This is a genomic window from Megamonas sp. Calf98-2 (assembly GCF_900110235.1).
GTDB classification, from domain to species: domain Bacteria; phylum Bacillota; class Negativicutes; order Selenomonadales; family Selenomonadaceae; genus Megamonas; species Megamonas funiformis.
This window is the reverse complement of record NZ_FOCY01000015.1, coordinates 1-57,671: the sequence shown is the minus strand read 5'-3', so window position 1 is coordinate 57,671 and position 57,671 is coordinate 1. Positions and strand designations below refer to the sequence as shown.

55 protein-coding genes, 2 tRNA genes, 1 rRNA gene, 1 other RNA gene and 1 riboswitch (1 of these 60 running past the window's edge) are annotated in these 57,671 nt (G+C 31.4%); of the genes, 34 read left to right on the top strand and 25 right to left on the bottom strand.

Going from position 1 to position 57,671, the window contains the following annotated elements; all coding sequences use genetic code 11:
• The 7 genes from BMX03_RS06065 to BMX03_RS06035 all read right to left on the bottom strand — a co-directional run.
• Window positions 1-1,065: the 5' portion of a dicarboxylate/amino acid:cation symporter gene (locus tag BMX03_RS06065; protein ID WP_091694367.1), read on the bottom strand. Its footprint begins 255 nt before the window's first position; 1,065 of the gene's 1,320 nt are visible here — the first part of the coding sequence; its start codon is at window positions 1,063-1,065; its stop codon lies off the left edge, out of view.
• A 280-nt stretch (window positions 1,066-1,345) separates the two neighbouring features.
• Window positions 1,346-2,158, bottom strand: a complete 813-nt coding sequence (larE, locus tag BMX03_RS06060; RefSeq protein WP_015563485.1) for an ATP-dependent sacrificial sulfur transferase LarE — start codon at window positions 2,156-2,158, stop codon at window positions 1,346-1,348.
• Window positions 2,151-2,615, bottom strand: coding sequence for a nickel pincer cofactor biosynthesis protein LarC2 (gene larC, locus BMX03_RS06055; protein WP_091694365.1), 465 nt, complete (start codon window positions 2,613-2,615; stop codon window positions 2,151-2,153). Before larC ends, larE begins: the two co-directional genes overlap by 8 nt.
• A 178-nt stretch (window positions 2,616-2,793) precedes the next feature.
• Window positions 2,794-3,552, bottom strand: a complete 759-nt coding sequence (gene larB, locus BMX03_RS06050; protein ID WP_015563483.1) for a nickel pincer cofactor biosynthesis protein LarB — start codon at window positions 3,550-3,552, stop codon at window positions 2,794-2,796.
• Window positions 3,553-3,554: 2 nt separating this feature from the next.
• Window positions 3,555-4,166 (bottom strand): DedA family protein, encoded by a 612-nt coding sequence (locus BMX03_RS06045; protein WP_022227722.1) that lies wholly within the window; start codon window positions 4,164-4,166, stop codon window positions 3,555-3,557.
• A gap of 74 nt (window positions 4,167-4,240) precedes the next feature.
• On the bottom strand, window positions 4,241-4,816 hold the full coding sequence (locus BMX03_RS06040; protein ID WP_075555062.1) for a TMEM165/GDT1 family protein: 576 nt from the start codon (window positions 4,814-4,816) through the stop codon (window positions 4,241-4,243).
• A gap of 277 nt (window positions 4,817-5,093) precedes the next feature.
• The gene (locus BMX03_RS06035; protein ID WP_008540082.1) at window positions 5,094-5,615 is read right to left on the bottom strand and encodes a GNAT family N-acetyltransferase; all 522 of its coding nucleotides are present in this window, start codon (window positions 5,613-5,615) and stop codon (window positions 5,094-5,096) included.
• A gap of 140 nt (window positions 5,616-5,755) precedes the next feature.
• On the opposite strand from BMX03_RS06035, the gene BMX03_RS06030 reads away from it, so the two are divergent.
• The 11 genes from BMX03_RS06030 to BMX03_RS05980 all read left to right on the top strand — a co-directional run bounded on the left by BMX03_RS06030 (window position 5,756) and on the right by BMX03_RS05980 (window position 14,390).
• On the top strand, window positions 5,756-6,778 hold the full coding sequence (locus tag BMX03_RS06030) for a mechanosensitive ion channel family protein (protein WP_015563480.1): 1,023 nt from the start codon (window positions 5,756-5,758) through the stop codon (window positions 6,776-6,778).
• A gap of 173 nt (window positions 6,779-6,951) precedes the next feature.
• Window positions 6,952-7,332 carry a hypothetical protein gene (locus tag BMX03_RS06025; RefSeq protein WP_019000085.1) on the top strand — a complete coding sequence of 127 codons (381 nt, stop codon included), beginning with the start codon at window positions 6,952-6,954 and terminating at the stop codon, window positions 7,330-7,332.
• A gap of 135 nt (window positions 7,333-7,467) precedes the next feature.
• Entirely contained in the window at window positions 7,468-8,142 is a 675-nt protein-coding gene (gene atpB / locus BMX03_RS06020) for a F0F1 ATP synthase subunit A (RefSeq protein WP_008540076.1), read from the top strand.
• Window positions 8,143-8,254: 112 nt separating this feature from the next.
• Complete coding sequence (atpE, locus tag BMX03_RS06015) at window positions 8,255-8,506, top strand: F0F1 ATP synthase subunit C (protein WP_008540075.1); 252 nt, start codon at window positions 8,255-8,257, stop codon at window positions 8,504-8,506.
• A gap of 54 nt (window positions 8,507-8,560) precedes the next feature.
• Complete coding sequence (atpF, locus tag BMX03_RS06010; protein WP_008540074.1) at window positions 8,561-9,064, top strand: F0F1 ATP synthase subunit B; 504 nt, start codon at window positions 8,561-8,563, stop codon at window positions 9,062-9,064.
• On the top strand, window positions 9,058-9,597 hold the full coding sequence (gene atpH, locus BMX03_RS06005) for an ATP synthase F1 subunit delta (protein ID WP_015563478.1): 540 nt from the start codon (window positions 9,058-9,060) through the stop codon (window positions 9,595-9,597). Before atpF ends, atpH begins: the two co-directional genes overlap by 7 nt.
• 28 nt (window positions 9,598-9,625) lie before the next feature.
• The gene (gene atpA / locus BMX03_RS06000) at window positions 9,626-11,140 is read left to right on the top strand and encodes a F0F1 ATP synthase subunit alpha (protein WP_008540072.1); all 1,515 of its coding nucleotides are present in this window, start codon (window positions 9,626-9,628) and stop codon (window positions 11,138-11,140) included.
• A 17-nt stretch (window positions 11,141-11,157) separates the two neighbouring features.
• Window positions 11,158-12,009, top strand: coding sequence for an ATP synthase F1 subunit gamma (gene atpG / locus BMX03_RS05995; protein WP_022227725.1), 852 nt, complete (start codon window positions 11,158-11,160; stop codon window positions 12,007-12,009).
• Window positions 12,010-12,024: 15 nt separating this feature from the next.
• Window positions 12,025-13,437 (top strand): F0F1 ATP synthase subunit beta, encoded by a 1,413-nt coding sequence (atpD, locus tag BMX03_RS05990; protein ID WP_008540069.1) that lies wholly within the window; start codon window positions 12,025-12,027, stop codon window positions 13,435-13,437.
• Window positions 13,438-13,440: 3 nt separating this feature from the next.
• Window positions 13,441-13,866, top strand: coding sequence for an ATP synthase F1 subunit epsilon (atpC, locus tag BMX03_RS05985; RefSeq protein WP_015563477.1), 426 nt, complete (start codon window positions 13,441-13,443; stop codon window positions 13,864-13,866).
• Window positions 13,867-13,940: 74 nt separating this feature from the next.
• A complete protein-coding gene (locus BMX03_RS05980; protein WP_015563476.1) occupies window positions 13,941-14,390 on the top strand; it encodes a NanQ anomerase/TabA/YiaL family protein in 450 nt (149 codons plus the stop codon).
• A gap of 48 nt (window positions 14,391-14,438) precedes the next feature.
• On the opposite strand, the gene BMX03_RS05975 is transcribed toward BMX03_RS05980, so the two are convergent.
• Complete coding sequence (locus BMX03_RS05975) at window positions 14,439-14,654, bottom strand: cold-shock protein (RefSeq protein WP_008540065.1); 216 nt, start codon at window positions 14,652-14,654, stop codon at window positions 14,439-14,441.
• 387 nt (window positions 14,655-15,041) lie between these two features.
• Between BMX03_RS05975 and BMX03_RS05970 the strand changes: the two genes are divergently transcribed.
• Window positions 15,042-16,718, top strand: a complete 1,677-nt coding sequence (locus BMX03_RS05970; RefSeq protein ID WP_022227728.1) for a carbon starvation CstA family protein — start codon at window positions 15,042-15,044, stop codon at window positions 16,716-16,718.
• Between the two features lie 62 nt (window positions 16,719-16,780).
• Here the strand turns inward: BMX03_RS05970 and deoD are convergent, their stop codons facing one another.
• The 7 genes from deoD to ssrS all read right to left on the bottom strand — a co-directional run bounded on the left by deoD (window position 16,781) and on the right by ssrS (window position 23,243).
• A complete protein-coding gene (deoD, locus tag BMX03_RS05965) occupies window positions 16,781-17,497 on the bottom strand; it encodes a purine-nucleoside phosphorylase (RefSeq protein ID WP_022227729.1) in 717 nt (238 codons plus the stop codon).
• 103 nt (window positions 17,498-17,600) lie between these two features.
• Window positions 17,601-18,905 carry a phosphomethylpyrimidine synthase ThiC gene (gene thiC / locus BMX03_RS05960; RefSeq protein WP_022227730.1) on the bottom strand — a complete coding sequence of 435 codons (1,305 nt, stop codon included), beginning with the start codon at window positions 18,903-18,905 and terminating at the stop codon, window positions 17,601-17,603.
• 80 nt (window positions 18,906-18,985) lie between these two features.
• Window positions 18,986-19,085, bottom strand: a riboswitch (TPP riboswitch).
• A 110-nt stretch (window positions 19,086-19,195) separates the two neighbouring features.
• Window positions 19,196-19,272, bottom strand: a tRNA-Arg gene (locus tag BMX03_RS05955).
• Between the two features lie 72 nt (window positions 19,273-19,344).
• The gene (locus BMX03_RS05950) at window positions 19,345-20,343 is read right to left on the bottom strand and encodes a hypothetical protein (RefSeq protein ID WP_022227731.1); all 999 of its coding nucleotides are present in this window, start codon (window positions 20,341-20,343) and stop codon (window positions 19,345-19,347) included.
• 111 nt (window positions 20,344-20,454) lie between these two features.
• Window positions 20,455-22,143 (bottom strand): sensor histidine kinase, encoded by a 1,689-nt coding sequence (locus BMX03_RS05945; RefSeq protein WP_225092124.1) that lies wholly within the window; start codon window positions 22,141-22,143, stop codon window positions 20,455-20,457.
• Window position 22,144: 1 nt separating this feature from the next.
• Window positions 22,145-22,840, bottom strand: coding sequence for a response regulator transcription factor (locus BMX03_RS05940; protein WP_091694360.1), 696 nt, complete (start codon window positions 22,838-22,840; stop codon window positions 22,145-22,147).
• 220 nt (window positions 22,841-23,060) lie between these two features.
• Window positions 23,061-23,243, bottom strand: a non-coding RNA gene (gene ssrS / locus BMX03_RS05935) — 6S RNA.
• Window positions 23,244-23,391: 148 nt separating this feature from the next.
• Here ssrS and BMX03_RS05930 point away from each other — a divergent pair.
• The 4 genes from BMX03_RS05930 to BMX03_RS05915 all read left to right on the top strand — a co-directional run bounded on the left by BMX03_RS05930 (window position 23,392) and on the right by BMX03_RS05915 (window position 29,081).
• Window positions 23,392-23,718, top strand: a complete 327-nt coding sequence (locus BMX03_RS05930) for a hypothetical protein (protein ID WP_015563467.1) — start codon at window positions 23,392-23,394, stop codon at window positions 23,716-23,718.
• A 214-nt stretch (window positions 23,719-23,932) separates the two neighbouring features.
• Window positions 23,933-26,005: a BglG family transcription antiterminator gene (locus BMX03_RS05925; protein WP_022227733.1), complete on the top strand. Its 2,073-nt coding sequence runs from the start codon at window positions 23,933-23,935 to the stop codon at window positions 26,003-26,005.
• A 2-nt stretch (window positions 26,006-26,007) separates the two neighbouring features.
• The gene (locus tag BMX03_RS05920) at window positions 26,008-27,903 is read left to right on the top strand and encodes a PTS mannitol transporter subunit IICBA (protein WP_008540051.1); all 1,896 of its coding nucleotides are present in this window, start codon (window positions 26,008-26,010) and stop codon (window positions 27,901-27,903) included.
• Between the two features lie 26 nt (window positions 27,904-27,929).
• Window positions 27,930-29,081, top strand: a complete 1,152-nt coding sequence (locus tag BMX03_RS05915; RefSeq protein WP_091694357.1) for a mannitol-1-phosphate 5-dehydrogenase — start codon at window positions 27,930-27,932, stop codon at window positions 29,079-29,081.
• Window positions 29,082-29,154: 73 nt separating this feature from the next.
• Here BMX03_RS05915 and BMX03_RS05910 read toward each other — a convergent pair whose 3' ends face one another.
• Window positions 29,155-29,442, bottom strand: coding sequence for a hypothetical protein (locus BMX03_RS05910; RefSeq protein WP_091694355.1), 288 nt, complete (start codon window positions 29,440-29,442; stop codon window positions 29,155-29,157).
• A 99-nt stretch (window positions 29,443-29,541) separates the two neighbouring features.
• Here BMX03_RS05910 and BMX03_RS05905 point away from each other — a divergent pair, with 99 nt between their 5' ends.
• The 3 genes from BMX03_RS05905 to BMX03_RS05895 all read left to right on the top strand — a co-directional run bounded on the left by BMX03_RS05905 (window position 29,542) and on the right by BMX03_RS05895 (window position 32,294).
• On the top strand, window positions 29,542-30,669 hold the full coding sequence (locus BMX03_RS05905) for a glycerate kinase family protein (RefSeq protein ID WP_091694352.1): 1,128 nt from the start codon (window positions 29,542-29,544) through the stop codon (window positions 30,667-30,669).
• A gap of 10 nt (window positions 30,670-30,679) precedes the next feature.
• On the top strand, window positions 30,680-31,453 hold the full coding sequence (locus BMX03_RS05900) for an enoyl-CoA hydratase/isomerase family protein (RefSeq protein WP_022227735.1): 774 nt from the start codon (window positions 30,680-30,682) through the stop codon (window positions 31,451-31,453).
• Window positions 31,454-31,658: 205 nt separating this feature from the next.
• Complete coding sequence (locus tag BMX03_RS05895; protein WP_022227736.1) at window positions 31,659-32,294, top strand: DUF3298 and DUF4163 domain-containing protein; 636 nt, start codon at window positions 31,659-31,661, stop codon at window positions 32,292-32,294.
• Window positions 32,295-32,351: 57 nt separating this feature from the next.
• Here BMX03_RS05895 and BMX03_RS05890 read toward each other — a convergent pair whose 3' ends face one another.
• From BMX03_RS05890 to BMX03_RS05875, 4 genes are all read right to left on the bottom strand, one after another.
• Entirely contained in the window at window positions 32,352-33,023 is a 672-nt protein-coding gene (locus BMX03_RS05890) for an energy-coupling factor transporter transmembrane component T family protein (RefSeq protein ID WP_091694350.1), read from the bottom strand.
• Between the two features lie 5 nt (window positions 33,024-33,028).
• Window positions 33,029-33,826 (bottom strand): energy-coupling factor ABC transporter ATP-binding protein, encoded by a 798-nt coding sequence (locus BMX03_RS05885; RefSeq protein ID WP_022227738.1) that lies wholly within the window; start codon window positions 33,824-33,826, stop codon window positions 33,029-33,031.
• A complete protein-coding gene (locus BMX03_RS05880) occupies window positions 33,810-35,075 on the bottom strand; it encodes an ABC transporter ATP-binding protein (protein WP_022227739.1) in 1,266 nt (421 codons plus the stop codon). Before BMX03_RS05880 ends, BMX03_RS05885 begins: the two co-directional genes overlap by 17 nt.
• A gap of 386 nt (window positions 35,076-35,461) precedes the next feature.
• Window positions 35,462-36,442 (bottom strand): alpha/beta hydrolase, encoded by a 981-nt coding sequence (locus BMX03_RS05875; RefSeq protein ID WP_008540039.1) that lies wholly within the window; start codon window positions 36,440-36,442, stop codon window positions 35,462-35,464.
• Window positions 36,443-36,652: 210 nt separating this feature from the next.
• On the opposite strand from BMX03_RS05875, the gene BMX03_RS05870 reads away from it, so the two are divergent.
• The 5 genes from BMX03_RS05870 (at window position 36,653) to BMX03_RS05850 (ending at window position 43,294) form a co-directional block, all read left to right on the top strand.
• Window positions 36,653-38,011 (top strand): cytochrome ubiquinol oxidase subunit I, encoded by a 1,359-nt coding sequence (locus tag BMX03_RS05870; RefSeq protein WP_091694347.1) that lies wholly within the window; start codon window positions 36,653-36,655, stop codon window positions 38,009-38,011.
• Entirely contained in the window at window positions 38,011-39,021 is a 1,011-nt protein-coding gene (gene cydB, locus BMX03_RS05865) for a cytochrome d ubiquinol oxidase subunit II (RefSeq protein ID WP_091694345.1), read from the top strand. The genes BMX03_RS05870 and cydB overlap by 1 nt, the downstream gene beginning before the upstream one ends.
• A gap of 8 nt (window positions 39,022-39,029) precedes the next feature.
• Window positions 39,030-40,739, top strand: a complete 1,710-nt coding sequence (gene cydD / locus BMX03_RS05860) for a thiol reductant ABC exporter subunit CydD (protein ID WP_091694342.1) — start codon at window positions 39,030-39,032, stop codon at window positions 40,737-40,739.
• Window position 40,740: 1 nt separating this feature from the next.
• Window positions 40,741-42,453: an amino acid ABC transporter ATP-binding/permease protein gene (locus BMX03_RS05855; RefSeq protein WP_091694340.1), complete on the top strand. Its 1,713-nt coding sequence runs from the start codon at window positions 40,741-40,743 to the stop codon at window positions 42,451-42,453.
• A gap of 85 nt (window positions 42,454-42,538) precedes the next feature.
• Window positions 42,539-43,294: a DeoR/GlpR family DNA-binding transcription regulator gene (locus tag BMX03_RS05850; protein WP_008540033.1), complete on the top strand. Its 756-nt coding sequence runs from the start codon at window positions 42,539-42,541 to the stop codon at window positions 43,292-43,294.
• A 54-nt stretch (window positions 43,295-43,348) separates the two neighbouring features.
• Here the strand turns inward: BMX03_RS05850 and rhaD are convergent, their stop codons facing one another.
• Window positions 43,349-44,167 (bottom strand): rhamnulose-1-phosphate aldolase, encoded by an 819-nt coding sequence (rhaD, locus tag BMX03_RS05845; protein WP_022227745.1) that lies wholly within the window; start codon window positions 44,165-44,167, stop codon window positions 43,349-43,351.
• 264 nt (window positions 44,168-44,431) lie between these two features.
• On the opposite strand from rhaD, the gene galE reads away from it, so the two are divergent.
• The 4 genes from galE (at window position 44,432) to BMX03_RS05825 (ending at window position 49,167) form a co-directional block, all read left to right on the top strand.
• Window positions 44,432-45,421: a UDP-glucose 4-epimerase GalE gene (gene galE / locus BMX03_RS05840; RefSeq protein ID WP_008540031.1), complete on the top strand. Its 990-nt coding sequence runs from the start codon at window positions 44,432-44,434 to the stop codon at window positions 45,419-45,421.
• A 36-nt stretch (window positions 45,422-45,457) separates the two neighbouring features.
• Window positions 45,458-46,954 (top strand): UDP-glucose--hexose-1-phosphate uridylyltransferase, encoded by a 1,497-nt coding sequence (galT, locus tag BMX03_RS05835; RefSeq protein ID WP_008540029.1) that lies wholly within the window; start codon window positions 45,458-45,460, stop codon window positions 46,952-46,954.
• Window positions 46,955-47,077: 123 nt separating this feature from the next.
• Entirely contained in the window at window positions 47,078-48,109 is a 1,032-nt protein-coding gene (locus tag BMX03_RS05830; protein WP_091694337.1) for a LacI family DNA-binding transcriptional regulator, read from the top strand.
• A gap of 14 nt (window positions 48,110-48,123) precedes the next feature.
• Window positions 48,124-49,167 (top strand): aldose epimerase family protein, encoded by a 1,044-nt coding sequence (locus tag BMX03_RS05825; RefSeq protein WP_022227746.1) that lies wholly within the window; start codon window positions 48,124-48,126, stop codon window positions 49,165-49,167.
• 31 nt (window positions 49,168-49,198) lie between these two features.
• Here the strand turns inward: BMX03_RS05825 and BMX03_RS05820 are convergent, their stop codons facing one another.
• Entirely contained in the window at window positions 49,199-50,098 is a 900-nt protein-coding gene (locus BMX03_RS05820) for an AraC family transcriptional regulator (protein WP_091694334.1), read from the bottom strand.
• A gap of 130 nt (window positions 50,099-50,228) precedes the next feature.
• On the opposite strand from BMX03_RS05820, the gene BMX03_RS05815 reads away from it, so the two are divergent.
• From BMX03_RS05815 to BMX03_RS05800, 4 genes are all read left to right on the top strand, one after another.
• Window positions 50,229-52,421: an alpha-galactosidase gene (locus BMX03_RS05815; RefSeq protein ID WP_091694332.1), complete on the top strand. Its 2,193-nt coding sequence runs from the start codon at window positions 50,229-50,231 to the stop codon at window positions 52,419-52,421.
• Between the two features lie 188 nt (window positions 52,422-52,609).
• The gene (locus BMX03_RS05810; RefSeq protein ID WP_008540023.1) at window positions 52,610-52,849 is read left to right on the top strand and encodes a hypothetical protein; all 240 of its coding nucleotides are present in this window, start codon (window positions 52,610-52,612) and stop codon (window positions 52,847-52,849) included.
• Between the two features lie 147 nt (window positions 52,850-52,996).
• Window positions 52,997-53,086: transfer RNA gene (locus BMX03_RS05805), tRNA-Ser, on the top strand.
• 70 nt (window positions 53,087-53,156) lie between these two features.
• Complete coding sequence (locus tag BMX03_RS05800) at window positions 53,157-54,443, top strand: lipase family protein (RefSeq protein ID WP_022227748.1); 1,287 nt, start codon at window positions 53,157-53,159, stop codon at window positions 54,441-54,443.
• Between the two features lie 64 nt (window positions 54,444-54,507).
• On the opposite strand, the gene BMX03_RS05795 is transcribed toward BMX03_RS05800, so the two are convergent.
• On the bottom strand, window positions 54,508-55,149 hold the full coding sequence (locus tag BMX03_RS05795; RefSeq protein WP_091694329.1) for an HAD family hydrolase: 642 nt from the start codon (window positions 55,147-55,149) through the stop codon (window positions 54,508-54,510).
• Between the two features lie 156 nt (window positions 55,150-55,305).
• On the opposite strand from BMX03_RS05795, the gene BMX03_RS05790 reads away from it, so the two are divergent.
• A complete protein-coding gene (locus BMX03_RS05790) occupies window positions 55,306-55,947 on the top strand; it encodes a hypothetical protein (protein WP_091694328.1) in 642 nt (213 codons plus the stop codon).
• A 209-nt stretch (window positions 55,948-56,156) separates the two neighbouring features.
• Here the strand turns inward: BMX03_RS05790 and BMX03_RS11380 are convergent, their stop codons facing one another.
• Window positions 56,157-56,543, bottom strand: coding sequence for a glycerophosphodiester phosphodiesterase family protein (locus BMX03_RS11380; protein ID WP_255361423.1), 387 nt, complete (start codon window positions 56,541-56,543; stop codon window positions 56,157-56,159).
• 1 nt (window position 56,544) lies between these two features.
• The gene (locus BMX03_RS11375) at window positions 56,545-57,156 is read right to left on the bottom strand and encodes a glycerophosphodiester phosphodiesterase family protein (protein ID WP_255361422.1); all 612 of its coding nucleotides are present in this window, start codon (window positions 57,154-57,156) and stop codon (window positions 56,545-56,547) included.
• Window positions 57,157-57,593: 437 nt separating this feature from the next.
• Here BMX03_RS11375 and BMX03_RS05780 point away from each other — a divergent pair.
• A 16S ribosomal RNA gene (locus BMX03_RS05780) occupies window positions 57,594-57,671 on the top strand; the annotation flags it as partial.

The following is a 57,671-nucleotide window of genomic DNA, read 5'->3' as shown; positions in this document are numbered from 1 at the left end:
CCATGTAATCATAGTAGTCATGGATAATTCAAAACCAGCATTTTGCATTACGAATAAAGAGGTTACTAAGATAAATGCGGCACAACCATTCATATTGATAGTTGTACAAATTGGTAAGACGAAACGAGAAACTTTTGGATTGGCTTTTAAATTTTGTTCTGCACAAGCAAGTGTTACAGGTAAAGTTCCGGCAGAGCTTTTTGTAAATAAAGCTACGGCAAGAGCAGGAGCCATTTTACGGAAAACTTTAACTGGATTTAATCCACGAAGAAGCATGATTAAAGGTAAAATGATAAAGAATTGAATAGCATTACCACCAATTACTACAGCAGTATATTTTCCTAAAGCGCCAACGATAACACCAGCTTCAATTTGAGCTGATAATTGCCCTGCAAAAGCGATGATACCAAGTGGTAAAACATAAAGTAATGCACGAATAAGTGTGAAGGATAATTCTTGTAAACCGTTGATTACTTTTAATAATTGTTCACGATTATCTGTTTTTGGCATGAAGGCTAAAGCTAGACCAACAGCAGCAGAAATCAACATAACAGATAAAACATTACCAGTTAAAAATGGCTGTAGAACATTATTTGGAATTACAGATAAAAAGTGGTCATAATAAGAAAGTGCGCCTAATTTTTGCATAGGTACAGCTTCTTGACCGGCATTGATAATATCCATAGGAAGATTTCCTGGAGAAATCCATAAATAAAGACAAAGACTCGTAGCTGCTGCACAGATTGTAGTGAATAAAGTATAAAATAGTGCATGAGAAAAGATACGACTTGTATCTTTATTATTACCAAGTGCAGCTAAAGTAGTGATAACTGCTAGAGCGATTGTAGGAACTGCAATGAATTGGAATAAACGTGTAAATACAGTAGCTACAAAATTCAAAAATTCATTTAAAGGTTGGATACCGAGCCAGCCTAAAATGCCACCTAGAATGAGTGCACCAAACCATAATAAGAACTGACGTCCTTGAGAAGATTTAGCTTTGCTTTCGCGGATAGCACTTTGAGCGGTTTCTTTAACATCGACTTGTTTTTTATTATCAGCCATATGTAATCCCTCTTCTCTCTTTAATATTGTATATACATATATAATTAATTCATACAATATATGTATGAAAAAGATTATACGATTTTGATGTAAACATGTCAATCGTTTTAAAGTGTATAAAAAATAAAAAGGTAATGTGATTTTATTTTTTACTATTTACATTATCAAAAATAAATAAGGACTTGTCAACATAAAAAGTAATTCATTTTGTTATCTAGTTTAGAAAAAATAGATTATTTTATAGTATTTATAAATATTTTGGTTTAAATAAAAAGTTTAATCAAAATGGATTATTGTCTAATATCACGTTATTACTACCTTTTTGATAACCTATTAAATCCACAGTGATAAATTTAAAACCTAGTTTTTGAAACTCTTTATGAATTAAATCTCTAAGAGGATTGGTAAATAATTTAGGAACTTCATTTGTTTCTACTTCTATACGGGCTAAATCACCGTGATGGCGTACGCGAATTTGACCTTGTAAAAATTTATGAAGTATATTTTCTGCTTTAGCAACTTGATTTAATCTTTCAGGAGTAACGTCAAGACCATAAATTAAACGAGAGGCAAGACAAGCAGAGCTAGGTTTATTCCAAACAGGTAAATTCCAGTCTTTCGCCATTTGGCGGATTTCATCTTTAGTAATGTGCAATTCTAAAAAAGGTGATTTTGTTAATTTAAATTCTTTTAAAGCGAGCATACCAGGACGATAATCACCTTTGTCATCTTCATTAGAGCCTTCTAAAAGATAGTTATAATTATTTTTCTGACAAAAATCTTCTAAAAGTTTAAAGCGATTGATATGGCAATGGTAGCAACGCATTTTATCATTGCAGGTGAATTTTTTATCAGCTAAATCATCTACAGTGAATAATTCATGTTTTATGCCAATGAGTTTAGCAACTTTTTTAGCGTCAGATATTTCATTAGTAGTTATTAATTCAGATACAGCAGTGATGGCGATAGCTTTATCGCCTAAAGCAATTTGTGTTGCCTTAGCAAGTACAGAGCTATCTACACCTCCAGAAAAAGCTACAGCTACAGATTGGTAAGATTTTAGTAGTTCGATTAATTGTTGTTGTTTATTCATGTTTTAGTTCCTCGTTTGCTAGAAATAATGCTGTTTGTTGAATTGTTTTTAATGGTACATTGTGTTTTTGGGCTAATTGTTTACAATCTTCATATTCAGCGGATATATTTAAGACTTTATCGCCTTTTTTAGCTATTTTACATTTTACTTGACCATATGGCGTGGTGATGAATTTAAATTCTCTATCTAGACTGTAGCGAGTAATTATTTTTTCACGTATGCCAAGCGTTGTCGTTTCACTGAATATAATATCAAGGCAATTTTCTTTATCTTCAGGACGGATTAGAACAGATAAAGTATTAGCTGAGCGGGATTTTTTCATATAAATAGGAGTCAGCCAAACATCAAGAGCTTTATGTTCAAAGAGTTTTTGCGAGATATATTCATAATTTTGAGGATTGAAATCATCTATATTACAAGATAGTATAAGTAATTTTTCTATAATATAATCGTTCATTTTTTCACCTGTCATTTGTTGTAAATTTAATTATATATTAAATTAGAATTTTTATTTAGGCAAGAAAGCAGATTTTAGCTTAAATAAAATGAACTGCACCCCAAAAGTTGGATACAAAACAACTTTTGGGGTGCAGTTCATCTAAACTTTTATGCTTCTTATTTTTAATATTAATGATTTAACGCATATGATTAATCATACTAGCTAATCGACCAGCGCCAAAACCGTTGTCAATATTCATTACGGCAACGCCAGCAGCGCAACTATTTAACATAGAAAGCAATGCTGTTAACCCATGAAAGGAAGCACCATAACCTACGCTTGTAGGCACAGCAATTACTGGCTTATTGGCAAGACCACCAACAACACTAGCCAAAGCTCCTTCCATACCAGCAGCAACGATGATGATATTAGCCTTATCAATCAAATCTTTTTTACTGAGTAGACGATGAATACCTGCAACGCCTACATCAAAGCAATATTGTACTTTATTTCCCATCAGTTGAGCAGTAAGACCTGCTTCTTTAGCGACAGGTATGTCACTTGTACCAGCTGTCATGACGAGAATAAAACGTTTATCATCAATAGGCATAGTATCTCTATCAACATAGATAATACGTGCAAATTCGTCATATTTTGCATCTTTTACTTTTGCTAGTACAGCTTGATAATTTTCTAAAGTAGCACGAGAGGCAATTATATTTTGCTCACTTTTTTGATAGAGGTGAGCGAAAATATCAGCTATTTGCTCATTAGTTTTACCTGCACAATAAATTACTTCAGGAAATCCTTGTCTTTTTGCTCGGTCATGGTCAATCTTGGCAAAACCAATGTCTTCAAAACCTTGATTATCTTGAAGTGATTGAAGCATAGTTTCGTCAGAGATATTTCCTTGTTTATAATTGTGAAGTAAATCTAATAATTGAGTAGTGTCCATATTTATTGTTTAACGGCCTTTTTTTTGCGTTTCCAGCGAATATAGTAGAAAGCACAAGTGAGAACAAGAATAGCACTTACAACTAAACTTGCTTCATGACCTACAGCAAGCATAGTTTTCCAGTTTTCGCCAAGTATCATACCGATGTATAAGATGAACATAGTCCAAGGAAGGGAACCAATAAAAGTATAGATGATGAATTTCTTCATATTTACTTTGGCAAAACCTGCAGGTAAAGAGATAAATGTACGAACTACAGGGAGTAATCTGCTGAAGAATACAGCTTTAATACCATATTTATCAAACCATTCTTGAGCAGTGTCTACATGAGATTTTTTCATGAAGAAATATTTACCATATTTATCTACAAAAGGTCTGCCACCTTTAGCACCGATATAATAAGTGATGATAGAACCTACCATACCACCAATCATACCAGCAACAGTAGCGTGGAAAAATTCCATTTTGCCAGCAAAGATGAGATATCCAGCAAAACCCAAGATTAATTCACTAGGAATTGGAATACAAGCATTTTCAAGCCCCATTAGTACAGCTACAGCAACATAGCCCCAAGTATCAATAAAACTCAAAAAGATTGTTGAAAATTGTTCCATTAAAAATTAGTCCTTTCTATTATTAAATTATAAGATAATCCTTATATATATTATAACCGATAAAAATATTTAAGTTAATATAAATTTATGATATTCATAGCATGTAAAATGCCAACAACACCAAAGAGAATAAAGATTAATGAAGCAAATTTTTTGATGACTCTATCAGGTACATATTTATGAAGAGTAGCACCTAATAAAATGCCAAGTCCATCAGCAACGAGCATACCAAGAGTTGTACCTACTAAGATAGAAAGCATATCAGCACCGATTTGAGCAGATAATGCTACTGTAGCGAGTTGAGTTTTATCTCCCATTTCGGCAAGGAAAAAGGCGATAGCTACAGTCCAAAAGATGCTAAAACGATTTTTTTCAGCTTCATTACCAAGTTCATCATCTTTTAAAATCCAAAGACCAAAGACAATAAAAGCAATAGAAGCAACGAGTTCAACAATGTCTTTAGGAATAAAAGAATGCAAATAAATACCAGCAGCGATTGCTACAAAGTGATTTAAAATAGTAGCAACTAAAATACCAAACATGACTTTCTTCCATGGATATTTTGTGGCAAAAGCCATAGCTAATAATTGAGTTTTGTCACCCATTTCAGCAAGAACCACCATGATAAACGCTGTTGAAAATGCAAACATAAGATTAAATCTCTCCTTAAAATAAATTAAATTTATTTGATAAAAGGGAATAAAAAAAGAGACTTCTAGTATAGACTGATACACTTAGTGTAACTAATCTATACCAAAAGTCTCACTATTGATGTAAAACATCAACGAATAAGCCAGATGAATTTCGTCGTTCATCAGTATGTTGACTTATTCTAAAAAGCTACTCCCTTTTAGCCAATACATTTACCAATAATACCATATACACACAATGGATATAATACACAAAAATAAATATTTTGGCAAGGGTTTATTTATTTTTCATAGCAAAATATTCTCTGTCTAAAATTCCGAGAATGATTAAATTTTCATAAACACCATCAGTTAAAATTGTTTCACGAATAAGACCTTCACGGACAAGACCAGCTTTTTCATATACATGTAAAGCGCGAGTATTATGGTCTTTACAGTCAAGCCATGCTCTATGGAATTTTAAATCATCAAATGCCCAAGATTTTAACATTTCTAGTGTTTCTTGACCATAGCCTTTACCTTTTACATTTAAAATAATGCGAGTCCATTCGATTTCTTTAGATGGATTATCAAGACCTGCTATCATGAGAAAACCAACTTTTTCATGTGTATCTAAAGTTTCGATAATTAGATGAGTAGCAGAAGGGGTATCTAAAGTTTGCATATGCACTTCGCGAGTATAAGGAATTACATATTTTGCATTTTCAGGAATGTATTCCACTTCCATGATATAGTCCATATCTTCAACTGTTGCTTGACGAAAACGTAATCTATTTCCTGTTTTTACGATTTTTTCCATATTAAAACCACCTTCATTATAATATTATAGATTTTATAATAAATTTTAGAAACTTATGGGAAAATTCCCTGACAGTTTAAGAAAAGTATAGTATACTTTTCTTAATATAACAAATAAGGAGGACAGCAGTATTGGCAACGATGTCTTTTGAACATTTATTAGATATTTTATTTGTACCAATTTGTATTCAAATAGGTGCCTTAATCGTAGGTTCATTTCTCAGTCGTTTAATTAATCGTTATTTACAAAGTAATGTAAATAGAGATTCATGGCAATATATTTTTGTCAATGCCTTAAAGGGATTACCGATTTCTTGGTGTTCTGGTGTTGGCTTATATTGGACGATAAATAGTTTATCTATACCAGAAACTATCAGCAGATTATTATCATATTTATTATTTGCAGTGATTATCTTTACTTTGACAAGAGTTATTGCAAGAACTTTATCTGGAATGATAGATTTTTATACTATGCGTTCCGACCAAAATATGCCAAAGACTTCATTATTAAATAATTTAATAAATATTTTAGTGTATTCTATGGGTGCACTTATTGTTTTACAATATTGTGGAATATCAGTAGCGCCAATTCTCACAGCTTTAGGGGTCGGCGGTATGGCAGTAGCCCTTGGTCTTCAAGATACGCTTGCTAATATTTTTGCTGGATTGCATTTAATTTTATCAAAGCAACTTCGTTTAAATGATTATATTAAATTAAGTACAGGTGAAGAAGGTCGAGTATCTGATATTACATGGCGTTTTACCACACTTCAATCTGTTAGCAACAATGTAGTAGTTGTACCTAATCAAAGTATATCTAAGGCGATTATCACAAATTACAGTATGCCACTTCAAGATATAACAGTAAGTGTAGCTATTGGTGTAAGCTATGATAGCGATTTAGATAAAGTGGAAGCTGTTTGTATAAGAACAGCAAAGGAAATTTTATCTAAATTAGACCCAGAAGTTAAAGCGAAGCCTGTAGTTAGATTTAATTTGTTTGCTGACTCTAGCATTAATTTTAATGTGATAATGCATGTTAGTGAATTTACAAATCAATATATTGTTAAGCATGAATTTATAAAAGCGATTACAAAAGAATTTAGAAAAGAAAACATAGAAATACCATTCCCAGTAAGAACTATTATCAATAATAAAGAGTAAATGGATATCAAAATAAATGAAAATTATCATAAAAATATTTTATAGTAATAATGAATAAAATAATTAGAGAATATTTCAGGAAAAGCTTTTTATTTTGTTAGAGATTTGGTAAGATATACTTGATTGAATACAAAATGCATGATTTTGGGATAAACATGGAGAAATTAAATTTAATGAAAGAATTTTTATCTGTTCAAGGTAGAAAATTATTAATACAGATTTCTATTTGTACTATTATTATTATTGGTATGTTTATAAATTATGATAAACTTTACTTGATAACAGGTGTATTTACAGGCTATTTATTAGCAGTTATATGCGCTTGGGTAATGGTATATAGAACGTGGAAGGCTGCTCATTTAACAGTAGGTAAAGCTAAAGGTCAGATGTGGCTTAGTTTGATAACGAGGTTATTGATGATTTTTATCATACTAAGAGCGGCTATATTGCAATCAGTGGAATTATTTTATGCAGTAGTAGGAGGCTTTTTCTTAGCTTTTATACTGTATATGATACATTTAATTATTTTTGTTTATCATAAGAATATGGAATAATATTTGCCTAGTGCAAATATTATCTACATAGAAACTGAAAAATATAATCTGTATTTTTCGGTAAAATATGAAATATATAGTAAAGAGAGGTGAGGACACTGTTACTTATGGACTGTATAAGCGGCAGTGGGGAAAATGCATGAAATTGGTGTGCGTGAAGTGGTCACTTTCGCAGGTATGCAATTCAATATTCAGACCTTAGAAATGACCTGGCTAGCAATGGCCATTGTAATACTGATTGCATTTTTAGCAACACGAAGTCTAAAGCTTGTTCCTTCAGGTTGGCAAAATGTAATTGAAATGGTTATTGTTTGGCTCAATGAGCAAATTGGTGTTACACTAGGTTCTCGTGGTCAGTTAGTAGCACCATTTTTAATCACGCTATTTCTGTTCTTATTGATTTCAAACTGGATAGGACTTATTCCAACGCTTGCATCACCAACAAATGACTTAAATACAACTTTAGGTCTAGCTTTATTGGTGATTGTAATGTTACATGTACTTGGCTTGTATTATAAAGGTTTTAATTATATAAAACATTTTTTCCAGCCAGTAGCGCCATTTGTAATTATCAATTTGATTGAAGAAATAGCAAAGCCTATTACACTTGCTTTCCGTCTATTTGGTAATATTCTAGCAGGGGAAATTTTAATTATTATCTTGCTTTTATTAGTGCCAATATGGATGCCAGTACCTAGTGTTGTTTGGCTTGCATTTAGTTTATTTATCGGTGCAGTTCAGGCATTTATATTTACTATGTTATCTATGTCTTACTTAGCAAATGCTATGAAAGACGATGATCACCATTAATATTTGTTGATATATTTTAGTCAGCAGATATTGATATAAGATTATCTATAGTTGTAGGTAATCTTGAAAAATTAATTTAATTTATATTTATCTTTAAGGAGGATTTATTTTTATGGAAAACGCAATTATGGTTATGGCAGCATTAATTGGTGCAGGTATTACAATGGGTCTTGCTTCTATCGGTGCAGGTATTGGTGATGGTCTTGTTACTTCTAAATTTATCGAAGGTATTGCTCGTCAGCCAGAAGCAAAAAACACTTTATTCATGAACACTCTTATCTCTGTAGGTTTAATCGAAGCTATGCCAATCATTGCAACAGTTATTGCATTGATCATGCTTTATGCTAACCCACTTATTAAATAATTTGGGTAAACATTTAAATTTTAGATGTTTAGGAACGCATAAGGGGGCAATAAATTGATTGATATCAATATGACGATTGTGGCTCAAATCCTTAACTTCCTTATTTTGGTACTTATTTTAAAATTTGTAGCATATAAGCCTGTTATGAAAATGCTTAAAGAACGCGAAGAAAAAATCGCAAGAAGCATTGATGCCGCAGAAGCAGATGAACAAAAGGCTAAAGAACTGCTCGCTGAATATAATAAGCAATTAGCTGATGCCCGTATAAAAGCACAGGAAATTGTAGATAAAGCAATGAAACGTGCTCAAGAAGAACGTGATGCTAGCGTTGCTGAAACAAGACGTGAAATTGAGCAGATGAGAAAAGCCGCAAAAGAAGATATTGCTAGAGAACGTGAACGTGCAGCAATGCAGTTACGTGGTGAAATGGTAGCTTTATCCATGCAAGCAGCTGGCAAAATTATCGCTGCTAATATGGATAATAAAACAAATGAAAAATTGGTTAGTGATTTCATTGACCAGTTGGATAAAGATAAAATGGGTGGATTGCCATGCTGAATTTACAGTTAGCAAAAAAATACGCTGTGGCAATGTTTGAATTAGCTCAGGAAGAAAATAAGCTTGTAGAATATGGTGAGCAATTAGCAGAAATTAGTACGCTTTTTAAAACTCAACCAGAATTAAAAGCTTTTATGAGTAATCCTCAAATTCAGCCATCAGCAAAAAAAGAACTGCTAAATAAAGTTTTTGGTAGCGATATTGAAAAATCAGTGCATAATTTTATGTTATTATTGATTGACAAACGTCGCATAGCATTAATTGAAGAGATAGTCGGTGAATATGAAGCTCTGTCTAATGAAGTTCGTAATATTGTAGTAGCACATGTTACTACAGCAGTTGCTATGAAAAAGCCACAACAAAAAGCTTTAACTGCGAAATTAGAAGCTATTACCGGCAAGCATATTCAGCTAAAAACACATATTGATAAATCCATCATTGGTGGTGTTGTTGTAAAAATGGGCGACAAATTAATTGATGGTAGTGTAACTAGCAAAATTAAATCTTTAGGAAAGCAGTTAATGGCAAATTAAGTTATTTAAGTGGGGTGACAGAGTCGTTATGAAAATGAATCCAGAAGAAATAACAGCCATTATCAAGGATCAAATTAAAAATTATAATGTTGATTTAAATGTTGATGATGTAGGTACTGTTATTGAAATCGGTGATGGTATTGCACATATTCATGGCTTAGACAAAGCGATGTCAGGGGAACTGCTCGACTTTGGTAATGATATATATGGTATGGTCCTAAACCTTGAACAGGACAATGTCGGTGCCGTTTTATTAGGTGGCGACACAAAAATTAAAGAAGGAGATATCGTAAAACGTACTGGTAAAATCATGCAAGTACCTGTTGGGGAAAGTATGATTGGTCGTGTTGTTGACGCACTTGGTCGTCCAATTGATGGCAAAGGCCCTATCCATACAACACAGAGCCGTCCAATTGAATATCCAGCTCCTGGTATTGCTGATAGAAAATCAGTAAAAGAACCATTACAAACTGGTATTAAAGCAATTGATGCCTTAGTTCCAATTGGTCGTGGTCAGCGTGAACTTATCATCGGTGACCGTGGTACAGGTAAAACAGCTATTGCTGTAGATACAATTCTCAATCAGAAAGGTCAAAACTGTATTTGTATTTATGTAGCTATTGGTCAGAAAGCTTCTACAATCGCTCGTGTTGTAAAAACTTTTGAAGATCATGGTGCTATGGATTATACAATTGTAGTAGCAGCTACTGCTTCTGATAGTGCACCACTTCAATATATGGCTCCATATTCTGGTGTTACTATGGGTGAACATTTCATGTATCAAGGCAAACATGTACTTTGTGTATATGATGACCTTTCTAAACATGCTACTGCTTATCGTGCAATGAGCTTGTTACTTCGCAGACCACCAGGACGTGAAGCATATCCAGGGGACGTATTCTACTTACATTCTCGTCTTTTAGAACGCGCTGCTAAATTAAGTGATGAACTCGGTGGAGGTTCTATTACAGCTTTACCTATCATCGAAACTTTAGCAGGTGACGTATCTGGTTATATTCCAACAAACGTTATTTCTATTACAGATGGTCAGATTATGCTTCAGACAGAAGCTTTCTATTCTGGTATTCGTCCAGCTATTGACGTAGGTCTTTCCGTATCTCGTGTAGGTGGTAGTGCTCAGATAAAAGCTATGAAACAAATTGCTGGTCGTATGCGTCTTGACCTTGCTCAGTATCGTGAACTTGCAGCATTCGCTCAATTTGGTTCTGACCTTGATAAATCTACAAAAGAACAATTAGACCGTGGTGTACGTATGGTTGAAACATTAAAACAAGCACAGTATTCACCTTTAAAAGTAGATGAACAAATCCTTGTTATTTATACAGCTGTACGTGGTTTCTTAAGCGATATTCCTGTTAATCAGGTTGTTAACTTCCAACGTGATTTCTTGAAATTCATGAATTCAAATCACCCAGAAATTGGACAGACAATCGTTGAAAAACAAAAATTAGATGATGCTTTAGAAGCTTCTATCAATAGTGCTATTGAAGAATTTAAATCCACATATTCATATAATAAATAAGCAGTGAGGTGATTTAATTGGCTAGTTTACAGGACATACGCCGCAGAATAAAAAGCGTAAAAAGTACACAGCAAATCACTAAAGCAATGAAAATGGTTGCTGCTGCTCGTTTACGTCGTGCCCAAGAAGCGGCTGTATCCAACCAACCTTATGCTGAAAAAATGTATGAGGTTATTGCCGATGTAGCCTCTAATGCAGGAAGTTTTTCACATCCTCTGCTAGAAGTACGTGAAGAAGGTAAAACTTTATATGTTGTTTTAGCTTCCGATAAGGGTCTTGCAGGTGCTTATGCTAGTAATGTATTTAAAGAAACAGTTTCTCATATCAAAGATGCAAAAAATACATCTATTATCACTGTAGGTCGTCGTGGTAAAGAATATTTCGTTCCACGTAAATATGATGTATTAAATTCTTATATGGGATTTACAGAACGTCCAGAGTATCAAAATGCTCGTCAAATTGCTGTTGAAATTATGGAGCATTTTAGTAAAGGTGACTATAAAGAAGTATATCTTGTATATACAAAATTTGTGTCAGCTATTTCTGCTATACCTCAGACAATTAAATTATTACCATTTACAGCACCAGAGTCCTCCGATAATAAACCTACTGCTGAATATATTTATGAACCATCAGCACAATCAGTGCTTGGATATTTATTACCGCAATATATTATTACAACAATATATGCATCATTATTACAATCAGCAGCAAGTGAACTAAGTTCACGTATGAATGCGATGAGCAATGCAACAGATAATGCTGAAGAACTCATCTCTAAACTTGATTTGCATTATAATAAAGTACGTCAGGCTGGTATTACTCGCGAAATTACAGAAATCGTGGGCGGTGCAGAAGCTCTGAAGTAAGGAGGTTTCACCTAAGTGGCAAAAGGTAAAATTGTACAGGTTATTGGACCTGTTGTTGACATAGAGTTTCCGGCAGAATCTTTGCCAGAAATTTTAAATGCTGTAACTATTAAAGGTAAATCTGGTGACATTGATATCGATTTAGTTGTTGAAGTTATGCAACATTTGGGTGACAATGTTACTCGTTGTATCGCTATGAGTTCTACTGACGGTTTGACTCGTGGCATGGAAGCTGAAGATACTGGTGCTCCAATCAGAGTTCCAGTAGGGGAAGCAACTCTTGGTCGTGTATTTAACGTACTTGGAAAAACAGTTGACCATGATGATACTCCTGTAGGCAACAAAGAATTTTGGCCTATTCATCGTCCAGCTCCAAAATTTGATGAACAAGAAACATCTACACAGATTTTAGAAACTGGTATTAAAGTCGTTGACCTTATCGCACCATATTCCCGTGGTGGTAAAATCGGTTTGTTCGGCGGTGCTGGTGTAGGTAAAACAGTTCTTATCATGGAACTTATTCATAATATCGCAACTCAACATGGTGGATATTCTGTATTCTCTGGTGTTGGTGAACGTACTCGTGAAGGTAATGACCTTTGGTCTGAAATGAAAGAATCTGGCGTTATCGATAAAACTGCTTTAGTTTATGGTCAGATGAACGAACCACCTGGAGCACGTATGCGTGTTGCTTTAACTGGTCTTACAATGGCTGAATATTTCCGTGATGTTCAAAATCAGGACGTATTATTATTCATTGATAATATTTTCCGTTTCATTCAGGCTGGTTCTGAAGTATCCGCACTTTTAGGTCGTATGCCATCTGCCGTTGGTTATCAGCCAACACTTGGTACAGACGTAGGTGCTCTTCAAGAACGTATTACTTCTACTAAAAAAGGTTCTATCACATCTGTTCAGGCTGTATATGTTCCTGCCGATGACTTAACTGACCCTGCTCCAGCAGCAACATTTGCTCACTTGGATGCAACAACAGTATTGTCTCGTCAGATTGCAGAGCTTGGTATTTATCCAGCAGTAGACCCACTTGATTCTACTTCTCGTATTCTTGACCCACATGTAATTGGTGAAGACCATTATGAAGTAGCTCGTGGTGTACAGGCTATTTTACAGAAATATAATGAACTTCAAGATATTATCGCTATCTTAGGTATGGAAGAATTATCTGATGAAGATAAACTTACTGTAGCTAGAGCACGTAAAATTCAAAGATTCTTATCTCAGCCATTCTTCGTTGCTGAACAGTTCACAGGTACACCAGGTAAATATGTACCATTGAAAGAAACTATTCGTGGCTTTAAAGAAATTTTAGCAGGTAAATATGATGACTTACCTGAAAGTGCTTTCTATATGGTTGGTAGCATTGACGAAGTTGTTGAGGCAGCAAATAAAATGAAGAAGGAGGGATAATTTATGGCTAAAATAAAGCTAGAAATTATTTCTCCAAATAAAGTTGTTTATAGTGCTGATATTGATATGTTAATCGTGCGCTCTATTGCTGGGGATTTAGGTATTATGCCAAAACATGCTCCGCTTCTTGCAGGGCTTGTTCCTCATGCAATGAGAGCTATGATTGATGGTACTGAAAATCTTATTGCAGTTAGCGGTGGTTTTATTCAGGTTCAACCTGATAAAATTATTGTACTTGCAAGTGCAGCAGAACTTCCTATTGAAATTGATATCAATAGAGCAAGAAAAGCTTATGAACGTGCACAAAAACGTTTAGAAAGCTTTAAAGAAAATCCAGAAGTTAAGGGTGATGTTGATACACTTCGCGCTAGAGCTGCACTCGAACGTGCTAAAGCAAGACTTAAAGCAACTAAAACAGATATTGGTTAATATTTAATTAGTTTTATGTAAAAACGGTTGTAACTTAATTTAGCTACAACCGTTTTTATTTTAAAGGTGATAATATGATTTTTAGCAATATAAAAAATATAGATTTAATCACTATAGATGAACGAATTAAATTTTGTGTAGATTATTTTAATGAACATGATTTAATAAATTATAATGCAGGAACATATCAAACAGATAGAGAGGATATTTGTTTTCGCATTGATGAATATGAAACACAAATTGCTCAGGAAAGATATTGGCAAGCACATGAAAAACATATAGATGTATATATTTTATTAAAGGGACAAGAACGCATAGATGTTAATATTTATGAAGGTATAATTTATCATCGTGATAAGATAGATGATATGTTGATGTTAGAAGAAATGCCGTACACAAATATTAATTTTTTGAGCAATTTTGGTGATATTTTAGTTTGTAATCCAAATGAAGCGCACAAGACAGGAATTCATATGGATTTAAAGAATAAATTTAAGATAGCTTTATTTAAAATTAGAATTTAATTTGGGAAATAAAAAAGAGCAATCATATGATTGCTCTTTTTCCTATTATTATTTTACAACAGTAACGTTTACTGCACGAAGTTTGCTAGCATCACGGCTGTCAGCTTCTGTATCAAAAGTAACTTTTTGACCTTCTTCTAAAGTTTTGAAGCCTTCGGAATTGATAGCGGAGAAATGAACGAATAAATCTCCAGATCCGTCATCATTAGTAATGAAGCCATAGCCTTTACCAGAATTAAACCATTTAACTGTACCTGTTCCCATTATAAAATCCTCCTTAGGATATAAAATATAATCAGTGCAGAGGTCAAACTAAAAAACACATAAGAATCTTCCACACTTATTAAGAGGAGGACTAAGACGTGACTTTAATTGTGTTCCAAAACAAGACTGAATATCTTAATAGTAGCATGGGAAGTATAATTTGTCAATTTACAAAATAACACATATCATAATTATTTTTTATAGTTGAATTGATTTTTAGATTTACATATTTACAATAAAATTTGACATAATAAATAGATGATGATATATTTATAAGTCAATAATAAATTTTATAAGTTAAAATCATTTATTTTTCGATATAAAATATAGACATATATATATATTATCGAGAGATAAAAATTTTATTTGTCCAGAAAGGGTGATTAGATGAATGGAATAATGTTAGTTGGTTGTGCTATTATAATTTTTTTTCTAGCCTATAGAATTTATGGTCGTTGGTTATTACATACTTGGGGTGTTGATGAAAATGCAAAAACACCTGCTTTTAAATATAATGACGGTCAAGATTTTACACCAGCATCTAAATTTACGGTATTTTCTCATCAATTTTCTTCAATAACAGGTGCAGGCCCTGTAACTGGCCCAATTATTGCAGCTATGTATGGCTGGCTTCCTGCTTTTTTATGGATTATCGTAGGTGGTATTTTCTTTGGAGCAGTACAGGATTTTACAGCATTATATGCTTCTGTGAAAAATGAAGGTAAATCCATGGGGATGTTAATTGAGCATTATATTGGTAAAACAGGCAGACGTTTATTTTTGTTATTCTGTTGGTTATTTACTTTATTAGTAATAGCTGCTTTTGCTGATATAGTAGCGAATACTTTTAATGGATTTAGTAAAGATGGTGCATTAATAACACCAAACGCAGCCGCAGCTTCAATATCCATGTTATTTATTTTTGTAGCTATTTTATTTGGTTTATTCATTAAGAAATTTAAACCGAATGAAAAAGTTCGTCTTGTTTTAGGTATTATTTTATTAATTGCTATGCTTGCTGTGGGTATTGCTTTTCCAATTTATTTAGATAGAATGATTTGGCTCTATGTAGTATTTGCTTATATATTTGCAGCTTCTGTAATGCCTATGTGGATTTTAAAACAGCCTCGCGATTATTTGAGTACATTTTTACTTTTAGCAATGATTGCTGGTGGCGTTATCGGTGTATTAGCAGTAAACCCAACAATTAATATGCCAGCTTTTGTAGGTTTTAATGTAAATGGAAAAGATTTATTCCCAATTTTATTTATAACTATTGCTTGTGGTGCCGTTTCTGGTTTCCATAGCTTAGTATCTTCTGGTACTTCTTCTAAGACTATTTCTAATGAAAAAGATACTTTATTTGTTGGTTATGGTTCTATGCTTGTAGAGTCTGTTTTAGGTGTTGTTTCTTTAGTAATTGTTTGCTCTGCTGCTACTAATGGTCAGTTGCCAGAAGGTACACCTTTCCAGATCTTCTCCACAGCTGTAGCTGGATTTTTCGCTATGTTTGGTATGCCACATGATATAGCAAATTGTATTTTGACTATGTGTGTATCAGCTTTAGCACTTACTTCATTAGATGCAGTAGCTCGTATTGGCCGTATGTCTTTCCAAGAATTATTCAGTGTAGATGAAGGTCAAGAAATGAGTTTTGTACAAAAATTATGTACAAATAAATATTTTGCTACACTTATAACTTTATTTATTGGTTATTTATTATGCCTTGGTGGTTATATGAATATTTGGCCATTATTTGGAGCTGCTAATCAGTTATTATCTGCATTAGTACTTATCTCTTTGGCTATATTCTTAAAAACAACTGGAAGAAAAGGCTTTATGCTTTATATTCCAATGGTAGTTATGTTCTGCGTTACTTTGACAGCTTTAGTAGAAGCTGTGTATTCAATTGTTGTAAAATTATCTATGGGACAATTTGTTTTTGCTGTAGATGGATTACAGTTAATTATCGCGCTTGCATTAATGATATTAGCAGTTTCGGTGACTATTCATTGTGGTAAAGAATTAGTAAATTCTAAGGAAAACATACAAATTAATAATTAATCAATAAAAAGAGCCCTATAAATTATATGCTAGAGCATAAAAGATTTATAGGGCTTTTTTATTTAAATTTCTTTATTATCAATAGCAGTTTCAAGCGCTATTTTAATCATATCATCAAATGATTGTTCACGTTCTTTAGCTGTAGTTTCTTCACCTGTAAATAAGTGATTACTTACAGTAAATACGCCAAGTGCTTGTACATTATAACGAGCAGCAAGCATATAAAGAGCAGAAGTTTCCATTTCTACAGCAAGACAACCATATTGGATTAATTTTTGTAAATCAACTTCTTCATCATAGAAACGGTCTTGGCAATATACATTACCAATTTTTACAGGAATGTTTAATTTTTTAGCGTGATGATATGCTTTGCCTAATAATTCAAAATCAGCAAGTGGAGCATAATGAAGTCCATCACCAAAAGTGCGAACAATAATGCCACTATCAGTAGTTGTTCCTTGAGCGATAACGACATCACGAACATGAACATCATCTTTTAAACCACCACAAGTGCCAACGCGAATTAATTTTTTAGCATGGTAATCGCAGATTAATTCATGTGCATAGATAGAAATAGAAGGAATACCCATACCAGTTCCTTGGATAGAAACTTTATGGCCTTTATAAGTTCCAGTATAGCCAAACATATTGCGAATATGATTGTAGCAGACAGGATTTTCTAGAAATTTTTCAGCGATGTATTTTGCGCGTAATGGGTCGCCAGGAAGTAAAACGACATCAGCAACTTCTCCAATTTTGGCTTCAATATGATTACTCATAACAATACCTTCTTTCATCAATAATTTTATGAGATATAAGAATATCTATAAAAATTTTATCATAATGAATGAAAAAATGCAGGGATTATCCTGCATTTTTAAATTAACAATGTTCGATTGTAGCACCGAGATATTTATTGACGATTTCAACAGCACAATAATCGCCACACATAGAGCAAGCAGTTGTGCCTTCTGGATTGCGTGAAGCGCGTCTTTGACGAGCTGTTTGTGGGTCAATAGCTAAATTCATTTGTTCTTCCCAATCAAGTTTTTTACGAGCTTTAGCCATATTTAAATCCCAATCTTTTGCACCTGGTACATTTTTTACGATATCAGCAGCATGAGCGGCAATTCTAGTTACAATAACACCATCTTTTACATCTTGAACATTTGGTAAAGCAAGATGTTCGGCTGGAGTTACATAGCAAAGAAAATCTGCACCACAAGATGCTGCCATAGTACCACCGATTGCAGCAGTGATATGGTCATATCCAGGAGCTATATCAGTAACAAGTGGGCCAAGAACATAAAATGGAGCATTATGACAAATGCTTTTTTGCAATTTCATATTTGTAGCTATTTGGTCAAATGGTACATGACCTGGACCTTCGACCATGACTTGTACACCTCTATCCCAAGCGCGTTTTACAAGTCCACCTAAATTTAAAAGTTCTTGAATTTGAGCGTGGTCAGTAGCATCAGCAAGACAGCCAGGACGAAGACCATCGCCAAGACTCATAGTAACATCATATTTTGCACAGATATCTAAGATATCATCATAGCGTTCATAAAGTGGATTATTTTTTTCATTGTAGAGCATCCAGCCAGTGATGAATGAACCACCGCGACTAACTACGTCCATATAACGACCTTCTGCTTTCATGCGATTGATTACATCCATAGTTACACCACAGTGAATAGTCATGAAATCGGCGCCATCTTTAGCTTGTTTTTCAATGGCATGAAGTAAATCTTCTTCCGTCATTTTCACGACAGCACCATGAGCTTTGATGGCATCAACTGTTGCCTGATAAATTGGCACAGTTCCTACCATTACAGTGGAATGTTTTAAAATAGCTTGACGAGAAGCATCAATATTATTTCCTGTGCTTAAATCCATTACAGAATGAGCACCAGATGTGATAGCGACATTTAATTTTTTGATTTCAGGAGCTGGGTCAGGAAAAGCACTAGATGTGCCGATATTAGCATTTACTTTAGTACAAAGTCCTTTGCCTACACCATAAGGGTGTAAATTTTGATGATTGATATTAGCACAAATAGCGATAGTACCATTGGCAACGCGTTCACGAAGAGTTTCAATATTCATTTTTTCTTCTTGAGCTACGATTTTCATTTCATCAGTGATTTTACCAGCTCTAGCTGATTGCATTTGTGTCATTGTCATAATTTTGCCTCCATAATATAAGTGATAAATGGCAAAAAAATAAGCAGATATGCAAAGAAAGTTGCAAATCTGCCTTGATAATCATTTATTTGCCACTTCCCTACGTTGGTCTTAACCAAATCAGGTTCTAAGGGTCGGAATATTTCCTCTCAGCTTTTACAAGCACCCCTAGTGGATTTTTAATTTTCTTATATTATAGTTTATTCTTCGAGAAAAAACAAGATTTTAAAAATGAAAATAAAAAAAAGGATATCATTTGATATCCTTTTATTGTTTAATTATTAAATTAATGGTGCGACTGGCGTGAGTCGAACACGCGACCCTTCGCTTAGGAGGCGAATGCTCTATCCGTCTGAGCTACAGCCGCAATTTCAATCTAAATTAGTTAGATGAATTTAATAAGCTAAATTTTAGCATAACTAAAACTAAGTCGCAAATTTTAATTTATAGGAGCTCCAATAGGACCTACAGAGCCAATAGGATTTGTAACACCACTAGCAGCTGGTGATGTTGTAGTAGAGTTTACAGGTGTAGTAGGTGTTGGAGTTGTAGTAGTTGCTGTTGTGTTTGTTGGAACAGTAGCTGTTTTATTGATTTGATAACGTGTTGCCCATTCAGGATATTTATTAGCATAATATCTTATTTTCTTGAATTCTACATCTTCTGTGCTTTCAGGAATGATAGAATGCATATTTTTGTCGAGATTAGGTGTTTTATCAATCCAATTTGTATCAGGGGACCAGAAATTATATTTTAATGTTCTAGCTGTTAAATTTTGTACATTATATTCTTTTTTCATGAATTGGATAGAGGAAACATTACCAGCAGAGTCTTTGTTTTCTTGCCAAATCCAAACAATGATATTGTTATCTATTTGACGAAGTGTTGCTGTATCAGCACTGCTTTCTCCAGATTCATTGCTCCATAAGCCAAGCCAACGAGCATTAGAAATAAGACGACCGCCTTCACCTTTATTAAATACACGGTCTACAATCATAGCATAGAATTTTTCATCAAAAGATTGAGAGTTGATATCTTTATTTACAGGATTATCATATTTAAGTGTATAAAGAGCCTTGCCATCTTTATCATAGAAGATTTCTTCCATATAGCGTAAGGTTCTTTCTTGAGGATTGATTTGAACGCGAGCTAAGCTATAGACTAATTGATTAGGGTCATTGATAGGAAGTTTCATATTAGCTATAGTTTCAGCTGCTCCACCTGGAGCGTAACCTGTTTTTATCCAGTCTGCAATACAAGTAGGAATGTTATTTTGACTAGAAACAGTAGTAATTCTTGTCATAGAAAAATATTTACTATATTTATCATCTGAGCTAATCCAATACCATTCAGAATCAGCCGCAAAACTAATTTGAGTATGGAATAATGTGAAAACCATTAATACAGTAAGACAAATAATATTTTTTATTAATCGCATAAGCATGCACCCTCATTATATATATTATAAAATTTGTTACTCTACTTATTATACCAAAAATTTTAGCTTAAACAATAAGAAAACCCCTAAAATAGGGGTTTAAAAAATTTTTTAATCTGATTTTAAAGAAAAGTGAATTCTAATACAAGTTCCTTCATTAGGTTTACTTTGAATTGTTAAATTAGCATGATGGAATTCAGCAATATGTTTAACGATAGCAAGACCTAAGCCTGTACCTTCTACATTGATTTGAGAACGGGATTTATCAGCACGATAAAATCTTTCAAATACATGTGGTAAATCGTCTGATGCTATACCTATTCCTGTATCTTTTACTTCTAAGATAAGATGATTTTTGTCTTCATTTAATAAAGAAATAAAGACAGAACCATTGGCTTTATTGTATTTTATAGCATTTTCGATGAGGTTATAAATTAATTCTTCGATTAATTGACGAACACCGATAATTTCACTGGTAGGAACTTCTTTAAAAATGAGTTTCACCTGTTTTGTCAATGCTTTATCATTTAGACGTAAAATAATTTGTTTACAGATAGCAGAAAGATTTAGCGGTTCTTTCATAAAGGTACTATTTTTTTCATCAAGTTGAGAAAGTTTGATTATATCTTGAATTAAATTGATTAGACGTTGAGCCTCTTTATAGATTTTGCCAGCAAATAAAGGAATGTCATTTGGTCGAACCATATTATTTTGTAAAAGTTCAGCAAATCCAGAAATAGAAGTGAGTGGTGTTTTTAATTCATGAGATACATTAGCGGAAAATTCTTGGCGCATTTTTTCTGCCATGCGTTTTTCCGTGATATCTACAAAGAGAATTAAAGCACCTTTTACTGTATTATGCTTAGTTACAGGGCTGGCAATGATTTGATAAGTTTTTTTATCAAGAGGTAAATAAAACTCTTGTCGTTCTCCACGCATTACATTTTGAGCAGCTTGATATAATGTTTCATTATTGATAAGCGTAAAGAGATTTTTATCAATATAGTCTATTTTTTCGGCGTTTAAGATATTTAATACACTATGGTTTATAGCTAATATTTTATAAGAATGATTGATTAAGATTAAACCTTCTTCTATATTGTTGATAATCATGGTAAATTCACGCTGTTGATTTTTTAAAGTCTTCATTTGTTGGTGAATTTGCTCATTTTGATTTTCTAAACGAATTAACATAGGATTTAATTCTTCATACAAGTCATTCATAATAGGATGCTCAAGATTGATAGAATTTATAGGTGCAATGATATTTCTAGCCATACGGCGAGCAGCCAATAGAGAAGTTAAATAGATTAATAACATCATAGCTAACAATATCGGCAAAGCTTCTTGAACCATATCGTATGCACTGACATTATTGCGAGAAAGACGTAAAACAGAATTATCATCTAATCTCACAGCGTAATAATACGTATTAGTTCCAAGCGTAGTTGAGATGCGATAAGATTCACCTGTTCCTACTTTTTGGGCAATTTGTACTTCTTGACGCAAAAGATGATTTTCCATTTTATCTGGTTCAGCACTATTATCAAAGATAACATTGCCTTCAGGGTCAATCCAGGTAATGCGTGTTTGTGTCTGTGCATCTTTTAGTAATTCTTTAGGGTCTGTTAAATGATGATTAAAAACATAAGTTAAATAAGTAGCCTCATCTTTAACTTCTTGTTTTGTATGTTCAAAAAATAATGGATAACATAAGGTCAAAGTCAAAATAAAAGTACAAATAACAGCTATAGATACTAAAAAGCACATATAATTGAAGATTTTTTGCTTCATACTCATATTAATCAATGATTTTATAACCGACTCCACGGATAGTTTCGATTAATTTGCTGGCTACTCCTAATTTATGGCGAAGCGTTTTTATATGCACATCGACAGTACGAGTTTCAGATGCATAATTATAATCCCATACTTCATCCATAATTTTATCGCGGGAAATAACGATATTTTTATTTTTTAATAGATAATATAAAAGTTCAAATTCTTTTAATGTCAAAATGACTTCTTCATTATTTACATAGACTTTATGGAAATCATGATTTAATACAAGAAGACCATTACTAGCAGATAAATCATTAGTAGCTTTATCTTGTGCTACATTGATTTTTGCACTGCGACGTAAAACTGCTTTTATGCGTGCGATTAATTCCATTACACCGAATGGTTTAGTTACATAATCATCAGCACCATTATCAAGACCAGTTATTTTATCATATTCACTACCACGAGCTGTGAGCATGATGATAGGAGTATGTTGTGTTTTAGGATTTTTACGAACTTCTTTGAGAATTTCAATGCCATCAATGCCAGGAAGCATAATGTCTAAAAGAATTAAATCAGGCACATTATTTTTTAGTACAGGAAAAAATTCTTCAGCATTGACAAAGCCTTGAGCTTCAAATCCAGAAGATTGTAATGCATAGATGACAAGTTCGCGAACGCTTTCGTCATCTTCAACACAGTAAATTTTTTGCATAAGAACACCTCATAAATATAGATTAAATGTAAGTTATATTTTATAAAAAATAATGGATATTATATTAATATGTAATCAGTATAAAATTTTTTGATAGCTACTACAAGAGAAGATTTTATATTTTACATAGTTTTTACTAAAGGCTAGAATTTTGCAATCTTAAATGGATTTTTGACAAACAAAAAAGCATTGTTTCACTTTTTGTAAAACAATGCTTTTTTATATGCCCATAATGCCGTTATCTTTTATTCGCCTAGACCTGCTTGGTGCAGGTGGGTATCTTGGATAAGAGTTTTGCTATTCGTTCGAGACGATTCAGCAGCACAAATATCACAGCCAGATTCCCGTTTAGAAAGAGTAAGGTTAGACAATATAAAAAGACCTACGCACATTGCAGGCATACTCCGTTATTAACTGATAATATAATAGCATAAAGATGAAATCTGTGCAAGAGTGAACAGGTTAGAATTGCAAATTGCATTTTTACTTGCGCAGATTATTAGGCTCAGTTAAAATAAGTATAACGTTATTGATAAAAGAAGGGATTTTTTATGGAAAATAATTATAGTGTAGCTATTTCTTGTCATAGTGATTTAGGATATATTGAGTATACAGCTGATACTAAATCTGCAAATATTGTTTTGGCAAATGAAGTAGCTAAACAAAAAGTAGAAGAGTTTTTAAATACACCATTAACTTTACAAGTACCACATGAAACATTACATGATTTTACTACAATAACTATTAATCCATTAGATGATGTGGAAACACTTCAATTAGCACTTACTCGTTTATGGGAAGTAACTGATGTACATGTTGATTGGAGCAGACCAGTTGATTATGTAAAAAATGGCATTCGCAGTTTAAAAGATTTATAAAATATATTATAGGTTATAAAAAGCTACATTTAATATTCATTTTTATGAATTTATTGAATGTAGTTTTTCTATTTTAGACATTATTTAATTTTGTCCTAAAGGATTAAAGACTTAATAATATAACTTTAGATTGAATTTACGAACAATTCTCTATTATAATTTAATTGTAGAAATAAACCGGTTATTTAATATTAAACTATAAGGAATTAATTGTATGAAAATAAACGAACGTTCGAAATTTATAATTAATGAACTTATAAAAAGAAATACTTATGTAACAGCTAGTGAAATAGCTGATTTACTACAAGTAAGTATAAAGACAGTAACTAGACAATTAGTTAATGTTGAAAAGATTTTAAATGAAAATGATTTAATTTTAGAAAGAAAAACTAGCAAGGGTATGCAAATCATAGGGACTGAAGAGCAAAGGCAAAAAATGCTAGAACAAATCCAATCTAATGGTTTGCATGAATATTCGCCAGTGGAAAGACAAAATATAGTATTAAGTCATTTGTTAAAATCACAAGAACCTATAAAGTTATTGACTTTGGCAAAATTATTGAATGTAACAGAAGCCACTATAAGCAATGATTTAGACAAATTAGAAACATGGATAAAAAAGATGAATATGAATTTAGTTCGCAAACCTGGTTTAGGGATTTATTTAGAGGGATTAGAGAAAGACATCAGGAAAGCGATTATAAGTCATATTTATAAAAATCTCCATGAGAAAAACATTCTAAATGTCTTAAATAAACAAGAAAAAAATATTAAATTAAAAAGTGGCACGGATAAGTTTTTATTGGACTTAGTCGATAAAGATATCATTCAAAAAGTAGAAAAAGCAATAACTACAGTAGTGGAAAGAGAGAATTATAATTTATCGATAAATGCTTTTTCAGGCTTGGTAGTTCATCTTACATTAGCGATACAGCGTTTATTAAAAGGTGAAATTATAAAAATTGATACTAAGTTTTTAACAGAATTGAAAAAGAAAAAAGAATTTGATTTAGCATTTAAGATAAGTGAAGAGATTGCGAAAGTCTTTGATATCGTAGTTCCAGAAGAAGAAAGTGGTTTTATCACTATGCATCTTTTAGGAGCTAGAAACAATTATCAAGAAGGCACTATTAATAATTATGATAATTTTGCTTTGATAAAAATTGCAAAAAAAATAATAGCTATAGCTCAAGAAGAAAGTGGTATTTTTATAGCTAAGAAAAGTAAATTATTAATAGGTCTTGTAAAACACTTAGGGCCAGCGGCAACGAGAATAAAATTAAATTTGGAGATACGTAATCCACTACTAAATGAGATGAAAGAGAAATATCCTCAATGGATGAAATTAGCTAAAAAAGCAGCTAAACCTTTAGAGGAAAAATTAGGGGTTAATTTACCAGAAGCGGAAATTGCTTATTTAGCAATGCATTTAGGTTCCACTTTAGAAGATGCAAGTTTGCAAAAAGCGAGAAAATATAATGTTTTGGTAGCTTGTCCTACAGGAATTGGCACATCAAAATTATTAGCAAGTCAACTAAAACAAAAATTCACCAATTTAAATATTGTAGCTATTGTTTCTGCAATCAATATAAACTATGAATTTTATCAAAATGAAGGCATAGATTTTATAATTTCCACTGTGGAAATAAATGAAGCGACAATACCAGTAGTGATTGTAAATTTCATGTTAGATGATAAGGATATAGATAATATCATTCATCAAATGCAATTATTACCTGATGAAAATAGTGGAGAGTATCATAAAGATAATAAGAGTTTAGTTGAGAAATTGAGCGAACTTAATCTATTTGGTTTTTATATTAAATCTATTTTGAAGAATTTCTTTTATCAAGATATGGTAAATGTTAATTCTAAAGAAGAGTTATGTAGTTTTGTTAGTATTTATTTATTAAAAGAAAATATAAGTCAAATTTTGGAAGCTGACTTGAAATCAAGAGAAGAAAAAGGTAGCACTATTATTAAAGATTTAATGTTATTACATACAAAATCTAAAGTTATACAAAATTTGACAGTAGGGATTATTCAGTTAGAAAAATCTTTAAAAGTAAATGAAAAAGAAATATCTACAGTGTTGATTTTATTAGTTCCAGATAAAGCTGATGAAAAAGCTTTAGAAACGATGGGAGTTTTATCCGAGAGCATTATAGAAAATACGAACTTATTAGATATTTTACATCAAGGTTCTAAGGCAGAAATTTATTTGGAACTAGAAAAAATATATACAAATTATTTTAAGAAAAAATATAAAAAGGTAATGGAGGGTTAAAAATGTCTGAAGCAAAAGCAGGAAATGTTGCTCAAGAAAAGATGCAAAAATTTGGTAGATTTTTAAGCGGAATGGTAATGCCAAATATCGGTGCATTTATCGCTTGGGGTTTACTCACAGCATTATTTATTCCAACTGGTTGGATACCAAATGAATATTTAGCAGCTGCAGGTGGCCCTATGTCAAAATGGTTAATCCCACTATTGATTGGTTATAGTGGTGGTAGTGCTATTTATCAACATCGTGGCGGTGTTTTAGGTGCTATCGCAACAGCTGGTATCATCGCTGGTTCTGACATTCCAATGTTCTTAGGAGCAATGATTGTTGGTCCATTTGGTGGTTGGTGTATTAAAAAATTTGATGAAGCTTTCCAAGATAAAATCCCAACAGGATTTGAAATGCTCATCAATAACTTCTCTGCTGGTATTTTAGGTGGTATTTTAGCAATTCTTGCTTATGCTATCGTAGGTCCAGTAGTAAGTTCCTTAAATGATATTTTACGCGGTGGCGTTGAATTTATTGTAAACTTAGGTCTTATTCCACTCGTATCTATTTTGGTTGAACCTGCAAAAGTATTATTCTTGAATAATGCTATCAACCATGGTGTATTCAGCCCAATTGGTATTCAGGAATCTCAAGAACTTGGAAAATCCATCTTCTTTATGATTGAATCTAACCCAGGCCCTGGTCTTGGTGTATTACTTGCTTTCTGTTTAGTAGGTAAAGGCATGGCAAAAAGCTCTGCTCCAGGTGCAGTGATTATCCACTTCTTGGGTGGTATTCATGAAATTTATTTCCCATACATTCTCATGAAACCAATCCTCTTATTAGCAGTTATTCCAGCAGGTATGGCTGGCGTATTCACATTAAGCGTTTTAAATGGTGGTCTTATCGCTCCAGCTTCTCCAGGTAGTATTTTTGCAATCTTAGCAATGACTCCAAAAGGAGCATATTTCGCAAATATCGCAGCAGTAGTAGTAGCTACAGCAGTATCTTTCGTAATCGCTTCTATCTTCATCAAAGCTTCTAAAGATGACGGTTCTTCCTTAGAAGAAGCTCAACAAAATATGCAAGATATGAAAAACCGTGGTAGCAAACGTGTTGAAAGTGATGTAGTAGTAAAAGGTAGCGAACTTAAGAAAATTATTTATGCTTGCGATGCAGGTATGGGTTCTTCTGCTATGGGTGCAAGCGCACTTCGCAATAAATTGAAAAAAGCAGGTTATGGATATATTTCTGTAACAAACTGTGCTATCGGTAATATTCCATCTGATGCTCAGATTGTAGTATCTCATGAAAAATTAGCAGACCGTGCAATCGCAGATTCTCCACAAGCTGAACATTTATTTGTACAAGATTTCATTAAAAATGATGTTTATGATATTATTTTAGCTAAATTACAAAATGTAGAAGCTAAAGTAGAAGAAGTTACAGATAGCAAAGAAAATGCTGTTGAAGATGAAACTGTATTAAAACGTGAAAATATTAAAATGTGCTTAGATACAGTTACTAAAGAAGAAGCTATAAAAATGGCTGGTGAATTATTGTATAAATCTGGCTATGTTGGCAAAGAATATATTAATGGTATGCTTGCACGTGAACAAGATGTAAGCACATACATGGGACGTGGCATTGCTATTCCACATGGTGAAAATGCAGTAAAAGACACAGTTAAAAAATCAGGTATTGTAGTATTACAATTCCCTAATGGTGTAGAATTTGGCACAGGTAAAGCAAAATTAGTTGTTGGTATCGCAGGTAAAGGCGACGAACATCTTGCTATCTTAGCTAATATTGCTATTGCTCTTGACGAATATACTGATGAACAATTAGAAGAATTATTCGTTACAAAAGATAAAGAAGCTTTATATAACTTATTTACAAAATCTAATGATTAAGTTCTAGATAATAGGGGGTATTTTAAATGAAAGCAGTGCATTTTGGTGCTGGTAATATCGGTAGAGGTTTTATTGGAGAATTATTATATGAATCTGGTTTTTCTACAACTTTTGTTGATGTAGTAAAAGCAACTGTTGATTATATCAATGAAACAAATTCTTATGAAATGTATATCATTGATAATAATGAAAAGAAAGTAATTAAAAATGTAAAAGCTTTTTCTCCAATTACTAATGAAGCAGATATTGTGGAAGCAATTTGTGAAGCTGATTTAATTACAACATCTGTTTGTGTTGATAATTTAGATAAAATAGCTCCTACACTTGCTAAAGGATTAAAAGAACGTTTAAATCGTGGCATAGGTAAAGTAGACGTTATGGCTTGTGAAAATGCTTTTTATGCTACAGATATGTTGAAAAAAGCTTTAGTAGAAAATACTAAAGCACCAGTAACAGAAGAAGAACTTGATAAAGTAGGCGCTTTCCCAAATGTAGCTGTAGATAGAATTGCACTTAGCACAGTTATAAATGGCGTAAGAGTACCTCAAATTCAAGCAGCTTTTGAACTTGTTATTGAAAAAGACAAAATGGTAAATCCAGAAGCTCAACCAATTAAAGGTGCAGAATATGTAGAAAATCTTGGCATGTATCTTGAACGTAAACTCTATGTATTTAACTGCGGTCATGCTGCAACTGCATATTTTGGTTATCATAATAATTGTGAAACAATTCATGATGCTTTAGAAGTTCCAGAAATTAAAGCTGATGTAGTAGCTGTAATGAAAGAATCAGCTATGGCAATGACTAAAAAATATCCATTTAAATTTGAAGAATTAGAAGCTTATATCGAAAAAATCTTAAAACGTATTTCCTTAGAAGCATTACATGATGAAGTAGTACGTGTAGGTCGTTCTCCTATCCGTAAATTAAATCTTAAAGACCGTTTAGTAGGACCAGCTTTATTGGCTGAATCTTATGGTCTTGATAATACTCACTTAGCAAAAGCTATTGCTACAGGATATACTTTTGATTACAAAGAAGATGAACAAGCTGTAGAAATTCAGGCTTATATTGCTGACAATGGTATTGAAAAAGCAGTAGAAAAATATTCTGAACTTACAGCAGATCAAAAACTTTATCAGCTTGTAATTGAAAATTATAAAGCTATTAAAGCTTAAAACAAAGTTTTCCCCATTCCTATTCTAAATAAATAAGAAAAGCACAGCTTATTATAAGCTGTGCTTTTCTTATTTATTTTTGTTTACTGATTATATATTTATCTGTAGCAAAATCTAACATTTCTTGCCATGTTTTGAATTGAGTATTCTTAGCTACATGTTTATCCATTAAATCTTCTGGTAATTCTTCAAAATCTTTTTGGCAAGTGATGTTAAATCTACCACCTGTTAAAAATTTGGCAAAAGTTTTATAGTTAGTATATTTACGCATAAAGGAAATATTGAATACTTTGTCAAACTCTATTAATTGAGGTTCGATTTCATTAGGTAATTTATAATATCCTGTGATTTTTACAGCCATAAAGCTACCTCCAGTATAAATAAGATGAAATAAAAATTTTAACTATATAATATAAAATATGAAGAAAATAGTAAATATAACAAAGGTGTGAAATGTTTTATGCAAAATTTTATTTTAGTGCCTGACTCTTTTAAGGGAACTTTATCAGCTATAGAAGTCTGCAATATCATGAAGTCATCAATAAAAAATTTATATAAAGATGCAAATATCATCAGTGTGCCTGTAGCTGACGGTGGTGAAGGAACAGTAGATGCATTTTTATATGCTCTTGGTGGGGAAAAGAAAAGTGTTTGGGTAAGTGATGCTTTTAATGAACAGAAAATATTAGCTCATTATGCTATGTTAAAAGATAATATAGCTGTCATAGAGATGGCTGCTTGTGCTGGATTACCATTGGTGAAAAATCGCTTAGAGCCAGATAAAACAACTACATTCGGTGTGGGTGAATTAATCGTAGATGCTATAAATAGTGGGGCTAAAAAAATAATTTTAGGTCTTGGTGGAAGTGCGACAAATGATGGCGGTTGTGGTATGGCTGCTGCTTTAGGCGTGAAATTTAAAGATGAACAAGACCAAGAATTTATACCAACAGGTGGGACATTGTCTAAAATTTATAAAATTGACATGAATAATATATATCCAAAGATAAAAGATATAGAATTTATATCTATGTGTGATGTGGATAATCCTTTATGTGGCAGATTAGGTGCGTCAGCAGTTTTTGCTCCGCAAAAAGGTGCAGATGAAGATATGGTTAAATTATTAGATGAAGGGTTAGCTCATTTAGCAAAAATAATTAAACGAGATTTACATATTGAGGTGAAAGATATCAAAGGAGCTGGAGCTGCTGGTGGTTTAGGTGCAGGCAGTATAGCTTTTTTGCAAAGTAAATTAACTAAAGGCATAGATGTTGTTTTAGATACGATAAATTTTGATGAATTAGTTTCAAAAGCAGATATTGTATTTACAGGTGAAGGTAAATTTGATAGTCAATCTTTGCATGGAAAAGTAGTCATGGGTGTGGCAAATCGCAGTCAAAAATATAAAACTCCTGTAATTGTGGTAACAGGAGCTATTGGTGAAAATATTCAAGAAGCGTATAATAAAGGTATAACAGCTATATTTAGCATTAATAAAGAACCTATGGAATTTAGTAAATCAGCCTTGAAAAGCAAAGAAAATATGATATTAACTATGGAAAATATTTTAAGATTATTAAAAATATGAGGTGGCAAATATGCAAAGTGTTTTAATGGAAAAAAATGAGCATCTAGGGATAATTACATTAAATCGTCCTAAAAGTTTAAATGCAATGAATGCAGATTTAGTGGAAGAATTTCATCGTGCCTTAGATATTTTTGTAGAAGATGAAGATGTTCGCGTAATTATTTTAACTGGTGCAGGTAGAGCTTTTTGTGCTGGTGGTGATTTAGGTTATTTAGAAAGCTTAAATGATGATAAAAAAAGAAAAGCTTTTATTGAACGTGTAGGCGAGATGACTCTAAAATTGAGAAATTGTGCAAAACCTGTCATTGGTATGATAAATGGTGTTACCGCTGGCGCTGGTGTTAATTTAATGTTAGCTTGTGATATTGTATGTAGTAGTGAAGATGCCAAATTTATTCAAAGTTTTGTCAATGTTGGTTTAGTTCCTGATTGTGGCGGTATGTATTTATTAAAAGAAACAGTAGGATTGCAAAAAGCGAAAGAATTGATGTTCACAGCTGATGTAATCAGTGCTCAAGAAGCAGAAAAATTAAAAATGGTAATGCATGTCTATACAAAAGAAGATTTGAAGATAGAAACAGAAAAAATAGCACAAAAAATAGCTCAAGGTGCGCCTATGGCTATTATGTATATGAAGAAAATGTTAAATAAATCATATGCAAATTTAAAAGATTTTCTTGATGAAGAAGCTCTCGTACAGACTTTTTGTTTAGGAACAGAAGATTGTAAGGAAGGAATTTTGGCTTTTAAACAAAAACGTCAACCTAATTTTCAAGGCAAATAATAAATTTAGAAATATTTAATTAGATAAAAATAAAAAGTCCTACGAAATTGCCGAACGTAGGACTTTTATCTTGCTTATATCTTCTAAAATTAGGAAGGATTAATTTAATAATAATATAATTTTTAGTAAATAACAAGTAATTTTAAGAATTTTTTAATATTGTTAAGATATAATGAAAAAAAGTGCATTTAAGGGAGGGTTTCTTATGCAAAAATCGTGGAAAATTTTAATGAGTTTATTTATGGTAATGCTTTTATCAATGTCGGTTACATTTGCGCAATCAAGCTATTATGAAGTGCAAGAAAAGACATTGGACAGTGAGTTTGTAGAGGGGAAATATCCAGTAGTAAATGCAGATAATATTTTAGTGAAATCTAGAATAAATAGACAGATTACTAAGATAATAAATGACTTTAATCAAAATGTTCAACAAGAAAATGATATTGGTAGAGACCTTACAGGTTTTATCGGATATGAAATAAAAGCAAATAGCGATAAAGTTTTTAGTGTGATAATAAATTGTTCTACTATGTATAAAGGTGCGGCTCATCCAAATACGTATGCTTATGGATTAAGCTTTGATGAACAAGGTAATTTAATACAATTTTCTCAAGTTATTAATATAGATAAGCAAAGTGGAAAAAATATTTATACAATAGATAATTTAAATAAAGAAATAAAAGCACAGGTAGGTCAACATCTATTTGATTTCCATAAAGATGTAACAGCATTTCCTCAAGAATTTTATTTAGATGAAAATATGGATTTACATGTATTGTTCCAAAGATATGAGATAACACCATATGCAGTAGGTCTTGTTGATGTTATTTTAAAAAAATAAAATTGTTATAAATAAAAAACTGCTAGATATAATATGCTAGCAGTTTTTTTATTAGTTTTAGATGAAATAAAATAATAAAGATAAGATTAGAAGAAATAAAATCATAGAAATATAATCTATAGCTCTTAATTTAGTATCAATGATAAATACTCTTGGCTTAGGAGAAGAAAATCCTCTCATTTGAAGACTGAGCGCCATATTTTCACTGCGAGAAATAGAGCGAAAAACCATGGGTTTAATTACCATCATATAGTCAAAAATGCGACGAAATGGATTTGATGAAGGTTTAAAACCTCGGCAGCTCTGGGCATCACGAACAGCAGAGCTTTCTTCTAATATATCAGGAACAAAACGCAAAATAGCAGTAATCATAAAAGCGTATTGATAAGGTAAATGGAATTGTTTTACTAATGAAGCTGTGAGCTCTCTAGCAGAAGTGGTTTGCAAGAGCAATAATAAAGATACTGCCATGATGAACATTTTGAGAGCAGAAGCAATGGAGGTATTTAAATCAGTACCGCAAACAAGTTGAATTAGAAATAAAATAAAGCTGAAAAAAATTAAAATACCAAGAGCGCTCCAAAGTAACTTTGTCTTAGGTAAATAAAAACAAGTAAAAACTTCGATAAGGGCTAATATACTTAAGATATATAAGTCATTAGTAATTAAAGACGCTATTGAAATCATAATAGCTAAAATTAATTTTGTTAAAGCAGTTAATTTATACATTATAATCAACCTCGTTTGTGTAAATGAGCGTAAATTTCCATAGGTGTAAGACAAATATCAAGACCTAATTCCTGACTGATACAAACAGCTTCAGGTAATTCTAAACCGAGCTTTAGCGTCAATTCTTTTTGGGAAAATAAATCAAGTGGCGTACCATCAAAAGCAAGTTCTCCTTGATTGATGACGATGACTTTATCAGCATGTTCAGCTAAGATATCCATATCATGTGTTACCATGATGATACCTAAACCTTGAGCATTTAATTTTCGCATCAAGCGCAATAACATAGTGCGTTCTCGGCAATCTTGCCCAGAGGTAGGTTCATCTAAGATTAAGATTTTAGGTTTGGCAGCTAAGGCGCAAGCAATAGATAATCGCTGTTTTTGCCCTAAGGTTAAAACTTGAGGCATTTCCCAAATTACATCTTGAAGATTAGTTATTTTTAAAACTTCTTCGACACGTTTTTTTATAGTATGTTCATTACAACCTAATTTTCTTGGTGCAAAAGCTACTTCTTCAAAAACAGTGGAAGCGAATAATTGTTGGTCAGGATTTTGAAATACATAACCGATATATTGAGCCATTTCATATGGTTCTTTTTTGGTGATATCAATATCATCTAAAATCATAGAGCCTCTATTAGGGTGCACAAGTCCCATTAAAAGTCTAGTTAATGTTGTTTTACCACTGCCATTTCTGCCAGCTATAGCTGTGATTTTTGTATCATCTATATTGGTGGAGATGTTCTTTAAGATAAATCTATTTTTTTGATAGCTAAAAGAAATATTATTTAGCGTTAACATGATTATCACCTATTTCATAGCGTATTTTCCAGCGAAGAGGAATAACTTCAGGATAAATTTTTTCTTCATACATATATTTTAAACAATCATCTACATTACCACTGTAAGCTAAATGACCATTATCAATTACACAAAGTTGGTCAGCAATATCAAGCACATATTTCAAATCATGTTCAGTTACAATAATTGTTTTATTATATCTTTTATTGAGATTGACTAATAAATTATAGATATCTTTTGCGCCTTCAGGGTCAATGGCTGCAACTGGTTCATCAAGAATGATGATAGGTGTATTCATTGCCATTATAGAGGCAATAGCAAGTCGTTGTTTTTGTCCGCCAGATAAAGCTGAAATCGGCATATCTTCTTTATCGGATAGACCAACGCTAGCTAAAAGGTCGCGTCGTCTATTGATGATTTCTTGAGCATTAAGAACAGATGTTTCAAGAGAAAAAGCGATTTCATCGCCAACTGTTTGCGTTACGAGTTGAGCATTGTAATCAGCCATGACAACACCGATTAATTCATTGAGTTTTTTAGGTGGTGTATTCAAGATATCAATATCGGCTATATTTATTTTGCTAGTGGTGATTTCACTTAGATATGCAGGTTTACTGCCAGCTATATTTAAGATTAAAGAAGTTTTACCACTGCCATTTACACCTGTGATTACACAAAAAGAACCTTGAGGAATAGTCAAATTTATATCGTGCAAAGAAAATTGTTTATCATTTTTATTTAATTTGGCATTGAAAATTTTAAAAGCAGGTAAATATAACAATTGACCAGCAACAGCACCTAAAAGAGCAACTAAAGCTACAGCAGGAAGCATAGCATAAAGATAAATATTCATAGGAAGTTGTAGAAAGATTTTCGTCAAAGTAACAAAAGTACCGCCACTGATAAAAGTAGTGATAAATACAACGATAAAAGGAATTAGTGAAATTTTAGATTTTTTAATGTTGAAAAGATTGCTATTGACCATTAAAGCGCAAATAGTAGCAGCTAATGGATCACTTATTAAATTAGCATAAGGTAGAGCAGCTTTAGATGTCATCATAGCGATGATACCGGAAACTAAACCAATGCCGAAACCTTGTTTTATTGTCGGTCTACATAATAATATCGCTAAACAATACATTACAATATTCCAGTTTAAAGATATGCCACCAATATTTGGCGAAACCATACGTAAAATTACACCGATGGCTAATAATAAAGTAGTAATAGTTATCCAACGTAACTCCATAAATAAATCCTCCAATCAAATAACAAACAAATAAAAAAGCCTCTCAATCCCTATAAAAAGGAACGAGAGGCGTTATACTCGTGCCACCCTTAGTTGAACTAAGTAGCAAATTATCTTACTAAATACAAAGTGCGGGATTTTTTATATCCGATACTCGTTTCCGTATAACGGTGGAAAAGGCCGATAGTGCTTACCCCATAATATTATGGCTCAGGCTACATCTCACAAGTCCATTCGCTATCATAAGTGCTTATCGAACTCTCAGCATCGTCGATTCTCTGTAAAGCTTTTATCATAGTTACTATTCTTGCTCATAGATTTTAAATATATTAATCTGTGTTCATGATATCAAAACTATTTTTTATTGTCAAGATACAATAAAATTTTTAATTTTGTATAGTTGTAAAATGATTATTAACGAGAAAATCTTTTATTACATTAAAATATTCATTAGGATAATTAGAAATAGCTTGAGCATGTGTAGAGTCTTTGAACATATGCATAGATTTTGTTGCACGGCAATTATCGTATAATTCTTGAAGTGTATTTGGCGGGATTAAAGTATCTGCACTGCCATGTAAAAATAATGTAGGGCTTGTGGAGTGAGCTACTGCTTTTAATGGAGCTAATTTATCTAAAGTTGAACCTGTATGCCAATACATGCAGACTTGAGAATAAATCCACAAGATATCAAGAATTTTGGAATCATTAGGTAATTGTATCATGCTGTGTAGATGATTGTAATAAAGACCTTTTAAATCACTATAAGAACTATCTTCAATGTAAAAATCAGCAGGGTGAACAGATAATCCACTGTGCAAGAGGGCAAATGCACCACCTAGAGAAATTCCATGAATGCCAATTAATTCTTGTTGTTTTGTATTGCGAAGATAATCGCACCACATATCAATATCACGGATTTCTGTTTGTCCCCAAGTGATGATGCCATCACTTTCACCATGACCACGTAAATCAATCAATAAGACATTGAATCCTAATTGTTTATAGATATTGACATAATTTAAGCACATGGAACGATTTTGATAAAGACCATGAATTAAAATAATTGTCTTTTTATATTTGGAATTATTGTTGATAAAAGTACCAACTAATTCACGAGAACTGTCACCATAAGGCGTGTATAGAGCAACTTTTTGAGCATTAGGATTTTCTTGTTGATATTGATTTATTCTCGTTAAATCTTGAGAATGATTTACGATGCTAGTGAGATTGATATTTAATTGGGGATTGCTAAGCTCCATATATAAAATATTGCCTAAAATTAAACCTAAAGTATTAAAAGTTAAAATAGCACCGATTAAAAGTCCAATAAAAAATATAAATAAAGAATGAAGAAATTTTTTCACATAAACCACCTAGATAAAAAATAAAAATTTGCAATAAAAACCAAAGATAATAAATTGGATAATAACGAGTATATATTATTTAGATGATTTTATAAAGATTATTTTTGAGGAGTTATGATAATAATTATCTATAAATAATAAATCTTGCGTCTATATAAGTTATTAGTGTATACTTAACTTAAATATACACTACAAAGGAGGTTTTATATTATGGATGTTATAACTCTATCTAGATTGCAATTTGCAATTACAACAATTTACCATTTTTTATTTGTTCCGGTTTCATTAGGTTTATCCATTTTCATTGCTATTATGCAGACTATGTATTTAAAAACAGATAATGTAGTTTATAAGCGTTTAGCAAAATTCTTTGGAAAACTCTTTATCATTTCATTTGCCATGGGTGTGGTAACTGGTATCGTACAGGAATTTCATTTTGGTATGAACTGGTCTGAATACTCTCGTTTCATGGGAGATATTTTTGGGGCACCACTTGCACTAGAAGCATTGACTGCATTTTTCTTAGAGTCTGTATTTTTAGGTGTATGGATTTTTGGTGAAGGTCGTTTATCCAAAAAATTACATTGTTTATCTATTTGGCTTGTAGCTTTTGGTAGTAATTTATCTGCTTTTTGGATTTTAGTTGCAAATTCTTTTATGCAACATCCTGTAGGTTATACTATTGCTAATGGCAGAGCTGAAATGACAGACTTTTTCGCATTAGTAACTAATCCTTATGTTGTAGGGCAATATGCTCATACTGTATTATCTGGTATTGTTACAGCTGGTGTGATTGTAGTGGCTGTAAGTGCTTATCGTTTATTGTCTGGTCAAAATGTAGAAACATTTAAAACAGCGATAAAATCAGGTATTATCTATAGTTTAATTGGTTTGTTCTTAGTAATGGGCAGTGGACATTTACAGGCTCAATTTATCGGTAAAAATGTACCAATGAAGATGGCAGCTATGGAGGCTTTATGGGAAACTGAAAATCCAGCTCCTTTCACTGTAATAGCTAATATTGATACAGAAAATAAGGTAAATTATGATGCTATTGAAGTGCCATATATGTTATCTATGCTTATTTATGATAGCCCAGAAGGCGAAGTAAAAGGCATAAATGAATTGCAAGAACAATATATTCAACAATATGGTTATGATGATTACATTCCAAATGTAGTTTTGTTATTCTGGAGCTTTAGAATTATGATAGCTTGCGGTGTAGCTATGATTGGTGCAATGATTTTAGCAGGCTTTTTATTCTATACAAAACGTTTGGAAAATGCTCGTTGGCTCTTAAATATTTTAGTATTATTATTGCCATTGCCATTTATAGCAAATACTTTTGGTTGGATAATCACTGAAGCTGGTCGTCAGCCATGGATGGTAGTAGGTTTGCAAAAAGTATCTGATGCAGTATCTCAAAATATCACTAGTACAGAAGTTTTAATTACATTGGTAGGTTTTACACTTATTTATGCTTTATTAGCTGTAGCTGCTATCTTTATAGCTCTTAAATTCGTGAAAAAAGATGCTCATAAGATGGATGATGAAGGAGGGCAGGCATAATGGATTTACAAATTGTATGGTTTATACTTGTAACAGTTTTATTTGTAGGTTTCTTCTTCTTAGAGGGCTTTGACTATGGCGTAGGTACGATTTTACCATTTTTTGCGAAAAATGATGTAGAACGCCGTATGCTCATTAATTCCATAGGTCCAGTTTGGGATGGTAATGAAGTTTGGATGATTACTGCTGGCGGTGCTATGTTTGCAGCATTCCCTCATGTATATGCTACTATGTTTAGTATGCTTTATATGGCATTGTTTTTGATGCTCTTAGGTTTAATTGTTCGTGGTGTAGCTTTTGAATTTAGAAGTAAACACGATTGCACATATTGGCGAAGCTTATGGGATTATATGATTTTCTTTGGCAGTGCCTTACCTGCATTTTTATGGGGCGTTGCTGTAAGTAATATGATGAAAGGTTTCGCTATCAATGGTGAAATGATTTATAAAGGTACTTTCTTTGATTTATTATCTTTATATACTATCGTTGGTGGTATTACTTTCTTATTGGTATTTGCTTATCATGGAACAGTATTTTTAACACTTCGTCTTGCTGATACAAAAATGATTGATAGATTGCGTATCGTATCTGTATGCCTTGGTGGTATAGCAGCTATTTTCTATGTACTTTGCTTGATTTTAACTGCATTGAATACAGATATGTTTGCGTCAATTTCTTCTGTTATTTTATTTATTCTAGCAGCTGTTTCTTTTGTAGCTTCTATCTTATTAGTTTATAAAAAACAACAATATGTTAAAGGCTTTATCGGTTCTTCTTTAGCTATTGTATTTACAACAGTTGCAGTATTTGCAGGATTATTCCCACGTATTTTAATATCCACTTTAAATCCAGATTGGAGTTTAACAATTTATAACGCTTCTTCTACTGAATATACTTTGACTATAATGACAATTGCTGCTGTTTGCTTTGTACCAGTAGTACTCATTTATCAAGGTTGGACTTATTGGGTATTTAGAAAACGTGTAAGTCATCATGACTTAGAATATTAATTAAAAAAATGATAGATAAAAATTTATTAAAAGATATTTTCCCTTTTAAACGACAGTTGATTTTGGTGATGATATCAAATATTATGCAAGCTATGATGATTGTAGCTATAGCATATATTATTGCTTATATAGCAGATAAATTACTTTTATCTCGCTTAGAAAGTAGTACAGCAACGCCATTATTGGTGTTGCTGTTTTTCTTTTTTTGTATAAAGGCAATACTAAATTATTTTAATCATTATCAAATGGAGAAAATATCATTAAATGTACAAAGCAATTTACGTAAACAATTATTTGAAGTATTGGCTCAGCGTAGTTTTTTAGCTAGTTCATATGCAAAAGGGCAATGGATAGCCTTGATTACAAAAGGCGTTGATAAATTAGATATTTATTTAACGTCATTTATACCACAATTAGGTTTATTGAGTACAATTCCGCTCATTTTATTGATATTTACTTTTATCAATGATTGGATATCTGGATTGATTTTTTTGATTACTGCACCATTAATACCATTTTTTATGATTTTAATTGGCAAAATTGCAGATAAGGAAAATAAAAAACAGTGGCAAGTTTTTCAAAAATTAACTATGTATATGGCAGATTTATTGCCTGGTTTATTGATTGTTAAAGCGTATAATCAAACACAAAGACAATTAAGTGAAATAAATAAAAATGGTAAACTTTTTAGTCAAGCGACTTTAAAAGTTTTGCGCATAGCTTTTATTTCAGCTTTTATGTTAGAATTTATTTCTACATTAAGTATAGCTATTATCGCTGTAAATATTGGTCTTAGACTCATCTATGGACATGTGGAATTTTTACCTGTATTTTTTATCTTATTGATAGCACCACAATTTTACCAGCCTTTTCGTCAATTTGGTTCAGCTTTTCATGATGCCATGAATGGGATTACAGCTTCTAGTGAAATTTATGCTATGATTGATAAACTAAACTGTATAAAGGAAAGTAAGACAAATTTAAAATTTAATGATACAGATATTGTGCAGATTGAATTGAAAAATGTTTATTATAAATATCAAGATAGCGATAAATGGGCAATTGATGATTTTAGTTTAAAAATAAAAAAAGGCAAGCAGTTTGTTTTGACTGGAGATAATGGGGCAGGAAAATCCACATTATTTAAATTATTATTAGGTATAGAAAAATGCCAATATGGAGAAATCTTAATCAATGATTATAATTTAGCTGATTTAGATAAACAATGGTGGCAAAGTCAAATTGGCTGGGTAGCTCAAGAGCCATATATTTTTTCAGCGACAATCAGGGAAAATATAACTTTAGGTAGAGATTTTAATTTAAAAGAAATAGAACATATTTGTCAGTTGGTAAATTTAGATGAATTTATAAAATCACTATCACAGGGATATGATACAGAAATAACTTCAGCGATAAATTTAAGTTCTGGGCAAAAGCGTCGTTTAGGTTTAGCTAGAGCTTTAATTGGTAGACCAAAATTATTATTATTAGATGAACCTATGGAAAATTTAGATGTATATAATGAAAAGTTGATACAAAGAATTTTATCTGATTTAAAAAATAAAGTAACTGTAATAATCATTGGTCATCGCTTACAGACTTTAAAAAATGCTGACGAATTGATTTATTTACAACAGGGAAAATTAGTGGATAATGAAAAAATTAAGGATAAAATAAATTATTTTAGTGAAATAATAGAAGGTGAAAGGAGTATTTGAAATGGTACAGATATTGAGTAATATGATAAGACCTGTAATATGGAGTTTATTATTAGCAATATTAGTAGGTACTATTTCAACATTAAGCTCAATAAGTTTAATGGGACTTTCAGCATGGTTGATAGCTAGTGCTGCCCTGCAACCGCCACTTTATGTTTTATCACTTGCTATTGTAGGTGTACGCTTTTGCGGTGTAATGAGGGCTGTCTTTCGTTATTTAGAGCGATATTTTACACATAAAGTAGGTTTTTCTCTATTTACGAGTTTTAGAGTATTTGTTTTGATAAAAATTATCAAAGTATTGCCATTTAAGCAACAAACAGAAAATGGAGATGCTTTTGATTTAATTGTAAATGCAGTAGATAATTTAAGAGATAGTTTTCTGCGTTTCTTTTTGCCACCTATTATCACTACGATAAGTGTATTTATCTTATCTATATGGTTTTTTCTATATAGTTATGATTTAATGATATTACTAATTAGTTCATGGCTTATATTTATGATAGTCATACCTTATATGACATGGCGAAGATATTTGAAATTAAAAAAGCATAAATTTTTATTGACTCAAGAGATTATAGAGTTTTATGAAGGTAATAGGGAACTATCTTTCTATAATTATGACAAATATAGATTGAAAAATATTAGCCATAGTATTGAGCAGTATCAACAATATCAGCAAAATTTATTTAAATTAAAATTAAAAGTTAATCTATGTAGTGAATTTATAATGGGAGCTTATTTAGTTATTTGTCTGGCTATAAGTATTTATTTGGTGAATACACAAGATTTTAATCCCATTATGGCGATTACAATAATATTGACTTATCAAGCTGTCTTAGAAGTGTTAGCGATGATGCCTTCATTAATAGAGCATTTTGATGAAGCTAGTAAACGTTGGCAAGATTTAGCTATTTTTATGCAAGAGAAAAAATTTATTGCTGATACAAATAATGAAGTAAAAAATGAAAATCAAGAAGATAAGAAATGTGAAGATGTGCAATTATTGTTGAAAGATTTAGCTTATGGATATGATAAAGTTTTATTGAAAGATATAAATTTATCTATAAAAAAAGGCAATAAAACCTTGATTGTCGGCACTAGTGGTTGTGGAAAATCCACATTATTTTATGTATTGATGAGATTATTATATCCATTGAAGGGAAATATCTTTATACAAGGTAAAAATTATGATGATTTAGCTGAAAAATCTATACGTGAACATTTTGCAGTAGCATTTCAAGAACATCATATTTTTAATTTATCTATACGTGATAATTTTAAAATGCTTTATGAAGATATCACTGATGAAGAAATATATAAATCTTTAGAAAATGTATATTTATTAGATTTTGTAAAGCAAGTGGGATTGAATTATATAGTGGGCAATGATGGCAATAAATTATCAGGTGGGCAAAAGCATAGATTACAATTAGCTATTTGTTTAGCAAAACAAAAAGATATAATTTTATTAGATGAACCTACAGCAGGGCTTGATATAAAAACAACAAATAATATATGTAGTCAACTTATGGAAAAATATCAAAAACAAACGATGATAGTAACTTCTCATGATATAAGTTTGTTGCGATTTTTTGATGATATTATTATTTGTGGAGAAGAAAAAATCATAGAACAAGGTAATATAAAAAAATTATTATTGCGTGAAGATAGTTATTTGAACAAATTGATTAGGTACAAAAACTTCATCTAGGAGCAATTTATTTGTATTTTTTATAGGGATATTCTATAATGATTATAAGATTATAAATAATATTTATAGATTTTGGGGTGATTTTATGCTAGGTATTGAGCGACGTCGGGAAATAATGAAATTATTAAATCAGCACCAAAAAGTTTATGTACAAGATTTGAGTAAATTATTTGATGTAACTGATGAAACAATAAGGCGTGATTTAGAAAAATTAGAGCAACAAAATTTAGTTAAACGTTGTTATGGTGGAGCGGTAATAAATGACCATACAAGTCAAGATATTTCTTTTTTAAAGCGCATAGATATTAATAATAGTAATAAGGTTTATATAGCTAAAAAAGCTGAACACTTGATTAATGACGGCGATACCTTAATGGTAGATGCAAGCACTACATGTTTAGCATTATTGCGATATTTAAAAGATAAGAAAGATTTAACTATAATTACAAATTCTATAAGACTTATAAATGAATTTGTGAATAGTGATTTTAAAATAATTTCAACTGGTGGAGAATTAAGAGCTCATTCTTATGCTTTAGTTGGACCTATTGCTTGTGAAACTATAAAAAAATATTATGTAGATACAGTTCTTATCAGTTGTAAGGCTTTAGATATAAAAAAAGGTTTGATGGAATCAAATGAGCCGGAAAGTATTATTAAACGACAAATGATAGAACAAGCACAAAAAAGTATTTTATTAGCAGATAGTACGAAATTTGATAAAACTGCATTTACTAAAACATGTGATTTAGCTCAAATTGATACAATTGTAACGGATAAAGAACCTAATATTGAGTGGTTTGATTATATTAAAGAAAATGATATAAAGTTGATTTACTAAAAAAAGCTGTAACAAAAGAGGATATCTCTAATTGTTACAGCTTTTTTATGATGTTTATTTTAAGAAAGTTTTATTTAAATCTATTTTAAAATCTTTAGCTAAATCAAGGAAGTTTTGAGTGGTAATAGTTTGTTTTTTGCCACCCATTGAACGAACTTTTACACAGATTTCAGCAGCTTTTTCCGCAGTATCCATAAGACCAAAAGCTTCATCAAAATCTTTACCAGAGCAGAACATACCATGATGAGCCCATACTACAATATTATATTTTTTCATAAGTTCACTTGTAGCTTTAGCTATTTCGCTACCACCTGGAACCATCCAAGGAACAACACCGATACCCTCAGGGAAAATAACAGGATCTTCTGTTGCCATTTCCCAAAGTTCGCGAGTAAATTCTTTATCGTTTAGTGGTAAAACGAAAGTAAGAGCAATGATATTAGTTGGATGAGCATGATAAATTACATGATTTTGCCCATTAGTTAAATCTTTTTTTATGCTATGGTTCATAAGATGAGTTGGAAATTCACTTGTTGGACGACCGCCTTTTTCTAATCCCCAAATGATAGCATAATTTTCACCTTTATCATCAATTTTAGCAATGCAAATATTATCTTTTGGTTTTAAGATAATATTGCGCATATAACGACCAGTTCCAGAAACTAAGAAATATTCATTAGCTAAATTAGGTACACTTACACCAATTGGAATCCAATTAGTAGGTGCTTTTAATTCAGATTTTATTTCTTCGATTTCTTCAGGTTTTATACGATAACTTAGATTGCCACCATTGCGTTCATGCCAACCTTTTTTGAATGCATCGTCAGTAAGACGTATAAAGCCTTGGATAAATTCAGCATTAGTAATTAACATAAAATATCCTTTCTTATGAGAAAATCTTTGTTTTTTTGTTTATGCCTTTGTTATTTTTATTATTTTAAATATAATACCACATAAAATCACAATAAACAATAAAATAAAAAATGAGTTTTCAGTAAAATTTAAAAATAAAATAATTTGAAAAAGTATTGATTTATATATTTTATTGATGTATAATTGAAATTAGAAAACGTTTACTGTTATATAGAAAATTAATCAAAAATATTAATAATATTATTTTCTTAGGAGGATTTTAAAATGGCAGTTTTAGTATGTGGTGGAGCAGGTTATATCGGCTCTCATATGGTTTATGAACTTATCAATAATGGTGAAGATGTTGTTGTAATCGATAATCTTGAAACAGGTCATTTAGCTTCTGTTCATGAAAAAGCAAAATTTTATAAAGGCGATATCCGTAATATGGCAGACCTTGATAAAGTTTTTACAGAAAATGACATTGAAGCAATTATTCATTTTGCTGCAAATTCTCTTGTTGGTGAAAGTATGCAAGTTCCTTTAAAATATTTCAACAACAACACTTGCGGTATGGAAGTTCTTCTTGAAGCTATGGTTAAATATGATGTTAAGAAAATCGTATTCTCTTCCACTGCTGCAACTTATGGTGAACCAAAACGTGTGCCTATTTTAGAAACTGATGAAACAAATCCTACTAATCCATATGGTGAATCCAAACGCATGATGGAAAAAATGATGAAATGGGTAGATATGGCTAACGGTATTAAATATGTATCCTTACGTTATTTCAACGTAGCAGGTGCTGTTGAAGATGGTCATATTGGTGAAGCTCATACAACAGAAACTCACTTAATTCCAATCATTTTACAAGTTCCACTTGGTAAACGCGATCACATCACTGTATTTGGTACAGATTATCCAACAGCTGATGGTACTTGTATCCGTGACTATGTACATGTAATGGACTTAGCAGATGCACATATGAAAGCTCTTAACTATTTACGTGAAGGTAATGAAAGCAATATCTTCAATTTAGGTACTGGTGAAGGCTTCTCTGTAAAAGAAATGATCGATGCTGCTGAAAAAGCTACAGGCTTAAAAATTAAAGTAGAATATGGTCAACGCCGTGCTGGTGACCCTGCTCGCTTAATTGCTTCTAGTGAAAAAGCTCAAAAAATCCTTAACTGGCATCCAAAATATACAAGTATGGAAGAAATTATCAAAACTGCTTGGAAATGGCATCAAGCTCATCCAAACGGATATGAAGACTAATTTTGGGGTTTAGTTAATAAAAGGGGATTTTTAATAATGGATATGAATTTACAAATAAATCGTTTGTTAAACTTTGCTCTACAACAAGGTCTTATTGCACCAGAAGATAAATACTATAGTGCAAACTTACTTTTAGATTTATTAGGTGTAGATGAGTTTGAAGTTGTAGAAGTAGATGAAACATTACCAATAGCTCATGATATTTTAGAAAATATGTTAGATTATGCTGTAGAAAAAGGTCTTTGTGAAGATACTGTAACTCAGCGTGATTTATTTGATACTCGTATCATGAACTGCGTAATGCCTCGTCCTTCTGAAGTTGTAGGCAATTTCAAAAAAATATACGAAAAATCAAAAGTTCAAGCTACTGATTATTTCTATAAAACAAGTATTGCTTCTAATTATATTCGTAAAGATCGTATTGATAAAAATATTATTTGGAAAGCAAATACTGAATATGGTGATTTAGATATCACAATTAACTTATCTAAACCAGAAAAAGATCCAAGAGATATTGCTAAAGCAAAACTTGTAAAATCTTCTTCTTATCCAAAATGCTTACTTTGTCGTGAAAATGAAGGTTATGCAGGTCATGCAAATCATCCAGCTCGTCAAACACATAGATTAATTCCTATGGATTTTGAAGGTCATCAATGGTTTATGCAATATTCCCCATACACTTATTACAATGAACACTGCATTTTATTAAATTCCTTGCATGTACCAATGAAAGTTTGCCGTGCTACCTTTGAAAACTTATTAAACTTTGTGGATTATTTACCACATTATTTCTTAGGTTCTAATGCAGATTTACCAATCGTTGGTGGTTCTATTTTATCTCATGACCATTATCAAGGTGGACATTATACATTCGCTATGGAAAAAGCTCCAATCGAAGAAACTTTCAATATCGAAGGTTTTGATAATGTTACTGTTGGTCGTGTAAAATGGCCTATGTCTGTAATTCGTGCAGCTTCTTCTAATAAACAGGATTTAATTAATTTTGCTGTACATGTATTAGATGCATGGCGTGGATATTCTGACGCAAGTGTAGATATCTTAGCTGAAAGCGATGGACAACCACATAATACAATTACTCCAATTGCTCGCGTTCGTGATGGTAAATATGAATTAGATTTAGTTTTACGTAACAACCGTACAACTGAAGAATATCCATTAGGTATTTTCCATCCACATGATGAAGTTCATCATATTAAAAAAGAAAATATCGGCTTAATTGAAGTAATGGGTCTTGCAGTACTTCCAGCTCGTTTAAAAGACGAATTAGCAAAAGTAAAAGAATGCTTTATCGCTGGTAAAGAAGATATTAGTGATGATGAACAAATCGCTAAACATGCAGATTGGTACAAAGAAATTCGTGCAAAATACACAGATATTAAAGCTGAAGAAGTTGAAGATATGCTTAAATTAGAAGTAGGTAAAATCTTTATGGTTGTATTACTTCATGCAGGCGTATTCAAACGCAATATACAAGGTATTCAAGCTTTCAATAAATTTGTAGCAACTTTATAATTTTAATAATTATGCCATCTATAAATTTTATAGATGGCATATATTTAATCAAGAAAATATTGAAAATATAGAAATAATATATTATTATATTTTAATATATTATTTTAATAAGGATTGAAGACAATGAAGTCAACTACGATAATTGATGTAGCCAAAAAGGCACAAGTATCAGTAGCAACGGTATCCCGTGTAGTAAATGGTAATTATCCAGTAAAAGAAGCTACGAAGAAGAAAGTTTTAGAAGCAATAAAAGATTTAGAATACATTCCAAACATTCAAGCAAGAGAATTAAATACACAACATTCTTCAATAATTGGAATTATTGTGCCTAGTCTATTTAATACTTTTTTTGCTGAAGTTGTAAGTGGAATAGAAAGTTTTTCAACAAGTAGTGGCTATTCGTTATTGTTGACTTACACAAAAGATGACCCTATCTGTGAAAAAGAATGTATGAATGAATTACTGATGCGAAATGTGTCAGGAATAATAAATATTAGTCCAAATACGGAACGTGTGGATAGTAGTTTTTTTGACCAGATGGCATCTAGGATACCGCTGGTATTTATTAACTCATATATAAAACGTCCAGCTATTTCTTATGTATATAATGATGAACGTATAGGTACCAAAATTGCCTTAGAACATTTAGTATCATTAGGTCATCAAAGTATTTGTTTCGTTCGTGGTGAACGAAGCGATTCTTATGAGTTTAAAGAAGATGTATATATTGAATTTATGAAGAAAATGGGTTGTTATAATCCAGAAAATATCATAAATGTTAGTGCGGGTAATAGTATAGATACAGTAGAGTTGACTGCTAAAAAGATTGTAGAATTTTTGCCTAATCGAAAAGATGTTACAGCATTTTTTTGTTGTAATGATTTGATGGGTGTCGGTGCAGTCAATGCTTGTAGACGTTTAAATTTAAAAATTCCAGAAGACATATCTATTATGGGATATGATAATGTCTCACTAAGTCATTTTATTGAGCCAAAACTTACGACAATGGACCAAAATATGATGACTTTAGGATGGACAGCGGCTAGTTTATTAATGGAAAAAATAGCTAGTGATAATAAAACAAGCAGACAAGTTGTATTACAAAATACTTTAGTCTTACGTGATACTACAGGTCCTTGTAAAACAAATAAATAAAAGAGGTAAGAAAAATGGCAGTAGTAAAAAGTGAATTTGGTGTAGCTTCTACAGGGGAACAGGTTTATAAATTTAAAATTGAAAACTCCAAAGGCGAATATGTAAGCATTATTAATTATGGTTGCACTATTCAAGCTATTGTAGTTGAAGGCAAAGATGGTAAATTACATGATGTAGTTTTAGGTTATGACACTGTAAAAGGCTATGAAGAAGGAACATTCTTCTATGGTGCATTCATTGGTCGTTGCGGTAATCGTATAGCTAATGGTAAATTTACTTTAAATGGAAAAACTTATGAATTAGAAACAAATAATGGAGCAAATCATTTACATGGTGGCTCTAATGGTTTTGATAAAAAAGTTTATAGCGATTTCACAATTGGCGAAAATAGCGTATCTTTAAGACGTACATCTCCAGATGGTGAAGCTAATTATCCAGGAAACTTAGATGTAGAAGTAATTTATACTTTTGATGATAATGCTTGCTTACGCATTGATTATAAAGCTAAAACTGATGCAGACACTGTAGTTAACTTAACAAACCACAGCTATTTCAATTTAGCTGGTGAAGGCAGTGGCAGTGTTTATGATCAAACATTGAAATTAGATTGCCCAGCAATGATTCCAACTGATGCAGGATTAATTCCAACTGGTGAAATTCGCACTATCACAAAAGGCGATGTATTTGACTTTAGTGAAGCTAAACCTATCGGTCAGGATATAGACAAAGATGATGAACGTTTAGTTATTGCTGCTGGTTATGACCATACAGTATTATTACCAGAACATGATGGTTTATATACTTTTGCACAAGCTAAATCTGAAAAAACTGGTATTATTATGGACGTAGCTACAACAATGCCAGGTGCACAGTTCTATTCTGCAAACTTCTTAGAAGGAAAACCAGGTAAACAAGGTCATATTTACAATCGTCGTGATGCTTTCTGCATTGAAACTCAATATGTACCAAATGCTGTAAATTGTGATAAATTTGCCTCTCCAGTATTGAAAGCAGGACAAGAAACTCATACTGTTACAACATATACTTTTAGTAAATAATTATATCGAATATAAAAATACACTTATGTGATTACATAAGTGTATTTTTTTTAGTTGCGGAGAAGTCATAAATAGTTTGTAGTATATCGTAGTGAATAGATTGTTTTCTAAAAGTATTAGGCGTGATACCTTTTAAATTTTTAAATACTTTACAAAAATAATCGTCATTATTATAGCCTACGTGGTAAGCTATCTTTTTTATCGTCCATGTGGGATTATTGATTAGAAGTTTACACGCGGTAGAAATCCTTAAGTTTTGTAAGTATTTCATAGGCGATATGCCAAATTGTTTATGGAAAGTTTTGCACAGATGATATTTAGAATATCCTATTTGTTCAGCTATTGTATCTATATTTAAATTGCTATTAGCGAAGTTTTGCTCAAGAAAATTTTTGGCTATATCTGTTTTTGTGAGATTATTTGCATCGTATGCTAGATTGTATTTTAAAAGGTCTATCCAAAAATTATAGGCTAATTTTGTATTTATAAATACTGATTGTAGTTTATTGTTGAGGGCTTTGGTGTAAAAATTAGCTATTTGCGTCAATAATGAAGGATAGTTTGCTAAAGAAATGACAGGGCCTAATTTATTATAGATTTTACATAGAAGGGGTAGAACTTCAGGAGAAAACTCTAAATAAATAAATTTCCAATGAGTAGAATTTTGGGGTAAATAGTAATGAGAATTGCTAGGAATGTTGAGTAAAAAAGCTTTACCAGATGTAATGGTATAAGTGGAATTATTTATGGTTAAAACGCCTTGTCCACTGATGCAATATTGAATAAGACAATGTTTATCATGACGATGTAGATTATGCCAAGAATAGCTGTGGTCGGTGATATTTTGAAAGCCGATACCTGTCAGTGTTATCAATGGCAAATCAGAGGAAAACTGATATTTTATAGCTTTATAAGGAAAGGTGCTAAACATAAAAAACTCCTTTAATTTATAGATGAAGATGACAAAAAATTACAGTAGATAACATTTTATTATCATTTTAATATAGCTAACGATATTTTAAAATATTATGTAGAAAATAAATTTAGAGGAGAGAATATAGATGTTAGCAATTAATTATGATAAAGAGCAAAAGATATTTAATTTATCTAATGGCAAAATTAGTTATATTTTAGGCATTGAAAAAGATTGTTATGTAAAACATATTTATTTCGGTAAATATTTATCATCATATAATGGAAGTAATGCTCAATTATTTTATGATAGAGGTTTTTGTTCAAATCCGATAGCTTCAGATAGAAATTTTTCGTTAGATACTTTATTGCAAGAATATCCAGATTTTAATCAAGGGGATTTTAGAAATCCAGCTTATATAATTCAAACAGAAGATGGCAAGCGTGTAAATCGCTTTTATTATGATAGTTTTAATATCATTGAGGGAAAACCAAAATTAGAGGGGTTGCCTTCTATTTATGTAAATAATGAAAATGAAGCTAAGACTTTATGTATTATCTTAAAAGATATAGTGATGAATGCAAGTATTTATTTGTATTACACAATTTTTGCTGATTATGATGTTATTTGCAGACATACTGAAATTGTAAATCATGATGATAAGAGCATATATTTAGATAAAGTAATGAGCTTTAGTATGGATTTTGCGGATAGCGATTATGATGTGATGACATTATCCGGCGCTCATTTGTATGAAAAAAATATTTATCGTAGAGCTATAAAATCTGACTCTATTGTATTAGAAAGCATACGAGGAACAAGTAGTCCACAGTCAACTCCATTTATAGCTTTGATGGAAAAAAATACTAATGAAGATATAGGCTCTGTGTGGGCATTTAATTTTATTTATAGTGGTGATTTCCAAGCTAGTGTACAAGTGGGACAATATAAGACTACTAGAATACAAATGGGCATGAACCCTACGACTTTTGGTTGGACTTTAAGCGGTAAAGAAAAATTTGTTTCTCCTGAAGCTGTGTTAGTTTATACAGATAAAGGTTTAAATACTATGTCTCAGATTTTTCATAAATTGTATAGAAATCAACTTTGTCGAGGTTTATATAAAGAAAAAGCTCGTCCAATTTTGTTGAATAGTTGGGAAGCTTGTCATTTTGAGGTCAATGAAGATAATTGCTTGGATTTAGCAAGACAAGCTGGTGAATTGGGCATAGAATTATTTGTATTAGATGATGGCTGGTTTAAAAATCGTTGTGATGATACACAAGGCTTGGGCGATTGGCTAGAAGATGAAGAAAAATTCTCACATGGATTAAAAACTTTAGTTCAAAAAATTAAGGAAAAAGGATTATTATTTGGTTTGTGGTTTGAGCCAGAAATGATATCTAAAAATAGTGAGTTATATAAAAATCATTCTGATTGGGTGATTAGAAGTATGGATTATGAGCCTATTTTGAGCAGATGCCAATATGTATTGGATTTATCGAATATAGAAGTTTGTAATTATCTTGTAGAAAAAATATCTAATATATTAGAAAATGTAGAGATATCTTATGTTAAATGGGATATGAATAGACATTTGACAGATTTAGGTTCTGCTTATTTAAATAGTAAGGAACAAAAAGAATTATCACATAGATATGTATTAGGTTTATATTATATTTTAGAAAAATTAACACAGCGTTTTAAAAATGTTTTATTTGAAAGTTGTTCTAGTGGTGGCGGTAGATATGATGCAGGAATGCTCTATTATATGCCACAAACATGGGCTAGCGATAATACAGATGCTATTTGTCGTTTAAAAATACAATATGGTACAAGTATATTATTCCCTGCAATTACAATGGGTTCACACGTTTCTATAGTGCCAAACCACCAAGTCGGTAGAATAACACCACTTAAAACTCGTTTTGCTGTAGCTTCTTCTGGAAATCTAGGTTATGAATTAGATTTGAATAAATTAAATGATGAGGAAAAAGAAGAGATAAAAAAACAAGTAGCTTGGTATAAACAATATAGAGATGTTATACAAAAAGGAACTTTCTATAGAATAAAGAGTCCTTTTGATGGAAATGATATTAGTTGGAATTTTATTTCCGAAGATGAAAATACTGTTATTTGTTATTTCCATCAGGTTTTAGTAGAACCTATATATAGAAATTTAATTTTGAAATTAAAAGGATTACAAGAAGATGCTTTATATAATTTAGTTGGTACAGATAAAGTTTTCAGTGGTAGTGAATTGATGTATGCTGGTTTGATGATACCAAAAATAGAAGAAGATTTTTATAGTAATATTTATGTATTTAAAAAATCAGTATAAACGGTAACTTTAGTATATTTATTAAAAATTTCATTTATGTTTTACAAACAATGACTATGTGAAACTATACAATTTTACATAGTCATTGTATAATAATAATGAGCTTAACAGAAAATTCCATAAGAAACAGCATTAGATTTTTTAAATGCAACATCATTTCTCACAGAAAATTTATGAGGTGATAGTAAATGGCTATTAAAAAAGTTGAAGTTGACCGTAGAGATTGTCAAAACTACCGTAACTATTTAAAGAGAGGAGGATATATCTCCGCAAGCTATTTATCAGTAAGTGGTTTAGATGCTATAAGATTAAAAAAATTAGCTATACAAGGTAGATTAGATGCTGTTAGATGCGCTATTGGTAAATCTGTTAGATGGTATTATTGTGAAAAACAAGCGGAGTTAGCTCACTTACGCGGAGAAGCTTAAAATGCATAATTGTTATGTATAATAGACTACTTTTTATGAGTTTATAAGAAGTAGTCTATTTTTTTATAAAAAACTGTTGACAAAAATGAAAGTATCTGATATTATATATTTCTGTCAGCAACAATATCATATTGTTTGAGAGCACATGGAGAGTTGTCCGAGTGGTTGAAGGAGCACGCCTGGAAAGCGTGTATACGGGTCCCCGTATCGAGGGTTCAAATCCCTCACTCTCCGCCATAATTGATAGGTACAGGATTTTGCATAGCAAAATCCTGTTTTTTGTATATAGAGAAATAGGAGATTTATTATGAAAAAAATCTTAGCTATATTGATGTTATTGATGTTAAATTTAAATATAGCATTAGCGCAGAATTTGGAGATTGATGAAACGAATTTAAGTGAAAAAGATATTCAATATTTATCTGCATGGACATCGCTTGCTGTATATAATGATAAATTTAGCTTATTAGCAAGAGATATATTGAAAAGCAATGGTTGGAATATTCGCTTTTATAATGAACAAATAGCTAAATCTGATGTTAAATATCTATTAGCTGATAAAAAAATAAATGATAAGGATATATTCTTTTTATCTATTAGTGGTACCAGCAGTTGGCAAGATGTGAAAACGGATTTGGCAGTAGAGGCAACAGTATTTCAAGGGCATAATTTAGATGAATTTTTGCAAAGTAGAAATGATAAAGATTTAAGTGAAACTAAGCCTTTAGTGCATAAAGGATTTTTACAATATGTACAAGATGGATTTTTTTCCGCGAATAGTTCAGGCGAGATTTTAGGTCTTGATTTAGTAGAACATTTGAAACAGTGCCCAGAAGATAAGATTTATATAACAGGTCATAGTTTAGGTGGAGCAGTGGCGGAATTATTGACAGCTAGATTATTAGACATGGGCGTAAATAGTAATCAAATAGAAACTATTACTTTTGGTGCACCTGCTGTAGGCAATAAGACTTTTGTAGATTTATATGAACCTAAAATGAATTTGACTCGTATTACGATGAAAGGTGATATTGTAAAAAATTTAGCTCAGATAGCTAATGAGCGTTTTGTGCAATTTAATACTAATGAAGTATGGACTGTATCTAAATTGGAAAATGATAAATTTGCTCATAATATGTTGCTTTATTTTGATAGAGCGATTAAGAATTATTATGACAGCAAAGAAGATATAGCTTTAGCTACAGAAGATATTGAAACATGTGAAACTTATGTGGCAAAGCCTAAATATGATTTTCCTAATGAATTACAATCAGAAATAAATTATATGAATTTAGCTTTGAAAGATAAGTTATTAAAAGAAGATGAAGATTGCTTTGTTGACCTTGTAGATGATGACTTATCTTCAAATGTATTTCAAAAAGCAAAAGCATTAAATGCTAAATATGTAGTGTTTTATGAGTTTAGTGCAAATAAAATAAAAGATAGTACTTCCAATAAAAGATATTATATTTATGGAAGTAAATATATTTATGATATAAATGGTAATTTGATAAGAGGATTTAGTGCGACGTCAGATACTAAAGAGATGACTGTATTGCAATCTGTATTATATCTAGAATGTCAATTTAAATAAAAATAAAAACTTAGTGAATGGTAATATAGAATAAAACTATGATTATCTTCACTAAGTTTTTTTATTATGGTAATTGAGTTATATTTATATCGGATATTTGTTTAATGATAATATCGGCTCTAGATAAATCTTGATTGCCGGAATTAGGATTGGCAAAACCGATACAATACATGCCAGCATCTTTGGCCGCAATGCTACCGTTTTTAGAGTCTTCAAGAACGACACAATCTTTAGGGTCAACTTGTAATTTTTTTGCTGTTTTTAAATAAATATCTGGAGCAGGTTTACTATGAAGGATATCTTCGCCAGAAATTAAAAATTTAAAGTATTTATCAATATTAAATGTTTTTACAACAAATTCAATTACATTTAAAGGAGAAGATGATGCTATCGCCAAAGGAATATTTGCTTTTTGTAATTGTTCTAATAAAGGGCAGATGCCATCAATAGGTTTAAGGTTATGGTCAACGATATATTTTTTGAAGAAATTCATATGGTTATTAGTCATTTCTTCAGGAGTATATGGTAAATGATGTTTATCAATAAAATAGGAGAAAACAGAAGTTGATGTCATACCAATGAGTTTATTGAATTCTTCATCATCAACTACGATATTATTTTCGAGTAATACCTCTTTGACTACTTTGTTATGTATAGGCTCGCTGTCAATGATAACGCCGTCCATGTCAAAGATAAATGCTTGCATAATAACACCTCTTTTTATTTTTATCAAATATAGCATAGCAAAATTACCTATAATTTTAAAGAGATTTTAAATGAAAGATTATAGATAAATTTATTTGAATTTAGAGGGTTTGGATATATAATAAATAATATAGATAAAATTGTAGAGGTTGATAAAGTGAAAAAAATAGTATTATGTTTATTAAGTTTATTTATTTGTATGCAATCTGTGACTTTGGCTAATATACATCAATCAAAAGTATCAAATGTGGAAAATATTCGTTCTATATATGCATATAAAGACCCTGAACAAATGAAAGATTATGAACAGAAAAAATTAGTAAAAGAACAAACTAAAAGTGATGAAAAATTAGAAGAACCAATGGCATTGTTTAGAGTATTTGTCAATAATGATAGATTTTATACTGACGATAACAAATATAAAGACAATGTAGAGTTAGCAATAACATCACATAATATAGATAGAAATTATATTTTTGATAATGAATATCCTCCATATTTAATATTGCAAGATAGTGATAATAATAGATATGAAATTCATTTTGCCAAAATTAAATATGATAATCCATATTGGATAAGCTTTAATTTAACAAATAAAGAGATAGAACAAATAAATAAAGCTAAAACTATGAGTCTTGTTTTACCAGAAGCGCAAGAAAATATGTATCATTATAATAAAAAAAAAGATAAATTAGAGAAAAAATCTTATGATAATGATATAAAAGTAAAAGAAATGATGTATGAACTTCCAGAAAATATAGTTAATGAATGGAAAACTGTTTTAAATAAGCATAAATAAAAATAACCCTACTAAGTTAAACTAGTAGGGTTATTTTTATTTATAAAGTAGTAAGGGGTTTATGATTAGGGCTTAGTAAGCGGCATCATTGCCGTTACTAGCTTCTGTAGGGGCTGTGTCTGATCTGTTCCTATATGATATGGACTATCTACATTTACTGTTGGTGTATGCAATTTTATATTGCGTTTTTCTAATACTTGTTTTAAGAGTCATGGCTTATATGAAATAATACCATCAACACCCATATCAAGTAACATATTCATATCTTTTTCATTATTAACAGTCCATGGAACAATTTTCATATCCAAAGAATGAGCTTCATCAACATCTTGTTTGGATATTTCTGTATAATATGGAGAAATAATATCAGTACCAATAGCATGAGTAGCTTTTACAGGATTTCCTTGATAATCCTTGATATCTAAACCACCAAGCCATGAAGATTTTTTCTTTTCATAACGACGTAAAGATTCACTATCACGTCCCCATGATGGTTGTTCTTGCCAAAGTGCACTAGTGGAGATATTAGGATTTAATTTTTTCATTTCAATTAAAGTTTGCCAGTCGAAAGATTGGAGAACAACTCGATCTTCCATATCATATTTTTTTTACAATATTATTGAAAACTTCTACAAATTTCTTAGGGTCAGCATTATTTTTATATCCGGCACTTGCAGGGTCTGGATAGGATATTGTTTCTATATTTGAAACAATATTTTTATCACCATATGATTGAATTAATTGCATTAATTCTTCTAATGTAGGAATTTTAGCATCATAAGTAAATTGTGTTTTGCCATGTAAATCATAGTATTCGCCACAATTTGGGTCCATCACGCCTACATCGAATTTCTTTAATTCATCTACAGTCATTAAACGAATATCATATTTATTATTTTCAATGTAATTACCATTTTCATCACGTGTTATATCTGAATTTAAGATAGGATTATGACTCATTACTATTTTACCATCTTTAGTAAGTTGCATATCACATTCAATAGAAGTAGCACCTAGTTCTATTGCATAAGCATAAGAATACAAAGTATTTTCAGGTCTAACATCTCTACCTCCACGATGAGCCTCTAAGTCAAAAACATCATAGTTGACTTTGGCATAAGTAGTGGAAATATCAATATTATTAAATCCACTATAAATTGTTAAGGCAGCTAGACCACTCAATAAGAGTTTTTTGGATAGTTTTTTCATTTGTATTCATCTCCTAAAGTGTTTAAATTTATTTGTTATAATTATCTCATAAATCTGAATTTATGTATGTCAGAATAGAGTGTAATTTTTAGGTAAATATTTCTTACAAAAATAAATATATTTTTTCTAAAAAAGTGTTGACAAAGTGATTTATAGTAGATATAATAATTAAGCACTCAACGAGAGGGCAACTCAAAAGAAGAAAATTGTTAAAAACAAAAAATAAATTAAAAAAGTTCTTGACAAGATAAACTTCTTGAGTTAAGATATACAAGCTGACTTTTGAAGCCAGCAAAAAATGTTCTTTGAAAACTAAACAATGCACAATATGTTTTCTAACATAAACGAATGTGCGGTATCTGCTTTATAGCAGATTACCTAATAAATTCTTTTTAAACAGATAATTAAAGAGCCAATCGGTTCTTCGAAAAATAATTTTTTTGGAGAGTTTGATCCTGGCTCAGGACGAACGCTGGCGGCGTGCTTAACACATGCAAGTCGAACGGGGTGTTTAT

What these genes read in the sequence shown, in the direction of transcription:
- larB (WP_015563483.1), bottom strand. Translation starts at nt 3,552, where the DNA reads ATGGACACTACTCAATTATTAGATTTACTTCACAATTATAAACAAGGA.
- BMX03_RS05925 (WP_022227733.1), top strand. Translation starts at nt 23,933, where the DNA reads ATGAAAATAAACGAACGTTCGAAATTTATAATTAATGAACTTATAAAA.
- BMX03_RS05915 (WP_091694357.1), top strand. Translation starts at nt 27,930, where the DNA reads ATGAAAGCAGTGCATTTTGGTGCTGGTAATATCGGTAGAGGTTTTATT.
- BMX03_RS05885 (WP_022227738.1), bottom strand. Translation starts at nt 33,826, where the DNA reads ATGTTAACGCTAAATAATATTTCTTTTAGCTATCAAAAAAATAGATTT.
- BMX03_RS11380 (WP_255361423.1), bottom strand. Translation starts at nt 56,543, where the DNA reads ATGGAAGATCGAGTTGTTCTCCAATCTTTCGACTGGCAAACTTTAATT.
- BMX03_RS05905 (WP_091694352.1), top strand. Translation starts at nt 29,542, where the DNA reads ATGCAAAATTTTATTTTAGTGCCTGACTCTTTTAAGGGAACTTTATCA.
- cydD (WP_091694342.1), top strand. Translation starts at nt 39,030, where the DNA reads ATGATAGATAAAAATTTATTAAAAGATATTTTCCCTTTTAAACGACAG.
- BMX03_RS05945 (WP_225092124.1), bottom strand. Translation starts at nt 22,143, where the DNA reads ATGAGTATGAAGCAAAAAATCTTCAATTATATGTGCTTTTTAGTATCT.
- BMX03_RS05810 (WP_008540023.1), top strand. Translation starts at nt 52,610, where the DNA reads ATGGCTATTAAAAAAGTTGAAGTTGACCGTAGAGATTGTCAAAACTAC.
- atpB (WP_008540076.1), top strand. Translation starts at nt 7,468, where the DNA reads ATGCATGAAATTGGTGTGCGTGAAGTGGTCACTTTCGCAGGTATGCAA.
- BMX03_RS05855 (WP_091694340.1), top strand. Translation starts at nt 40,741, where the DNA reads ATGGTACAGATATTGAGTAATATGATAAGACCTGTAATATGGAGTTTA.
- rhaD (WP_022227745.1), bottom strand. Translation starts at nt 44,167, where the DNA reads ATGTTAATTACTAATGCTGAATTTATCCAAGGCTTTATACGTCTTACT.
- thiC (WP_022227730.1), bottom strand. Translation starts at nt 18,905, where the DNA reads ATGACAATGACACAAATGCAATCAGCTAGAGCTGGTAAAATCACTGAT.
- BMX03_RS05940 (WP_091694360.1), bottom strand. Translation starts at nt 22,840, where the DNA reads ATGCAAAAAATTTACTGTGTTGAAGATGACGAAAGCGTTCGCGAACTT.
- BMX03_RS05930 (WP_015563467.1), top strand. Translation starts at nt 23,392, where the DNA reads ATGGAAAATAATTATAGTGTAGCTATTTCTTGTCATAGTGATTTAGGA.
- BMX03_RS05895 (WP_022227736.1), top strand. Translation starts at nt 31,659, where the DNA reads ATGCAAAAATCGTGGAAAATTTTAATGAGTTTATTTATGGTAATGCTT.
- larC (WP_091694365.1), bottom strand. Translation starts at nt 2,615, where the DNA reads ATGAACGATTATATTATAGAAAAATTACTTATACTATCTTGTAATATA.
- BMX03_RS05830 (WP_091694337.1), top strand. Translation starts at nt 47,078, where the DNA reads ATGAAGTCAACTACGATAATTGATGTAGCCAAAAAGGCACAAGTATCA.
- BMX03_RS06040 (WP_075555062.1), bottom strand. Translation starts at nt 4,816, where the DNA reads ATGTTTGCATTTTCAACAGCGTTTATCATGGTGGTTCTTGCTGAAATG.
- BMX03_RS05870 (WP_091694347.1), top strand. Translation starts at nt 36,653, where the DNA reads ATGGATGTTATAACTCTATCTAGATTGCAATTTGCAATTACAACAATT.
- cydB (WP_091694345.1), top strand. Translation starts at nt 38,011, where the DNA reads ATGGATTTACAAATTGTATGGTTTATACTTGTAACAGTTTTATTTGTA.
- BMX03_RS05890 (WP_091694350.1), bottom strand. Translation starts at nt 33,023, where the DNA reads ATGTATAAATTAACTGCTTTAACAAAATTAATTTTAGCTATTATGATT.
- BMX03_RS05795 (WP_091694329.1), bottom strand. Translation starts at nt 55,149, where the DNA reads ATGCAAGCATTTATCTTTGACATGGACGGCGTTATCATTGACAGCGAG.
- BMX03_RS06045 (WP_022227722.1), bottom strand. Translation starts at nt 4,166, where the DNA reads ATGGAACAATTTTCAACAATCTTTTTGAGTTTTATTGATACTTGGGGC.
- BMX03_RS05950 (WP_022227731.1), bottom strand. Translation starts at nt 20,343, where the DNA reads ATGCGATTAATAAAAAATATTATTTGTCTTACTGTATTAATGGTTTTC.
- BMX03_RS11375 (WP_255361422.1), bottom strand. Translation starts at nt 57,156, where the DNA reads ATGAAAAAACTATCCAAAAAACTCTTATTGAGTGGTCTAGCTGCCTTA.
- BMX03_RS05980 (WP_015563476.1), top strand. Translation starts at nt 13,941, where the DNA reads ATGATTTTTAGCAATATAAAAAATATAGATTTAATCACTATAGATGAA.
- BMX03_RS05815 (WP_091694332.1), top strand. Translation starts at nt 50,229, where the DNA reads ATGTTAGCAATTAATTATGATAAAGAGCAAAAGATATTTAATTTATCT.
- atpC (WP_015563477.1), top strand. Translation starts at nt 13,441, where the DNA reads ATGGCTAAAATAAAGCTAGAAATTATTTCTCCAAATAAAGTTGTTTAT.
- BMX03_RS05800 (WP_022227748.1), top strand. Translation starts at nt 53,157, where the DNA reads ATGAAAAAAATCTTAGCTATATTGATGTTATTGATGTTAAATTTAAAT.
- BMX03_RS06035 (WP_008540082.1), bottom strand. Translation starts at nt 5,615, where the DNA reads ATGGAAAAAATCGTAAAAACAGGAAATAGATTACGTTTTCGTCAAGCA.
- atpH (WP_015563478.1), top strand. Translation starts at nt 9,058, where the DNA reads ATGCTGAATTTACAGTTAGCAAAAAAATACGCTGTGGCAATGTTTGAA.
- BMX03_RS05900 (WP_022227735.1), top strand. Translation starts at nt 30,680, where the DNA reads ATGCAAAGTGTTTTAATGGAAAAAAATGAGCATCTAGGGATAATTACA.
- atpA (WP_008540072.1), top strand. Translation starts at nt 9,626, where the DNA reads ATGAAAATGAATCCAGAAGAAATAACAGCCATTATCAAGGATCAAATT.
- BMX03_RS06030 (WP_015563480.1), top strand. Translation starts at nt 5,756, where the DNA reads ATGTCTTTTGAACATTTATTAGATATTTTATTTGTACCAATTTGTATT.
- BMX03_RS05920 (WP_008540051.1), top strand. Translation starts at nt 26,008, where the DNA reads ATGTCTGAAGCAAAAGCAGGAAATGTTGCTCAAGAAAAGATGCAAAAA.
- BMX03_RS05970 (WP_022227728.1), top strand. Translation starts at nt 15,042, where the DNA reads ATGAATGGAATAATGTTAGTTGGTTGTGCTATTATAATTTTTTTTCTA.
- BMX03_RS05820 (WP_091694334.1), bottom strand. Translation starts at nt 50,098, where the DNA reads ATGTTTAGCACCTTTCCTTATAAAGCTATAAAATATCAGTTTTCCTCT.
- BMX03_RS06025 (WP_019000085.1), top strand. Translation starts at nt 6,952, where the DNA reads ATGAAAGAATTTTTATCTGTTCAAGGTAGAAAATTATTAATACAGATT.
- galT (WP_008540029.1), top strand. Translation starts at nt 45,458, where the DNA reads ATGGATATGAATTTACAAATAAATCGTTTGTTAAACTTTGCTCTACAA.
- BMX03_RS05880 (WP_022227739.1), bottom strand. Translation starts at nt 35,075, where the DNA reads ATGGAGTTACGTTGGATAACTATTACTACTTTATTATTAGCCATCGGT.
- galE (WP_008540031.1), top strand. Translation starts at nt 44,432, where the DNA reads ATGGCAGTTTTAGTATGTGGTGGAGCAGGTTATATCGGCTCTCATATG.
- deoD (WP_022227729.1), bottom strand. Translation starts at nt 17,497, where the DNA reads ATGAGTAATCATATTGAAGCCAAAATTGGAGAAGTTGCTGATGTCGTT.
- larE (WP_015563485.1), bottom strand. Translation starts at nt 2,158, where the DNA reads ATGAATAAACAACAACAATTAATCGAACTACTAAAATCTTACCAATCT.
- atpE (WP_008540075.1), top strand. Translation starts at nt 8,255, where the DNA reads ATGGAAAACGCAATTATGGTTATGGCAGCATTAATTGGTGCAGGTATT.
- BMX03_RS05975 (WP_008540065.1), bottom strand. Translation starts at nt 14,654, where the DNA reads ATGGGAACAGGTACAGTTAAATGGTTTAATTCTGGTAAAGGCTATGGC.
- BMX03_RS05910 (WP_091694355.1), bottom strand. Translation starts at nt 29,442, where the DNA reads ATGGCTGTAAAAATCACAGGATATTATAAATTACCTAATGAAATCGAA.
- BMX03_RS05850 (WP_008540033.1), top strand. Translation starts at nt 42,539, where the DNA reads ATGCTAGGTATTGAGCGACGTCGGGAAATAATGAAATTATTAAATCAG.
- BMX03_RS05825 (WP_022227746.1), top strand. Translation starts at nt 48,124, where the DNA reads ATGGCAGTAGTAAAAAGTGAATTTGGTGTAGCTTCTACAGGGGAACAG.